Consider the following 57,671-nt stretch of genomic DNA (forward strand, 5'->3'; position numbering starts at 1 on the left):
TTTGTTAGCTTGATTAGCTCTTTAAAAAGTTTTATAGTTTCTTTTCAAAACTGTCCTTTTTGGAATTAACGTTGACTTAATTCGTTTAGTTTTCAATGTTCAAGTTCGTTGCGTTAGCAACTTTTATATCTTATCATTTTTATTTTTATTTGTCAATAGTTTTTTTAAACTTTTTTTTACTTATTTAAAAATGACTTCGTCTCTTTGAGACTGGTTTTATTCTATCATCTACTTTCCCCTTTGTCAAGGTGATTTCTTCTTTTTTCTTAACATTTGCCTTTTATGCTTTTAAACAACATTGTTTATTAATAATATCTTCTATAAAAATACAAAAGATTGAATTACCAAAATCATAAAATAGTAATTCAATCTTTTTATTATTTCATCTCTACTACTGTAGCTCCCATTCCACCTTCATTTTGGCCACCACTTCTAAAACTCTTGACATAACGATTATTCTTCAAGTACTCCGCAATATTTTTTCTAAGTATTCCTGAGCCTAGACCATGAATTATAGTGAAAGTATCATACCCTTGTAAGATAACCTTGTCCATATAATCCTCAATAACTCTTATCGCTTCTTCAGTATTTAATCCGATAACATTAATATCAATACCAACCTTTTTACTACTTACTTTACTAGTACTAATATATCGTTGAGCTGTTTCTGGTTCACTATCAATTTTTCTAACTTCTTTTTTCTTAATATTAAGTTTCATAGCCCCCATTTTAATTTGTAGATTATTACCTGATATTTCTAGGACAGTTGCTCTCTGATTATAACTAAGAACCAATACATCGTCACCAACTTTAATTTCAGTATCATTAAATTTAAGTTGATCCTCTAATTTTTTCGTTAAATTAATTTTGTTTTTTCTATTATCAATATTATGAAGGATTTCATTTACCTCATGTTGTTTTAGAGCTGAACTATCTTTAAAATCACGATACAAATCTAAAATTTCTTCTTTTTTAGCATCAATCTCTCTATTCAACTCTAAACTTAGCTCATTATATAAACTATCTTTATATTCATTATATTTTATAAGATTGTTTTCTAAAGTTGCTTTCACTTCATTTATTTCATCAACAACTCGATTTATATATTCCAATTTAAAATCGTATTCTCTTATACTTTCAGAAAGTTTATCGATAAATAAATTATTTTCTTTTTCATTTTCTTCTTGCAACGCACTTGCTTCAGCTATAATTGAACTATCTAATCCTAACTTTGCCGAAATATTTATCGCATTTGATTTTCCAGGCAAACCTATTATAAATCTGTATGTAGGTTTTAATTTTTCAAAATCAAATTCCATAGAAGAGTTTTTATAATATTCCGATTCAAAACAATAATTTTTAATCTCTGGATAGTGAGTTGTACATAACATTGTAGCATTTAGTTCTTTAAATTTATCAAGAAGAGCTATCGATAAGACCGCTCCTTCACTTGGATCAGTTCCTGAGCACAATTCATCTAAAAGAATTAAACTTTTCTCATTTGTTTCTTCTAATATATTAATGATATTTGTCATATGCGAAGAAAATGTAGATAAATTATTTTCTATAGACTGCTCATCTCCTAAATCGACAAAGACTTTTACAAAGAACCCAACTGTAGACTCCTCTAAAGCGGGAATATAAAATCCTAAGTGAGACAGATAGACGCATAATCCTACCGTTTTTAATATTACAGTTTTCCCACCGGTATTAGGTCCAGTAATAATAAGTGAGTTCCCAAAATTATCTAAAGTAATATCATTTTTCACAACAACGTCCTTATCTATCAATGGATTATATGCTTTTTTTAAATTAATTTCTTGTTTATGAACAATATTTTGCTTATTAAATCCCTTTTGACTACAGAAATTCATTTTTGAAAAAATAAATTCTACTTGAGAAAAATTCCATAATGAATTTAACAATTCATTTGCTTTTATTTTTATAACTTCCGAGGCATCTTTCAAAATTCTTAATATTTCTTCTTTTTCTTTTCTTCTTAAGATACCTATTTCATTATTTATTTCTACATTTTCTCTCGGTTCTACGTAAAATGTATTTCCAGAAGCAGATTCATCATGGATTATTCCTCCAAAATCATTCTTATGTTCTGGTTTAACTAAAATTACATCACGATCATTACGCTTAGTAACAATAGCCTCTGTTAATTTTTTCACATTTGCTCTTATTATATTTTTTAATACTTGGTCACTTTTAGTTTTTAATTTGGCAATATTTGCTTTTATATTTTTCAATTCTAATGATGCATCCGGTCTAATATAGCCGTCTTCATCAATTATTCTATCTAAGTATTTCTCTAAATCTTCAAAGTTATCTAGTTTTTCTATATACTTATCTAAACTTCTATAAGATTTATTTTCTTGAATTTTTATTCCTTCAAAACGCTTTGTAAATCTATCATAAACGATAACATTCCTTAAAATGTAAAATAAATCTTTTTCTGAAAGAACACTATCTATTTTAGATTTTTTAACGCTCGCTTCATAATTGTAAATTTTTAAACGAAATTCATTTGGGTATTTTCTTAGCAATTCATATGCTTCTTCATTTTCTCTATGGACTTCTAGTAACTTATCAAAATCACTTATATATTCAAGATTTTTTATTTTTTCATAAGATATTTCTGAATAACAATATTTTTCTACATCTTTTAATACTAAATCTAAATTCAATTTTTTTCGAATCATCTTATCCAATTAATTTTCACCCCTTCAAACATAATATTTTCTTATATTCAACAAAAACTATTATACACTAAATATATTCTTTTAACAATTTTATTAAACAGAAAAATAGAGTAATAATTTAAATAATTTAACTATTACTCTATTAATATTCTATCTATCGAAGAATAAGCTTATTAGCTGTTTTGACAATATTGGTGTGTTTTCTAAAATATACTCTGGAAGTGTTGAATTAGTGAAAATTGTTGTTTTCCATTCTGATGTTGGTAAAATTGTTCCAACATAAAGAATTAGAAAGATTATCAAATAAATTTCTACAAAACCTAAAATAGCACCTAAAAATCTATCCGTTGTCTTTATTAAAGGTAATTTTCTTATTAATCCAAAAATAGAAGCTAAAACTTGAATTATCAATCGAATCACAATAAATATCACAATAAACGAAATAACTCTATAATAAGCTGTAGGAATATTAAGATTTTGGTAAATCCCATTTAATCCTTCTGATACATTATCAGGTATTGGAATTAATCCTGTAAATAAATAAGCTAAACGGGAACTGAACAACATAGAAACAAGATAACCTATTATAATTGTTCCTAAATAAAAAAGTTGCATTATAAGTCCTCGTTTATAACCTAGATAGGCTCCTGCAAAAAGAAGTAATACAATTAATATATCTACCATAACATCCTCCTTTCATAATTATATTATACAATTGTAAGTAATTAACTTTAAAGTAGCATTAATCTAAATAAGATTAATGCTACTTTGTTAACAAAAAATAATTTTTTATTCTAATCCTATGATGTATGGATATACTGGTTGTCCTGATTCTACAAGCTCAACTTCTACATCAGGATATTTATCTTCGATTAATTTTTCTAAGAAATCCGTATATTCATCTGTACTTTCTTCACCTAGGTAAATAGTTACGATTTCTTTGTCTTCATCGATAGATTTCTCTAATAATTCTTCTAATACAGTGTTAAGTGATAAATTAGAAACTACAATTTTCCCATCACGAATCCCCATAAATTCATCTTTTTTAATCTCAACACCTTCAATATGCGTATCACGAACAGCATGAGTTACTTCTAAAGTACTAACTGTCCCTAATACTTCTTGCATGTTTGCAAAGTTTTCTTCTGGACTAACATTAGGATTAAATACCATTACTGCAGCCAATCCTTGAGGAGCTGTCTTGCTTTCCACAACATAAACATTTTCTTCTGCTAACTCTGCTGCTTGTTTAGCTGCAAGTTGAATATTCTTATTATTAGGGAAAATATAGATATTTTTAGCATTTACTTCTTTTATAGCTTTCATAATATCTTCTGTTGAAGGATTCATAGTTTGACCACCTTCAACTACATAATCAACGCCCATTGAAGTTAAAACTTTACTTAATCCACTTCCCATTGAAATAGAAATCATAGCTTGCTCTTTAACTTCTTTTGAAGTAGTTGCTTGTTTAGATTCTTGTTTTCTTAAAACTTCTCTATGTTGCTCACGCATATTATCTGATTTAATTTTTATAAGCTCTCCATATTGTTGTCCATAATTAAACACCTCTCCTGGAGTCTCAGTGTGAACGTGAATTTTTACATACTCACTATCTGAAATAACAAGTAACGAATCTCCAAACTCACTCATATCTTTACGGAACTGATCTTCATCAAATTCTTTTTTATCTTTATCAAGACGAACAGTAAATTCTGTACAGAAACCATAAACTATATCTTCTGGACTCATAAAGTCCATGTCATGATCATCTTCAAATTGCATATCAACTATATTTGTTTCAACTGCATCTAAACCGTCGATTTCTTCTCCTTTAAGAGCAGCAACAAAGCCTTGATATACACAAACAAGTCCTTGTCCTCCTGAGTCGACAACACCTACTTCTTTCAAAATAGGTAATAGGTCTGGTGTTCTCTTAAGTGATTCTTGTGCTTCCGCATAGATAGCTTCCATTACTTCAATAACAGATGTTGTACTTTCAGCTTTTTTAACTCCTGCTTCTGCTGCTTCACGAGCTACTGTTAAAATAGTACCTTCAACCGGTTTAATTATAGCTTTATAAGCTATGCTTACACCATTTTGAATTGCGGCAGCAAATTCTTTAGAATCAATTTCTTTCTTGTCAACAATGTATTGTGACATCCCTCTAAATAATTGAGAAAGAATAACTCCTGAATTACCACGAGCACCCATTAACAACCCTTTAGAGAATGATTTTCCTAGTTCTCCAATATTTTCAACAGTATTAGCTGCTGTTTCTTTAGCTCCTGAAGACATAGATAGGTTCATGTTTGTTCCTGTGTCTCCATCTGGAACAGGGAATACATTTAATGAATTTATTTTTTCTGCATTTTTAGCTAAATTTCTAGCACCTAAGTCTATCATTTTAGCTAAAACAAGGCCATTTATCTTTTCCACTATCTTTCCTCCTATTTATTCACCTTGATGCCTTGAATAAAGATATTAACCTCATCCACTTTAACACCTAATGTTTTTTCAATTTGGTATTTTACTGAAGATTGAACATTATTAGCAATTTCTGAAATTTTTGTTCCATACATAACAATAATGTATAAATCAATCACTAATTTACCATCATCTTTTTTTACAATTATTCCTTTAGAATAATTTTCTTTACCTAATATTTCTGTAATTCCATCTTTAACTTGATTTTTACTAGCCATTCCTATAATTCCGTAACAACTTACAGCTGTACTTCCAGCAACTGATGCAATCACATCATCACTGATAGAAACGTGTCCTAGATCATTATTAATTTCTAATGCCATATCTTTTTCCTCCTATTTAAAAATAGACAAATGAACATACGAATTATTATACCTTTTTTAGCATAAAAATACAAGTAAAACATTGATATTTCAGAAACAAGAGCCTTTGATTATCTCTTATTTAATCAAAGGCTCTTATTTATATTACTTATTATTTATTCCCGTTAACCGACTCTTTCGAATGTATCATCAAAGTGATTACGTCACATACCGGTGTAGGAATATTATGAATTTTTCCTAAACGAGAGACTTCTCCGTTTAAATAGTCTATTTCTGTTAATCTACCATTTTTCATATCTTGATATAATGATGGATAGTGTAATCCTGCTGTTTTCGGATCAAAACAGTTTTCTATATTTTTCTCAATTATTTCTTGTTTAACATCAATACCTTCTGCTCGTCCAACCGCTGTTACTTCATCTAAGACAGCACGAGTTAACTCTAAATTTTTTTCATAATTACCATATTGATTTATATTGCAATCTATCAATGTACAATATGTATTTAAAACACAATTTAGTCCTACTTTATGCCAAATTGATTGATAAGTATTATCTGAATAATTTAAGTTTAACCCCGCTTGGTTTAATCGATCTATAATTTGTAAAGTTTTATCCAAATTATCTTCTTTCACCTGTTTTATCTCAGTTTTTCCTGAACCATAAGCTTTTAAAACACCTGGGCCTCCCAATCCGCTTGTCCATACAGTAACACCTATTAATATATTTTTCTCATCTACAAAATCTCTCAAAGTATCTACATGTCCCAATCCATTTAAAACACAAATAACTTTTGTATCTTTGTGAATTAAATGTTTTACTTTTTCTAGCATACTTCTTAACTGCATTGATTTTGTAGCTACAAAAATTATGTCATATTCTCCCGAAATTTCATCAGGATAATATGTAGGTATATAGTAATTACCAAGCTCTTTATCATCAATAATAACTTTCAAACCATTTTTTGTGATATTTTCTACATGATCCTTCCATGTATCTACAAAAGTCACATCTTCCCCGTTTTTGAATAACATATACCCAAATCTTGATCCCAATGCTCCTGCACCCACAAATAAAATTCTCATAATAGCCTCCTTATTTAATTCTCTATTTTTTGATAAAATATTAATTTTTCATAATTTTAATTATAAATTTTCATTTTTTTGTTAGCGTTTACAAATTTTTGTAAAAGAAGAATCGACTAATGTCGAATCTTCTATAGATTTTCTGGTTTGTATGCATCTACTGTATATAATTTTAAAACATTACAATAGAATCTATCAGCTAAGAATGCCACTCCGAAAGGAATCACAAAAAACGCTAAAACTATTTGTAATAAACCTCCGTGAGTCATCTCATATGATTTTAGAGGGCCAATCAATCCGATAATACCAAAACCTGCACTTTCATGCGTTCCTACAATGTTTAGGAAATAGCCAGAAATCCCAGTTATTGCAGCAGTAGTTAAAATGGTTAAAAATAATTGAGGTTTTCTCGCACAGTTTGGCATCATTAGTTTAATGGCTCCTAAAATAATCGCTGCTGTAGCTCCTTTACTATTAGCTCTAAATGTCCCTATCGCTAATACAGCTGCCGCAGAAACTAGTCCCAATGTTGCTGCACCAGCACCTATATAATTTTCATTTGTAAATAAAATTATACCCATTGCTACTGTTGATACAGGTGTTACAATCAAACATGCAAAAGCCATAGTTATCAACATACACATTAAGATTGGTTGTAGCGTAGTAAACTCAAATATAATTGTTGCTAATAGTTTAGTTAAACCTTTCATATAAGGTAATGTTACTAAACCAAAAGCTGCTACTAATCCACCAATTATTGGAAGAAATATAATTGTTACTGCACCAAATTTATCTTTTACCAACGAAATAAGTAATGCCCCTATAATAGCTACTAGCATTACATTGAATAAGTCCCCCATCGGCACACCTGTCCAAGCTTTATTAGCAGCATTATAAGTCAATGAACCACTTCCCGCTAAAACTGTTGCTCCTAGCACAGACGACTCTAAAGGTTTGAATTTTAAAGACTGCCCTACAATAACTCCAACTAATACAGGAATCGAGAATTGTAATAAATACATTGCTTGCGATAATGTAGTAAATAAGCTAGGTGCAAATAATGTTCCTAGATATTTAAATAATGTACTCAATACTGCATTTGGAATTAAACCAGCTACCACTCCTAGTGCTGTACCATTCAAAATTATGTTAAGAAAATTCTTTACTTTTTTTGTCATATATATCCTCCTTTTATATTATTATACTATAATAATATAAAATCAAAAAAAAGTAAAGAATTTTTCGAAAATTTATTAAACTTTTCTTTTATTTCCTCTGAATTAACTTTTATAGTTAAAAAAGTAGTTCATTGAAATTTCAATGAACTACTTTTTTAATGGTTTTTTATTAGGTATTCCAGCTTTCCTTGGATATTTATTTGGTGTCTCTTTAGCTTTTCTTATCTCTAGTATATGACGTTCTTCACCTTCTACATCAAATTCTATATCTTGCTCTAATTTACCACCCAAAAGCTTTATTGCATTTATTGCCTCATCAGTTTCTTCTTCAGCCTTTTGTGCTTTTAAACTCAAGAAATAACCACCTTTTTTTACTAATGGTAGGCATAGTTCAACTAAAACATTTAAACGAGCAACCGCCCTAGCTGTTACTATTTCAAAACTTTCTCTAAAATTTTTATCTTGACCAACTTCTTCTGCACGTGCATGTATAAAGTTGCAATTTGTCAATCCCAATTCCTCTTGAAGTAGATTTAAAAATTTAATGCGCTTATTTAATGAATCAACTATTGTTACCTCCAAATTCGGATATAATATCTTAAGTGGAATAGAAGGAAATCCTGCACCACTTCCTACATCACAAATACTTTGTACTTTATTATAGTCTCTATAAAAGGAAAGTGAGATTGAATCATAAAAATGTTTAGTATAAAATTCTTCTTCTTCAGTTATTGCAGTTAAGTTAATTTTTTGATTCCACTCTACTACTAATTCAAAATATTTCTCATATTGCTTCTTTTGAATATCACTAAGAATTATATTCGTCTTTCCTTCAACTTTTTTATAGAATTGTTCTTTATTCATTATTCATTCCTCTTCTTTGTTCTAAGAAAACTAATAGGATAGAAATGTCAGCTGGATTTACTCCAGAAATACGAGAAGCTTGACCTATAGTTAATGGTAAAACCTTTTTAAGTTTTTCTCGCGCTTCTATTGCTAAACTTGGTACCTCATCATAGTCTAAATCATTTGGAATTTTCATCGCATTCATTTTTTTAAGTTTTTCTACTTGTTGTAAAGATTTTTTTATATATCCCTCATATTTAACTTCTATTTCTACTTGTTCAATAATATCTTTAGGCAATGTAGTAGAATCATCAGCTAAATACATAACACTTTTATAACTCAACTCAGGGCGTCTTAACATATCAATTGCTAGTATCCCATCTCTTATTTCTGCACTATTTAGTTCTGCTAATTTTTCTAATGTTTTTGCCGTTGGTGTTATTCTAAATGTTTTTAGCCTTTCGATTTCATCTGCTACTGCTTGACGTTTTTTACAGAATTTCTCATATCTTTCTTCTGTCACTAAACCATAATTATATGCTTTTTCTGTTAAACGCATATCTGCATTATCATGTCGCAATAACAATCTATGTTCTGCTCGCGATGTTAATAATCTATATGGCTCATTAGTTCCTTTAGTCACTAAATCATCAATCAACACTCCAATATATGCTTCATCGCGTCCTAAAATCATAGGTTCTTCACCTAAAACCTTACACGCTGCATTAATCCCAGCCATAATCCCTTGACCAGCTGCCTCTTCGTATCCACTTGTCCCATTAATTTGACCAGCAGTAAACAGTCCATCTATTAGTTTTGTTTCTAAAGTTGGCCATAATGTCATAGGATTTACCGCATCATATTCTATAGCATATCCATTTCTAATAATTACTGCATTTTCTAATCCAGCTATACTTCTAACCATGTCATGCTGAACATCATCAGGTAACGATGTTGATAATCCTTGAATATATATCTCTTTCGTATTACGCCCTTCAGGTTCTAAAAATAATTGATGTCTCTCTTTATCATTAAATCTCACATATTTGTCTTCAATACTTGGACAATATCTTGGTCCTGTTCCTTTTATTACACCTGAATACATCGCTGAACGACCAAGGTTTCTATCTATTATTTCATGGGTAGTCGTATTTGTGTAAGTTAACCAACATGGGATTTGATTTTCAACATATTCCGTTGTTTCATAACTAAATGCATATTTTTCATTATCCCCTGGTTGAATTGTAGTTTGCGAAAAATCTACACTATCTGCATTAACACGCGGAGGTGTCCCTGTTTTAAATCTTACTAAATCAAATCCTAATTCTTCTAATTGTTTTGCTAAATCGATTGATGGCATTTGGTGATTTGGGCCTGATGAATATTTTACATCTCCAATAACTATTTCTCCGCGTAAATAGGTCCCCGTCGTGATAATAATCGCCTTCGCTTTATAGGCTGTTCCTAACATAGTTTTTATACCAACTACTTTATTATCTTCAATAATTAACTCTCGAACCATCGCTTGTTCAATATCTAAGTTAGGTGTTTCTTCTAAAATACGTTTCATTTCAGTCTGGTAAGCTACTTTATCAGATTGCATTCTTAATGCACGAACAGCTGGACCTTTTGCTGTATTTAACATTTTACTTTGGATATTTGTCTTATCTGCAACACGTCCCATCAGTCCTCCAAGTGCATCAACTTCACGAACAACTATTCCTTTGGCAGGACCTCCCACACTTGGATTACACGGCATAAAACCAATTGTATCCAAATTAATTGTAACCATAAGAGTTTTTACACCTTTTCTACTCGCAGCGTACGCGGCCTCAATTCCAGCATGGCCTCCACCAATTACAATAATATCATATTCTTTTAAAAATTTAGTCATAGTGCCTCCATATATTTTAACGTAATTGCAAAATAATGCTTTGACCAAAATTTTGATACATTACTAATTTTTACCTTTATTATATTATCATAACCATATAAAAAATACGAATAATATACTTTGTAGACTATCTATAAATAAAAAATCGCAATACAAATTTGTACTGCGATTCCGAATCTCTATACTTTTTATTTTTCAAATCTATCAAATTCTTCTTTATTAAATAATTTAAGATGTTTATCAACCATAATAGAATTTGTCATTCCACCACTTACATTTAAGCAAGTACGTCCCATATCTAAAATTGGATCTACTGCTAAAATTGGATTAATTTGATTAAAGAATGCTCCAAATCCTACTCCATTAACTGAAACTGATGCAGCCGTAATTGCTGTACCTGGTACACCTGCTATCCCTACTGAACCAAGAGTCACAACTATAATTGACATAACAAATAATGTAGCATCAATAGCTATACCATTAGCATTTGCTAAAAATACTATTAACATCGCTGGATAAATACCAGCACACCCTTGCATTCCTGCTGTAGAAGAAAATGAAGCTACAAAGTTTGCAGTTGATTGATTAACACCTAACTCTTTTGTAAGAGTATTGATAGTTAGTGGTAATGTCCCTGCACTTGAACGTGATGTAAACGCTAAGATTAATGCTTTGCTTGCTTTTTTAAAATATGTAATTGGAGATAATCCATGAAATACCAAAAATAATCCTTGAATTATAAATTGAATAATTACTGCTAAATAAAGTAATACAATGAACAGCAATACATCTTTAATAGATTTCAATCCACGTTGAGCAATTGTATTCGCCAATAATGGAATTACAGCATATGGCAATAACTTTATAATCATAACTGTAACACGAGATACTATGGCGTGAAGGTTTGCTATATAACCTACAAACGAGTCAACTTTATCTTTATCCTTATTTTGGATATACCTTGCTGCTATACCTATGAACATAGCAAAAATAACGATACCGATAACATTAAAATCAACCATAGCCTTAATAGGATTCGATGGAATTAATCCGCGTAAAATAGTTACCACATCTTTTACTTCTTTTATTTTACTTTCACCACTACCTAATATTATAGAATTGCTTCCTAATTTAAATACTGTTCCTACTAAAAAACCAACTGCTGAACTTATTGCTACCATCCCTAGAGTGATTATTAATGTAAAACGTGTTAATTTTTTTATATCTGTATTAGCATTTATATTAACAATAACATTAATAATTGATACTAATACCAATGGAATAATTAACATTTTAATTAAATCAATAAATCCATTCCCGAATAGCGAATACCATTTTGTAATTTCTGCAACATATTTTATTTTTGTTGGATCGTCACTAAATCCCGAATATGCTTGAATTACAATCCCAAGTACTAATCCTATGGCTGTTGCCAATAACGTTCTTTTTGCCGAACTAACACGTATTTTAGCTAAATAATACATGAAATAAAATAGTGCAAAAAGCAATACTAAGAATAATAATGTCTCCTTAGTAGAAATCATAATAAACTTTTCAAAAAATGTAAACTTGTTTCCCATTCTATTGTACCTCATAATGAATCAGATTTCCTAATTCATCTTTCTATAATTTTGTTGTGTAAACTTATTAATTAATCTCACAACAACTACAGATAGAGCGGAAACGAATAAATTCATTTTCCATAGTATACCTCCATAAATAAAAGATGTATATTATTAAACCACTAATAAAATAACTTTTCAACTTATATGCTTGAAACTAAAAAACTTCCTTGTCTTATATTTACTATTTTCTTTATATAGGTTATAATACTAGTTAGTTGATAATAAATTTTAATTAGAATTGGAGTGATATTAGTGAACATAAAATTAGTATATGCTAGTTTAACTGGTAATACAGAAATGCTATCAGACTTAATAATAGAAAAATTTGAAGAAGAAAAAGGTTTAGAAATTGAAAAATTATTCATTGAAGATATGGTAGATTTTGATTTTTTAGATGATGCTGATGCATTCATTATTGCTACTTATACTTATGGCGAAGGAGATCTTCCTGAAGAAATGGAAGAATTCTTTGAAGCACTTGGTAAAAAAGATTTCAGTGGTAAAACTTATGGGGTTATCGGTACAGGAGATACTGTTTATGAGCAATTCTGCGTTTGCGTCGACCAATTCGATGATCAAATTGCTAAAACTGGTGCTACTAACCCTACACAAAATCTAAAAATTGAAATTGAAGCTGATAGCGATGAAGATTTCGAAAATATTGATAAATTTATAGAAGACTTCTCTTCTGCACTATAAATTAAAAAATAAAGGATAAAAAAATGAATGGTATTATACCATTCATTTTTTTATCCTTTAAAGAAGACATTCACTCTTTCAAATTCCTCTTCCCAATTATTCCAGTCTAATCGTATCCTAGAGTTTTCTTCTAAAATATCTTCTACTAAATTATCTATTGTAATTTCTTCCAATGATTTTTTAATCGATTGATTAATAGAATTAACCTTATTAAGATATTTTTTATATCTCTTATCAACAGCTAATGCGCCCTCAAATATTTTAGAAACATAGTCCGTTTTTAAAACAAAAATTTCCACTTCTCCATTTAGAGCGACATAAATATCATATAAAGAAACTTTTTTATTAGTTCTATATTTATATCCTCCTCCTATACCAGTATTAGCTTTTACTAAATCATGAAGAACCAATTTTCTCATAATTTTTTTTAAATACGTAGGAGATATATTAAGGCGTTGGCTAATTTCTTTTGAATTAAGAAAAACATGTCTATCTTGAAGATACAACATTACCATAATACAAATTGCTTGTTCAGTACTTTTTGTTAAATGCATAACCCCTCTACCTCTCTTTTCTTTGTGTTATTATGTAAAACTTTTATCCTCAATCTAATTCTAAAATATATTATTATAATTGTCAATTATTATCTTAATTTCTCTCCCCAATACTGATAATAAGTACATTCTATAGATCCATTAAATAATTTTCTTCTCTTAGTTGCTTTTTTCCCATATAAATGTTCAAACATTTTGTGAGAAGTTAATAAATACAATGACCAATATTTTTGATTTTTCAATTGACTTCCCAGATATTTATACATTGCCTCAACTTCTTTTTTCTCACCTAGACGTTCACCATAAGGTGGATTGGCAATGACACATCCAGTTTCTCTTTTTACAACAAAATCATAAACAGACATTTGCTTAAATTTTATCACACCTGCCAACCCAATCTCCTCTGCATTGTTTTCTGCAGTTTGAATCATTTTAGGATCGATATCGGAACCATATAACTCTAATTCTTTCTCATAGTCTATTGCTTCCTCAGCTTTATTTCTTTCTTCATCTACCAGAGATTTTGGCATCCATGGCCATTTCTCAAAATCAAAATTGCGATTTATGCCTGGCGCCATATTTTGTGCTAACATCGCCGCTTCTATTAGTAACGTACCAGATCCGCAAAACACGTCATATAAAGGAGTTTCCCCTTTCCAATTAGTTAATTTTACCATTGCAGCAGCTAGAGTTTCTTTTAGTGGAGCTGTCCCTTGCTTAGCTCTATAGCCACGCTTATGAAGTCCATCTCCAGATGTATCTAATAAGATTGTAGCAATATCATTCAGCATTATTATTTCTAAACGATATCTTTCTCCTGTTTCAGTTAGCCAGCCTGTAACTCCATAACTTTTTTTCATTTTTTCTACTATTGCCTTTTTTACAATTGATTGACAGTCGGATACACTAAATAGTGCCGATTTGTGGCTACGTCCATCTACTGGAAACTTAGCATCAACTGGCAGATACTTATCCCAGTCTATTTCTTTTGTTTTTTCAAATAACTCTTCAAATGTGTATGCTGGAAATTGTGCAACAACAATTTTCACCCTATCTGCACATCTTAACCAAAGGTTTGAACGTACTATTGCTCTTTTATCACCTGAATAATATACTCTACCATTTTCTACCTTGGTTTCATATCCTAAATCTTGTACTTCTTTTGCTACTATCGCTTCAATTCCCATCGGTGTGGTTGCTACTAAATTAAATTTCATTTCTTCCTCCTTAAAAAAAGGGGCTCCTAAGAGCCCCTAGAACTAGTTATTTTTCTTATCATAAGCCATATTCTGTGTCTATTCTTACTCAAACAAGACTAGTCTACTCTCGTAAAAATAGCTGTGATCATCTGTCTAAATACATACATATTTCCTATTTCTACATTCACTTCTGCGAAATAAGTGCTTCTACCAAAATTTGAATTGCTCACTCAAGGGGTTTACCGCGTTCCACTTCTTACATTTCTATAAGAACTTCGTCACTGTGGCACTTTCAAGATATATAACCATATACATGTACTTAGGTTATACTTTCTGCCGTCACCTAATGGTGCCTAAACTTATTTTTTCGTTTAGCATTGAACACTACAAGCATCTCAGCTTGTGTGAGTATGGACTTTCCTCAGCGAAATACACCGCGATCACTCAAAGAAAAATACTTATATTACTTTACACTAAAATAATATTTTTGTAAACTATTATTTTTCTAAAACTGAAATTTTACCTTCTGCAATTTCTTCTAGTGCTTTTCCCACTTCCTTATGAGAAACATATTCTTCTAGTTTTGCTGTTTCAGGATTAGCAAATAGTTCTCTTGCTCTTTTACTTGCTAATGATACTAACATATATTTTGAATTTACTTTTGATTTTAATACATCTAATTTTGGATATAACATTCTTTTCTCCTACATTTCTTCTAATTCTAACAGTGCACGACGATATTTCATCTCTATACGTTCACGTTTTAAATGCTCACTTAGAATAATAGCTTTTATTCTTTCGACAGCCTTATCAACTTCATCGTTTTCCACTACGTAATCATATAAATGCATCATATTTATTTCTTTTTTAGCTTTAGCTACACGTGATTCTATTACATCATCACTTTCTGTTCCACGGCCTTTTAACCTATCTTTTAAATCTGCTATACTTGGTGGTGCTAAAAAAATAAATAGCGCATCAGGTATCTTACTTTTTACCTGACCAGCTCCTTGTACTTCTATTTCTAAAAAGATATCTTTCCCTTTATCCATAGTTTCCCTTACATATCTTACAGGTGTCCCATAGTAATTATCCACATATTGTGCATATTCTAAGAGTTCACCTTGTTCAATTAATTTTTCAAATTCTTCTTTTGTTTTGAAAAAATAATCAACACCTTCTTTTTCTCCTGGCCTCATTCCTCTTGAAGTCATCGAAATAGAATATTCAAAGCCTACATCATTACTTTCAAAAATTCTTTTCCTTACAGTACCTTTACCTACACCTGATGGTCCTGATAGAACTATTAATAATCCTTTCTCCATTTCTCGTATCCTTCTACACATTTATTATCTATTTATCATACCACAAAACTTATAAAAATTAAACTATTATAGCATGTATTTACAAATTTCCATAGTAACTTCCTCTAAAATACAAAATCTTTTAGAGTTAAGTATTAAACAAATTTATTGTTTATTAATTCGTTAATAAACATCTTATCTATTTTTTGTTTAATTGTTTTTTGCCCAGTATAAGTAACCATCCCGGGTTTTGCTCCTGATATTTTTTTCACATTTTTTATAAGTGTCATATCTACAGCAACTCTATCTTCATTTTTAAATTTAGAAAAATATCCAGCCAACATCGCCGCTACTTCTTTTGTTTTTTCATCTGGGTTATTATTAAAAATTACAACATGACTTCCTGGAATATCTTTTGCGTGAAACCAAAGATAATCACGGCGTGCGAGTTTATTTGTAATTGCATCATTTTGAATATTATTTTTCCCAACATAAATATCTATTCCATTATAGTTAATTACAAAGTAATTATTCTTATTTTTTTTCTTCGAATTTGAAACTTTTTCCTTTAATAATCCTGAGTTTATCAACTCTTCTTTTATTTCTATTAAATCAGATTTATCAGCGTTTTCTACTTGAAATTGTAGAGTTTCGAAATAAACTATATCTTCTTCTGTAATTTTTATTTGCTCATATAGATTTTCAATTGTTCTTTTATTTTTTTTATAAAGATTAAAATATCTGTCTGAATTTTTTTCTATAGTTAAGTTAGGATCTAATTCTATCTTTATATCCTCGAATTCTTCACTATAAAAATTTGGCAATGTCACAACTTCTGGAACACTCTTTTTAAACATATAAATATTTGAGATAAGCAATTGCCCTTTCAATTTATAGTCTTCTTTACTTTCAGCCTCAATCAATTCCTTATTCAAAATTTCTAGTTTTTTACTTAAGCGATTCAACTTTGTTTTTATAAAATCAAATAGTCTTTTATCTGTACTTTTATTAATATTAGATTTAGCTATATCTAAATAATAAAAGTCAAGCAAATCACATAGTGAAGCAAATTTTATATTATTCTCACCGGTATCTACATCAAAAAAGTAAAAATCTTTTTTCCCATTTTTTTCTAGCAATATAGGACTATAATAAATTTCTAAATTACAACAAAAACTTTTGAACTCTTCCTCAAATTCTATTTGTTTAGCAATAAAATAATTATTTAATAACGCTGATACTCCATAAAAGTTTTTCATTAAAAATCTTTTATCACTATAGTTAAATTCTAAATTTTTATAACTATCAAAGTCAAATGGATTATATTTTGACTCTGTTGGAGGAAGTATATAATTCATATTAGCAATTGTTGAGCGTTTATAATCTATACTATAACTGTTTTTCAACGATTCAATTATTACTTTATTATCATCGGTTAAAATAATATTAGAATGTTTTCCCATAAGTTCAGTTATTAAATAATAATATTTTTCATACCCTAACTCATCAAAATTTTTAATTTTCAATATGATAATACGATCATTATTAATTTGCTCAATATTTTGAATAATTCCGCCTATTAAATATTTTCTAAGGACTGTGCAAAAATTAGATGGTGTATTAGGATTTTCATAAGTATTTTTTGTCAACTGAAAACGAGATGAACTAGAACTTGCTGATAATAACAATTTAAAGTTTTTTCTTTTCCTAATAGTTAGAATAAATTCATCAGTTGAAATATTATTAATTTTATTAATATGTGCTCCTAGTATGTTTTCCTCTATTTCTCCTACTAATTTTCTTATAAAAAAACCATCAAATGCCATATATTTCATCTCCTTAAATATTTCCTAGTTATCAATACAATTAAAAATTATATCATAGATATCCTTATATTTCCATATCAAAAAAGCCAGAGAATTCTCTGACCCTTGTATACTATTTTTTCTCAAATTTTTTAGAAATAAGAACTCCCCACACTAAAAGACCTAAAAGGACTATCCAAAAAATTACCGTCCATAATGTCGAATGTGGAAAATGTTCTGAAATAAGAGCCACTTTAGGATGGGCTGCAGCTATAACAAAAAGTTTTATACCAACCCAACCCACAATTAAAAATGCAGCTATTTCTAATCCAGGTTTCTTTTCTAATATTTTTATAAAAGCATTGGCAGCATATCTCATAATAACTACACCGATAAATCCTCCAATTACCATAACAGAAAACTGTCCAAGATTAATTCCCCCTATTTTTGTTTCAGAAATATGAGGTAGGGTAATTGCAATAGCTACAGCTGCTAAAATAGAATCAATTGCAAAAGCTATGTCTGTTAATTCTACTTTTAAAACTGTCATCCAAAAACCACTTTGTTTTTTAGGCGTTTTTGTTTCTTCCGTTTCATCTGATTGTTTTCTATTATCAAAGAATTCTTTAATGTGATTTCCTGCCATGTATAGTAGATATAAACCACCTAAAACCTGAATTTGCCAATATTGAGCAAGTAATGTGATTAGAAAAATAGCTGTAATTCTGAAAATAAGTGCTCCTATTAAGCCATACATTAAAGCGCTCTTCTGCTCTTTATACGGTAAGTGTCTTACCATGACAGCTAATACAATTGCATTATCTGCTGAAAGTAACCCTTCTAAAATTATTAAACTTAATAAAACTATAATATATTGTATTAATATTTGTGTATCCATATAACTCTTCTCTCTAAATAACTTTCTTCACCAATTTCACTATAAAGACAACTATAACTAAACCTATTATATTTAATATCAACGGTAAAAAATTAGCTAAATTAAATTCTATAAATTGATTTAAACTATTAAACGTTCTATCAAATATAGTAAGAATACTATTATCTATTCTTTCAGATAAAAATGAAATTCTATCTTCTAACGCCTGAGCAATAACTGCCCCACCTATAAAGTACAGTAATGATAGTGAAATTGCTAAATTTGTATTATTAAATAATGTTAAAGTAAATAAAAATACTAAATTTGCTAATAGTAGTAACAATAAAACTATTAATAAGTATGCTATTGTATTCTGTATATTTGAAAAAACAATATTCTTTATTTTTATAAAATTAGTTTTATTAATAAAGAATATTATTAGAACTATTCCTCCAAGTAATACTAAATAATAAATAACAAAATAAATTAAATTAGCAATAACTGCTAAAAAATCTCTTAAAGTTTTTTTTCTAGCTAATTCTAAAAGAGAACTTACTTTAGTTGTATAATCCTCTCTATAAGAATAAATATGGTTTATTCCCATTAGAAAAATTATTAATACTAATAATATTTTAAATATAAATTTAAATATAAAGTCTACTTCGTCTAAAGAATAATATCCTGCTAAACTACTTATTTTATATATAAGGAGAAAGCTAATAAGCAATATAATTATCCCAAATATATAATTAAACTTTCTTTTAAAAAGCTTCCCAAATTCCAATAAAAATATCATTATAATACTCTCTCCCCTTCATATAATTTTATTCTTTCACCAAGATTTCTTATTTGAGATATCTCTATATTATTTTTCAATAATAGATAGACAACATCTTCAAGTACTTCTTCTCTTACTACAATTTCTTTATCATTATAAATTGTATATTGATAATCTTGTAATATATTATCTAAATCCCCTTGATGTGATACACTTATCGCTACTAATTTTTTGATTATTAATAAATCATCCAATAGTCCATAATAAGATTTTTCACCATCAGAAATAACTAAAACATCATCAGCAATATTATTATACTGATTTAACATTGTATCCAGAACTACAACATTAGCATTATTAGATTGTTTTAGAATTAATTCTTTTAATAACTTTTTATCAAGTTCTGTTAAAATATCCTTTGAATAATCTAGTATTAAAACATTTTGATTAAGTAAAACAGAAAACAAAATATGAAATTTTATTTTTTCATTTTCTAATAATTGCTGATACTTTTTGTTAGTATCTAATTCTAATAGCTCTAATCCATCTAAAATACTATCTCTCTTTACTGTAACTTTTAAAATTTTTAACATCTTCAAAATATTGTTTTCTAAAGATAAATGATTATAAAAACCAAAATCTTCAGGGAATATTAATTTTTCTCTACTTATATCTAAGTCATTAAAAAAAATTCCTCCTTTAAATCTAGTTTTACCTTTAAAAGAATCTTTTAAGATATCCAATTCCAAGCTATTATTGCTTATAATAGTTAAAATTTCTCCAGTATTAACCTTAAAATCTAATTCTAGAAAAACATTTTTCTTAATTTTCTTTTTATATTCTCTAAATTCCAGCACCATTATGACTCCTATTTTATTAAACAAAATACTATATAATTTACTAAATTTTTATCCTATTCTTTGTTAAACATAACTATATTGTACCTTATTATGATACCATTGCTTTTAATTATTGTCAAAAAAGATTTACCTAAAATAAAAAGTAAACTATCACATATGATAGCTTACTTTCTGTTAATAGTTACATAATATTAATTTTCCTTTTTTACAAGTGATAAGATTAGGCCTAAAACAAATCCTAATACTGCGAAATTAATCCATGCAAAATCCCCTTGAATCGGAAGAACTTTTGCCAAAAAGTTATCTACAGCTGGAACTGCTAATTTAAATGTTGATGCGATAGTTGAATATAAGCTATATGCACCTGTTACTAATGCTGTTGAAGCATAAACAACCTTTTTCCCACCAAATACATTATTAATGAAACCTAACAGTATTAATACCATTGTTAGTGGATACAATAAAACTAATACTGGAACTGCTCCTTGAATGATAGCAGCCAACCCATAATTTCCTACAGCAAATGAGAATAATGTTAACCCTATTACATAAGTTTTATAACTTACTTTATCATATAGTCTTACAAAATAAGTTGCACATGCTGTTACTAATCCTACACTTGTTGTTAAACATGCTAAAAAGACAATTACGAATAATAAAATTTTACCTACATTTCCAAAATAATAAGTAGTTGCCCCAGTTAAAACTCCAGCACCTGTTTTTTGTAATCCTAGCACTGATACTGATGTTGTTCCGATATTAGAGATAAATACATAAACTAGTGCTAATAATAATGCTGCTATAACCGCTGCTTTAGCTGTATTTGAAAAGATTTGCTTTTCTGTCTTTGCACCGTATAATTTAACTGAGTTAATTACAATAATACCAAATACTAATGAAGCCAGCGCATCCATAGTATTATAGCCTTCCATTAATCCATTAGTAAATGCTGAAGAACTTGCAGAATATGCCTCTGTTGGTGCTTGAGCACTTCCCATTGGATTTACTAATGAGGCAATAATTAAAACTACCATAGATATTAGTAATACTGGTGTTATAACTGTTCCTATTCTATCAACAAGTTTATTAGGTGTTAGCGATAGCCATAATGTTATTCCCATAAATACTGCTAAGAAAACCGCTTGTGCTATAACCGTATTCCCAGGTGATACAAAGCTAGACAACCCTAGTTCATATGTAGTTGTCCCCGTTCTTGGAATTGCAAAAAATGGTCCAATTGTTAAATAAAGTAATGTTGTAAAAGTTAGACCAAATACTTTACCCGCTCTACTAGATAAATCTAATAAATCTTGAGCTCCTGAATACCCCATCACCAATACTCCTAATAGCGGAAGTCCAACTCCCATAATAATAAATCCTATCATTGATACCGATAGATTGCTTCCAGCATTTTGTCCTAAAAACGCTGGAAAAATTAGATTACCAGCACCAAAAAATAGTGCAAATAGCATAAGTCCGATTGAAATATATGAATGCTTCTTTAAAAATTTGAACATTACATCTCCTCCTAAAATTTTAATTTCATTTCAATTTATGATATGTTATATAGATTAATACATTTATAAAAATTTGTCAATAGATTTTTAAAATTAATTCAATTTTTTTCTTATAATTTATCTTAATTTTCTGACAATTCTATTCTTATAATTATTTATCTGAGAAAAATAGAAGTCAATAATAAATATTGACTTCTATCTCTATTATTTTTTTATTTCCTCTTTATAATCACAATTCCCACAATAAACACCTTTTTTCCCTTCAAAGAGAATATTGTTACATTTAGGGCATTGACGATTTACAGGCTTATCCCATGCTACAAAATCACATTTTGGGAATCCCTCACAACCGTAAAATACTTTTCCTTTTTTAGATTTTTTCTCTAGTACATCATGTTTATGACATTTAGGACAAGCTACACCAACTTTTTTCTGAATTGTATTTGTATATCTACAATCTGGAAAATTAGAACAAGCTATAAATTTACCAAATTTTCCTAATTTAAATACTAATGGAGAGTTACATTCTGGACAGTTTTCTCCAGTAAGCTCTTGTTTGATCTCTACCTTCTCCATTTCTAATTCAGCTTTCTTTATATCTTTTTTAAAATTAGAATAAAAATCAAAAATAGCTTTTTCCCATTCAACTTTTCCATCAGCAATCTCATCTAATTGATTTTCTAAATTAGCCGTAAATTTAGTATTTATAATATCTGGAAAATATTCTTCAGTTATTTTACTTACCAAAGTACCTAATTCTGTTGGAGTAAACACTTTATTTTGCAGCTTAGCATAATAACGTTTTTGTAGTGTTTCTATTATAGTGGCATATGTTGAAGGTCTACCAACACCTAATACTTCTAGTTCTGCTATAAGTTTGGCTTCAGAATAACGTGCTGGTGGTTGAGTAAAATGTTGTTCTTCTTTTATTTCTTTAATTTTTGCATCTTCCCCTACTTCAAATTCTGGAAATAATTTTACTTTTTCTTTTTCTTTTAATACAGCTAAAAAACCATTAAATAATAATTTTGACTCCGAACCGCGATAGACTACTTTATTATTTTCAAATGTAGTTGCAGTTGTTTCATATACAGCAGCACTCATACGGCTTGCTACAAATCGCTCCCATATTAACTTATATAATTTATACTGATCATTTGATAAATATTCTTTTATACTATCTGGTGTAAAATTAACATTTGTTGGTCGTATACCTTCATGCGCATCTTGAACATTTTTATTAGATCTTCTAACTTTTGTAGAAGTAGCAAGATATTCTTCACCATAATTTTTTCCAATAAATTCACTCGCCATATTTATCGCTTCATCTGATACTCTTATTGAGTCTGTTCTCATATAAGTAATAAGCCCTGTTACTCCTCCTAATTTTTTTAAGTTTATTCCCTCATACAATTCTTGAGCAACACTCATTGTTTTTCTTGTTTTAAAATTGATTTTTCGTGAGGCATCTTGTTGCATTGTTGAAGTAATATATACATTAGGCGCATTACGATTTTTCTTAGCTTTGGAAATATCCGTTACCTTAAAAGTCTTGCCTTTTATAGCTTTACGAACTTTACTTATATCTTTTTCATTCTCAAGCTTTATCTTTTCTCCATTATACGAATAGAAGTTTGCTGTTAAAACCTTTCTATTCTTTATAAAATCTATTGGCATAGTCCAATATTCTTGAGGTATAAAATTTTGGATTTCTTCTTCTCTATCTACTATCAATTTTAACGCTGCATTTTGTACACGTCCTGCCGATAACTTTGGCTTAACTTTCTTCCAAAGTACTGGTGAAATATTATATCCAACTAAACGGTCTAGAACACGTCTTGCTTGTTGTGACTGTACTAAATCCGTATTTATTTTTCTTGGATGTTTTATTGCATCCTTTACTGCATCTTTTGTTATCTCGTTGAAAACTATTCTATTATTTTCTTTATTATCTAAATCTAATATATGTGCAATATGCCATGCTATTGCCTCTCCTTCTCTATCAGGGTCGGATGCTAAAAAGACTTTTTTCCCTTTCGCTTCTTTTTTTAAACTTTTTATTACATCACCCTTCCCACGAATTGAAATGTAATCTACATCAACATTTCCATTATCTAGTACTTCTACTCCCATTCTACTTTTAGGAAGGTCCCTTACGTGACCTTTTGAAGATATTACTCTATATTTTTTCCCTAGATATTTTTCTATAGTTTTCGCTTTGGAAGGAGACTCGACTATTACTAAATTCTCTGCCATTTACTTCTCTCCATATTTTTTAATAAGTAGTATCTTAAAACATTTTCTTTATCTTGTCAACTTTTTTCAATATTGGATTAATCAATTTTTGTTAAGATAAGTGGTTCGTCATTTTCTCTTACTACAATAGTATGTTCATATTGAGCTATATAAGAACCATCTTTTGCTACTAATTCCCACTCATCTTTATCTGTATTTGTTACTGTTTTTGCCTTTGTTGATACAAATGGCTCCACAGCTAAACACATTCCTTCTTTTAAAATCAAATTATCCCATGGATCAAAGTAGTTAAATACATGTTGTGGGGCTTGATGGAGAGACGTACCAATCCCATGCCCTGTTAAATTCTCTATTACTTCTAATTTATGTTCTTTAATCTTTTTATGGATATGTTTTCCTATTTGATTTATTTTACTACCTGCTCTTGCATGTTTGATTCCTTCAAAAAATGCTTCTTCAGCAACTTCACATACTTTTTCTTTCATTTTATCATCAACTTTCCCAACAACAAAGGAAACCCCTGTATCAGCGTAATATCCATCTTTACAACCTGAAACATCTATATTTAACAAATCTCCATCTTTTAAAATTTTTGTGCTAGAAGGTATACCATGTGCTGCTTGGTAATTTAATGAAATACATGTATATCCTGGAAAATCATATTCTGTTATTGGTGCTGATTTTGCACCATATTTTTCAAATAGTTCTTTCGCGATATTATCCAATTCTTTAGTAGATACCCCCGGAACAGCTTTTTTCTTCATTTCATCGCGAATAGTTGCACAAATAAAACCTATTTCCTTCATTTTTTCTAATTGTTCTTCTGTTTTTATAATCATTGTAATCTCCTCAGTTTAATCTTCTATTAATTTTGATAAATCTTCTATTGAATATGTTGGTTGTATTTTTTTTAGTTTCAAGTTTTCTAAAGTAGTTACTCCTGTTTGAACATGGATAGTATCGATTCCGCTATTTATACCCGACATTATATCAGTATCATAGTTATCACCGACCATAACTATCTCCTCTTTTTTATAATCAAAAAGTTCCATTGCACATTCCATAATTATCTTACTTGGTTTTCCTATTACTGTCGCTTGAACACTCGTAGCATGTTCTAAATATTTTATTTGTCCTCCATTACTAGGTATAAAACCATCTGCAGTTGGAAGTAACGTATCTGGATTAGTTCCTATTAACTCTGCCCCAGCTAAAACAGCTCTTGTTGCAACTGTAAGTTTTTCATAAGTTAATTCTCTATCAAGTCCAACAATAACAGCATCCACATCTTCAGTATTTTCTTGTTCAAAATTTACTAAAGTATCTTTTAATCCTCTTTCGCCGATTATATAGATATTATTATATCCTTTCTTCAAAAGATACATTTTTGTAGCATCACTTGACGTATAAACATGTTCTTCTGTTGTATTTACACCTAAATTTTTTAATTTATCAACTACATCTTTTGGCTCTTTTGTTGAATTATTTGTTAAAAAAAGGTAATCTGTTTTAGTTTTATTTAGGTAATCAACAAATTGATCAGCAAATTTTATTTTTTTTTCACCATTATAAATAGTTCCATCGAGATCAATAAGATATAATTTATATTTTTTTATATTCATTTTATTTCTCCGTAAATTAGCCAACTTCCATTTAATTTAACTAAATACTATTTTACAACGTTTATAAAAAAAATAAAAGCATTAATTAGGTTTTTCCTTCTTAATGCTTATATAAATTCGTTAAAAATGCTATTTAAAAATATTAACCATGCATTCATCTCTGTTAGCTGTTTCTTTTCGTGGTACCAAACTATCATAATAACAGACTGTAGTGTTATATACCATTTTAATCTGCTTCTATACTTTATCGTTGGTTCTTGCCCATAAATTTCCAACCATTCTCCCCACTTTTCTTGTGGTATATAGCGATATAATATAAAAGAAATGTCTATTGCTGGATCACACAATATTGAATGTTCCCAATCAACCAAAAATAGTTTTCCTTTGTCAGACAATAACCAATTATCCTTATGAAGATCTGTATGACATGGAGTATATTCTATATCTTCATCTGGCAAGAAATTCTCCAAATAGTTTAATGCATCGACTACATTTTTATTTTTTCTCAATTCATCTGCAATAATGGTTTTTAGATTATTAAGTGAATTAGAAGCTGTCTCTTCTTTATATCCTTGCGCCTTCATAATCTTTTTTAACTTTGGAGACGTATGAACTTTTTTTAGAATTTCAGGAATACGTTTATCTATCATATCTTCCTTCTCAAGCGTTCTTCCATGTTCAAAATCTTGAGCAATTAAAACATCACCATTACTTATCCTTTTAGTCCAACGCAAGCGAGGTACTATACCCTCCGCAGAAAGAGTAGCAATCATAGGAGTAGTATTCTTTTTTATAAAATAACGACGATTATCTCGTGAACAAAAATAATCTTCTTCATAATTTTCATCTAAAGTCCAGCCCATCTGATAATATTCTTTAGACATAATTTACTTCTACTCCTTTCTTTAAATTCTCATATATAAACTATAATGCACTATTTATTTTACAATCTTTGAATGTGTTTTTCAAGTTACTATTTTGTTACATAATTAAAATTCTCAAAGATATTTTAATTATAACTTTTTAGCATTTAACTAAATATCTTTGAGAATGTTTTTTCAACTTGTCTAGTAAAGAAAATTTCTTAGAACAAATAAATATTTTTATAAAAAATTTTATTCACAACAAAGTTTATATATACCTTCCGCATAAATTGCAGTTGCTAATAATAAATCCTCAATCTCTAGAAATTCATTAGCTTGGTGCATTGTATCTTGTTTACCTGGGAATAATAAACCAAATGCTACACCTTTTTTAAGGCAACGGGCGTATGTTCCTCCACCAAGTACAAAAGCATCATTTTTAGTATCTCCTGTATGCTTTCTGTATACATCAACTAATGTTGTAACAAGTTCATCATCTTTTGGAATATAGTGAGCTTCCTTAGTACTTGTTACTTCTATAACTATATTTTTCTCTTTTAATGTTGCAAGTTTAGACACTAAATCAAAGTTTTTAGGATGACGACAGTCTGTTGAAATAACACCTATTTTTTCTACTGAATCATATTTTAAAATTCCATGATTATATGTTGAAGCTCCCATTTCATCGTCAGAGTATTCAATTCCTAGTACTTTACCAAATGGGTCGTTAGCTAAACGTGTGGCAACATATTCTACATAATTTTTACCGTTAATATCTAAACTTAATGTATTTAAAAATTCTGCTAGTTTTGTAGCTGCATTAATACCGAATTGCGGTGTTGATCCATGAGCCGCTTTTCCTTTTAATACTAAAGTAATAACATCAGAAACTTTTACTTCCCCTTCTAATTTTTCACTAGCTAAGAATTTTTTAAATTTTTCTTCAATATCTTGTGCTTTCCCACTAAGAACTGCTTTTGCACTAGCTACTACCATATTTAGCACTTGTCCACCATTTAATTTCACAAGCTTATAATCAAAGTTTCCTTCCTCAGGTTTGAAATCTAATTTATGGTCAAATGTTACACGAGCTTTTTCTGCATATACAAGAGGAAACATTGCATCTGGTGTAAACCCTAATGCTGGTTGCTCTTCATGTTCGAAATATGATTTAACACATCTGAATCCTGTTTCTTCATCACTACCTATGATTAGACGAACACGTTTATTCCATTTAACACCTAATTTATCAAGAAGCTTAACAGCATAATAAGCAGCCATTGTTGGACCTTTATCATCTAGTGAACCACGTGCATAAATTTTTCCATCACGTACTTCTGGTTTAAAAGGATGGCTAATCCAGTCTGCTTCCACCACTGGAACCACATCAACGTGACCTAAGATACCAAATAACTCTTCTCCTTCTCCCACTTCAATATGTCCTGCTTTATTTTCTACTAACTTAGTTTTATAACCATCACGTTCACCAAATGACAATATTTTATCAAGAGCTTCTCTTGGTCCACTACCAAATGGTGTTTCTTCAGTTATATCTGTTCCTAAAATAGAACGAATACTTAATAACTCAAATAAATCTTTTAGTAGATCCTCCTTATGATTTTGAACTTCTTGTTTAAAATTGATATTCATAATATATCCCTCCATTAATTTTTTAATTTTTTTAGTTCCTGATTTGTTAAATATCTATATTCCCCTAATTTTAAATTTTCATCTAAAACAAGTTCCCCTATAGATAATCTTTTTAAATATGTTACCTCACAACCTATTGATTTCATCATTCTTTTCACCTGATGAAACTTTCCTTCAGTTATATAAATATAAGCCTTACTGCTAGTTTCATTTGAGGTTAAAATGTCTAATATAGCACTTTTACATTTATACCCATCATCAAGTATTGCTCCCTCTTTAAAATATGTAATATGCACATCTTTTACTGTTCCAAATACTTCAACATAGTATTTTTTTACAATATCTTTTCTGGGAGATGTAAGTTTATGTGCTAAATCCCCATCATTAGTTAGTAACATTAACCCTTCGGTATCCTTATCCAATCTCCCTACCGGAAATGGTTTAAAAATACGTTCTTGCTCATCTAAAATATCAACAACAGTCTTTATTTTATTATCCTCTGTGGCAGATATTATATCCTTAGGCTTATTCATCATAATATAAATATACTTTTGATAAATAAGCTTTTCTTCATCTACTATAACTTCATCCTTAAGTTCATCTATTTTAAAATCTGGGGTTTTAACAATTCTACCATTGACTAAAACTCCTTTTTTTATACTTTTCTTTGCTTCTGCTCTGCTTAGTGAAGTAGTATGTCCTATGAATTTATCTAATCTCACTATATCTTTCTCCTTAGACTCTTAAGGGTTTTCAACGTTATTTTTCTTCCAAATAAATATTCCACAAATCCCATATTAACAATACTGTAAAAATAAATTATCGCCCCTAATATAGCACAAATAATGATTAATATCATACTTGATAATTTTGCTTCTAATACAAAGTTTGATATTATAGCTTCATAAACTGCTGCTACTGCTATAAACATTATAAAACAACTACATGCTAGAATAATAAATTTCTTAACAAATTCGACAATTTTTAATCTTACTTCCGCATTTATAACAATTAAATTAATAATAATCATAACTACGTAGGTTACGATAGAAGACAATATAACCCCATTAGTCTCAAATATAATAACCAATGGTTTTATAGTTAAATATTTAATTATTAGTCCGAAGATTATTGTAATTAAGTTTATCATCTGTTTATTTATTGCCTGCATTATCACACTTGTTAAACTGTAAATAGAATATAATATTGCAAGTGGCAAATAAAATCTTAACAGTTCCGAGTTCATTAGGTTCCTACTATAGAATGCTGAATATAATGGATCCGCTAAAATGTACATCCCTACCAATGCTGGCAATACTACCATCATTAAAGATAACACTACTTTATTTATTTGGTTACTAACGCCAGCCTTCTCTCCCACAGCATATAATCTAGTTATAGATGGTAAAAACGTACTAGAAAATGCTGGAGCTATAGCTACAGCTATCATAACTATTTTATTAACAAGTTGCAAGGATGAAAAACGACCATCTACTATATCTGCTCTTCCTATTTCTGTCATACCATGAATAAAATTATGTTGATCAATAATATTTAGTATTGGAAACAAACCAACTATAAAAATAAAAGGAATAGATACCGAGAAAAATTCTTTTATTAACTCTACTGAGGAAATATCTAATTTTACTTCATCCTCTATAATATTATAATCTAAACTTACTTTATATTTTTTATAAAAATAAAATAAAGTAAGAACGGAAAATACTGCACCTACTGCTGCTGCAAATGTTGCAGTTACATTCCCCTCAACAATACCATAACCTAAAACTTTAACAACAACATATGTTGCACCTAGCATAAAGACTATACGGACAACTTGTTCAATGAATTGGCTAATAGCAGACGGTAGCATTACTTCATGCCCTTGGAACAACCCTCTAAATCCAGCTGAAACTAAAACTATCGGTATCCCGAAACTTAAACTTTTTAAAACTAAAGCTCCATCTTCTGGTGTAAATTTTTGTTGACTACTTATCAAAATTTGTTCAGAAATATAATCAGAGCCAAAAAATAAGAAACAAAAACCTACTAGCCCCATTATTATTAGTAACAATGATCCCATTTTATAAATTCTTCTACTAATACTATAAGCTCCAATAGCATTATATTTTGCAACTAATTTGGCTATTGCAAGAGGTGTCCCCGCAGCAGAAATTTCTAAAATTGTTGCATAATAACTATATCCATAATTGTAGAGCGCCATTTGTTCTTCTCCACCAATTATTTGATAAAATGGTATAAGATAAATTGCCCCTAAGATTTTCGTTAATATTAAACTAATACTAAGCATTGCAGTTCCTTTAAACAAGGAATCTTTTTTCAAATTTTTCACTTCCAAACATAATTATAAATATAAATATTGATAACAGTACACTAAAGCTGTGACTAAACTGTAGGCTGCTATCAATTTTAAGACCTTATCCATACGTCTCTTTTTTATTTTATTATTAGCAACTAATAAAATATATGCTCCTAATAATAATACAAAAGAGACAAGGAACACAATAACAGATAAAAATATTACCATACTGTTTACCCTTTCTTATTTGTTATATAGTCTATTCTATCATGATTTTTAAAATTTTTAAATACATTTCTGTAATTATTAGAAAATTCTTCATTAAAAATATAACACAATTAAAAATCATATTATTTTTTATAAAATTTTCTTCATTATTTCCAAAGATTATTTAACTTTTATGTTATAATTATAAATAATCTATATATATATATATGTTATATTTTCTAACATATACTTTATAGTATTATATTTTTTTGCTATGATACATATGTAAGAAATATTTATTCCACAAAGTTAAAGCGAGGTGATTAGATGGGGTTTAAAGAGTTTCAAAAAAATCTTCCTGTTTTTTCAATAAGTGTCGTTACAAAAATTACACAGTTATCTGCACGACAAATTCGTTACTATGAAGAAAAGAAACTTTTCACTCCTAATCGTACCGAAGGAAATACTAGATTATTTTCATTAAATGACATTGATAAATTGCTAACAATTAAAGACTTACTAACAAAGGGCTTTAATTTGAAGGCTATCGATGAAATAATCAATGAAAAAGAAGTTTCAAAAGAGACTACACAATTACGTCAAATTATTCATAACGACATATTTGCTGGACCTAGTGGATTACCTAGGGAGCGCTCTATAGGACGTGGAGACCTTTCTAGATTTTATAATAATAAAAAGAAAAGATTTTAATGTTAGATTTTTTCACAAATAAAAAAGGAGTTAACATGACTAAGAAAATTACTAGAGAAGACATTTCAAAAAAAATTAAAGAAGAAAACGTAAAATATATTAGATTACAATTTACAGATATTACTGGGACGATTAAAAATGTTGAAGTACCAGTAAGTCAAATTGAAAAAGTTTTGGATAACAAAATGATGTTTGATGGCTCATCTATAGAAGGATTTGTTCGTATTGAAGAAAGTGATATGTACCTATACCCAGATTTAAATACATTTTTAGTATTCTCATGGGATAGTGAGTATGGTAAAGTAGCACGTTTTATATGTGATGTATACACTGTTGATGGTAAACCTTTTGCAGGAGATCCTAGGGGTAATTTAAAACGAATTTTGACAAAAATGAACGAATTAGGATTCGACACATTGAACTTAGGCCCTGAACCAGAATTTTTCTTATTTAGACTTAAAGAAAACGGAGAACCTAGCTTGGAATTAAATGATAATGGCGGATATTTCGATTTGGCTCCTGTGGATCTCGGGGAAAACGTACGTCGTGATATTGTTTTAGAGTTAGAAAATCTTGGTTTTGATATAGAAGCTAGTCACCATGAGGTGGCACCAGGTCAACATGAAATAGATTTTAAATATGATGATGTAATTTCTGCTTGTGATAACATCCAAACTTTCAAACTTATAGTAAAAACAATAGCTAGAAAGCATGGTTTACATGCTACATTTATGCCTAAACCTATGTTTGGTATTAATGGTTCTGGTATGCACTGTAATGTCTCTTTATTTAACAATGGAGAAAATAGTTTTTACGATAACAATAGCGAAAACGGTCTTTCAGAAACTGCTTCGCACTTTATCGCCGGAATTCTAAAACATGCACGTAGCTTCACAGCTGTTTGTAATCCTACAGTTAACTCTTATAAGCGTCTAGTGCCCGGATATGAAGCTCCTTGTTACGTTGCTTGGTCAACCTCTAACCGATCTCCGTTGGTCCGTGTCCCCGCGTCACGTGGACAATCAACACGTGTAGAGGTTCGATCTGTTGACCCAGCTGCTAATCCATATTTGGCAATGTCTACTATTCTTGCTGCAGGTTTAGATGGTATAGAAAACAAGCTTATCCCTGCAAATGAGGTAAGAAGCAATATTTATGTTATGACCCGTGAAGAAAGAATTACTAATGGAATAGACGAGCTACCTTCTACTCTATATACAGCTTTAAAAGAACTAAGTTCTTCGGCAATTATGAAAAAAGCTCTTGGAGATCACATTTTCTTCAATTTTATCGAAGCAAAATCTATAGAATGGGATTCATTTAGAACACAAGTTACAGACTGGGAAATTGATCATTATTTTAAAAATTATTAATATAGATTAGATACTAATACAATTAGTATATTCCCTTTTATTTTTTATACAAATACTATTATCCTAAAAAAATCCCTAATTCAAAATTAGGGATTTTTACTATTAATTAATATTTAGATAATAATTGTACTAATGCTTCTTTTGGTTGGTAACCTGTTTTTTCTTCTAAGACTTCTCCATTTTTCATTATAAGTAATGTAGGAATTGACATTACTCCGTATTCTCCAGCAGCTTCTTGATTTTCATCTACATTAATTTTATAGAACTCAATGTTAGTAAGCTCATTTGAAACTTCCTCTAACACTGGGGCTAACATTTTACAAGGGCCACACCATGGTGCCCAAAAGTCAAAAACCTTAACACTGTCTGTTTTTGATAATTCAAAAAATTCTTTATCTGTAATCTCTCTCATTATTCTATCTCCTTTTTCTTTATATAATTCTATCTTATTATAATATTACCACTTATTCAACTATTTTGCATTTTCAAGAATACTACATCATTGGCATTTGAGGTTGCATAGGTACTTCTTCTGTAATATCAGCTACAACTGCTTCTGTTGATAGAAATAAACTAGATACGCTCGCAGCATTTTGTAGCGCTGAACGGGTTACTTTGGTTGGATCTACTATTCCTGCTTTTATCATATCAACCCATTCTTCTGTAGCGGCATTAAAACCAACTCCTATTTCTTCAGATTTTAGTTTTTCAACAATAACACTACTTTCTAATCCTGCGTTTTCTGCAATCTGACGAACCGGTGCTTCTAGAGCTTTCTTAATAATATTTATACCTGTTTGTTCATCACCTGTAGCTACTAATTTTTCCACTTCAGAAATCACTTGAACAAGAGCTGTTCCTCCTCCTGCAACAATTCCTTCTTCGACCGCAGCACGAGTTGAATTAAGTGCATCTTCTATGCGTAGTTTTTTCTCTTTTAGTTCTGTTTCTGTCGCTGCACCAACTTTTATTACAGCTACGCCACCTGATAATTTTGCTAGGCGTTCCTGTAGCTTCTCACGATCAAACTCTGAAGTTGATTCTGCATATAATGATTTTATTTGGCTTTTACGACTTTCTATATCTTCTTTATTTCCTTTACCATCAACAATAATCGTACGTTCTTTTGTAACATTTACTTTTGATGAATTACCTAACATTGTAATATTCGCATCCTTAAGATCTAATCCTAAGTCTTCTGTTATTAATGTTGCTCCTGTTAATATAGCAACATCTTCTAAAATTGCTTTTCTTCTTTCACCAAAACCAGGTGCTTTAACAGCTACTACATTGAATGTCCCGCGCAATTTGTTGACTACCAACGTCGCTATAGCTTCTTGTTCGACATCATCCGCTATAATAAGAAGTGGTTTGGCAGCAGCAACTACTTCTTCTAAAACTGGCAAAATTTCTTGAACTGCATTAATCTTTTTATCAGTAACAAGAATATATGGATTGTCTAAATCCGCTAGCATTTTCTCTGTATCGCTTACCATATATGGCGAAAGATATCCACGGTCAAACTGCATACCTTCTACAACTTCTAGCATAGTTTCTAATCCTTGAGATTCTTCGATAGTAATAACACCGTCATTTCCTACTTTATCCATTGCTTCAGAAATAAACTTACCTACTTCTTCATCCGCAGCAGAAATAGCACCTACTTGAGCTATTTTACCTTTAGAATCTACAGTTACGCTAATTTCACGAAGACGTTTAACTGCAACTTTGACTGCACGCTCCATTCCGCGACGCAGCCCGACAGGATTTGCCCCGCTAGTTACATTTTTAAGACCTTCCGTTATCATTGATTGTGCCAAAATTGTTGCTGTAGTAGTGCCATCTCCTGCAATCTCATTAGTTTTATTTGCAACTTCAGCTACTAATTTGGCCCCCATATTTTCATAAGGATCTTCTAATTCTATTTCTTTAGCTATCGATACTCCATCATTTGTGATTAGTGGTGATCCAAACTTTCTATCTAACACAACATTACGCCCCTTAGGTCCTAATGTTACTTTAACAGCATTAGCAAGCTTATCAACACCACGCTTCATTGATTGACGTGCATCTTCTGAAAATTTTAACTCTTTAACCATATATCCTCCTAATCTTCTATTATTGCAAGAACTTCCTCTTCATTAACTAAATAATATTCTTGTCCTTCAAAATCTACTTTTTTATACTTATCAGAAAAAACTACTTTACTTCCTGTACTTAGTTCTCCTTCATTATCAGTAGATAGTAAACAACTCTCACCCAACGCTACTACTATTCCAGTGTTAGATGTATCCTCTTTAGAAGCCAAGACAATTCCACTAGTTGTCGCTTTCTCTACCTCAATTTTTTTTAGTAAAACATTGTCAAATAACGGTTTAATCATTTCTATTACCTCTTTTTTAAAATTATGTCATTAATAATTATATATCATATTAACTTTAAAGCAAAATAAATAATTTATTAATAAAATCTTCTTTATATATATTCTTTATATATAATAAAAAAGATTTTTCTACTGTCCATAATAAAACAAAAGTCAAATAAAGTCAAATTATTGATTTTTATTTTTTTAAGTGCATTTATATTTAACTTTTATCGTTATATTTTAAATTATAAAAAACTTCTACTAATTAGCTATATAATTATTTTATTTTTTTAAACAAATTATTTTTATATAAAAGCGTTTCATGTTAAAATTTAAAATGTATATTAATACACCTAATTATAATTTATAGGTACAGGAGGAAAAACAATGAAATATATAGTTGTTGGAACATCGCACTTCGGATATGAAGCAGTTCAAACTATTTTAAAAAATGACAAAAATGCTGATATTCATTTATATGAGAGAGGCTCTAGCGCTTCTTTTATGGGATGAGGTAGTCAATCTTATTTAGATGGGACATCTAAAGCATTATCAGAATTACACTTTGCAACAGAAAAATCTTATGCTGAACAAGGTATCAATATTCACTGCAATAGCGACGTTATAGGATTAAATACAAAAGAAAAATATATTATTGTTAAAACACCAACTGGTGAAGAAAAACAAAGTTATGATAAATTATTATTAAGCCCAGGTGGCGCAGCAATTAAACCACCATTTGAAGGAATAGAATTAGAGAATATTCATACATTCCGCGGACCAGAAGATACTCAAGCAGTATACGATTGTATGCAAAAAAGTAAAAAAACAGTAGTTGTAGGTGGTGGCTATATCGGTCTTGAAGTTGCAGAATCTTATGCAAAACATGGCATCGATGTTACAATCGTTGACTTCGCACCAAGAATCTTAAACACATACCTAGATCAAGAACTAACTGATATCCTTACTGAAGAAGGTTCTAGGCACAACCTTAAAGTTCGTGGCGGCGAGAAAGTTCTTTCATTCAAAGGTGAAAATGGGAAAGTTACTTCTGTAATAACTGACAAAGGTGAATATGAAGCAGACACAGTAATTATGTCAGTTGGGGTTCGCCCTGATGCTTCATGGTTAAATGGAGAATTAGAATTAACTGAGCGCGGTTTTGTTGTAACTAACGAATACTTAGAAACATCTTCTAAAGATGTTTATGCTGGTGGAGACTCTACACTTCTTCCGTACGCTCCTACTCACGGTCAATTACCAATTGCACTTGCTACTTTAGCACGACGTCAAGGGGTAATTGCAGCATTAAATGCTATGGGAATCAAAACTAAAATGCCTGCTGTTAATGGTACATCAGCATTATCATTCTTTGATTATAAATTCGTGAGTACTGGATTATCACAAAATGGTGTTAGCCTATATGATGGTAAGGTCTCTTCTAAATATGTAGAGGAGAAGATTTACCCAGACTTTATGAGAAAAGAAAATAATCTTATTCACATGAAAATCTACTTCGATGAAGATACACACAGAGTTCTAGGGGCTCAATTAATGTCTAAACATGACGTTTCTAGTGCTATCGCAGCTTTATCAATAGCTATCGCATCAGACTGGACTTTAGAACAATTAGCTCTTGCTGACATATTCTTCCAACCAGAATTTGATCGCCCATGGCACTTCATTAATGTACTTGCAATGGCAGCCCTTGATTATAAATTAGGTGGAGCAGATAAATTACTATTCTAATAAAACACTAAAAAAGTTCGTTGGAAAATTCCAACGAACTTTTTAATTACCAGAAATTACTTGGTCTAAATTCGATACTATTCTTGCTCTACCTTGAACTTTGAAATTAACAATATTATCAAACACATTTAGGATAATGACCTCTCCCTTATTTAATATTTCTAAAGCTTCTTCATTATTTGTTTTCTTAGTGATTACCTTCACATTATCAACTTCTGCTCTTATAATAATATAACTAGTTTCTTTCATAATATACTCCTTATTTTTTACAATTCTTCAAATTATAACTTAATTTTATATTGAATGTCTTTTACCAATTCTGTGTCTTCTAAGAAAATACCGGTTTTCTTACTTGTGACTGTTTTTGAGCCAATTTTCTTAATACCACGCATTGCCATACACATATGCTCCGCTTCTATAATTACATATACACCTTTCGGTTGTAATTGCTCTTCTATCGCATTTACTAGCATAAGTGTCATATCTTCTTGAATTTGAAGTCTACGGCTTGCACTTTCTACAAGACGTGCTAATTTGCTAAGACCAGTAATTTTTTTATTATTAGGAACATAAGCAATATGACAAACCCCATAAAAAGGTAACATGTGGTGTTCACATAATGAATAAAATTGAATATCTTTAACTAATATTGGTTCATCATTCTCTGATTCGAAAAACGTATTAATTTCTTCTTTTGGATCTACATTAGTTTTAGACAGTAATTCTTCATACATATTCACACACCTTTTTGGTGTATCTATTAAACCTGCCCTTGAAGTATCTTCACCTATATTTTCTAATAATGTTTTTATTAGTTGTTGTGACTGTTCCTTATTTTTCAAAATTAACCTCCGAATTTTATAAAAAAAGAAGTTACCCGTAAGTAACTCCTCTTAAAATTAAATTTTTATTATTTAACTGCGTCTTTAAGAGCTTTACCAGCTTTGAATGCAGGTACTTTGCTTGCAGCGATTTCGATAACTTCGTTAGTTTGAGGGTTACGACCTTTACGAGCAGCTCTCTCTCTAACTTCAAAGTTACCAAATCCGATAATTTGGATTTTTTCACCTTTAGCTAAAGTTTCTTCAACTGTTTCTACGAATGCTTCGATAGCTGCAGTTGCTTGTTTTTTTTGTAGTCCTGATTTTTCAGCTACTTTTGAAATTAATTCTGATTTATTCATTAATTCTTTACCTCCATTATTGAGTAACGGTTACCCGTTGCACTTATTAAATATTACCATATAAATTAGTAATAATCAAGGATTTACTAAAGAAAAATAGCGAAAATACCTATTTTTTCTATATTTTTACAAATTCCCCTTAAAAATCTAGCTTTTTCTCATAATATTTTCAATTTAACAACCTATTTATTCAAATTTATTTAGTTCTTCAGCGGCCATTTTTTTCATTAAATTCTTAACACAATCTTTAATACTTAACCCCTCATACAGAACTTTATAAATATTTTCGGTAATTGGCATATAAACATTATATTTTTTAGACAGAAAATAACAAACTTTTGTAGTTCTTACGCCTTCTGCAACCATATCTAATTTTTTAATTGCTTCTTCTAAAGTATAACCTTTTCCTATTAAATATCCACAGTTATAATTCCTTGAATGCGTTGATGTACAGGTAACAACTAAATCCCCAATTCCACCTAAACCTAAAAATGTCATTTCATCTGCGCCTAGTTTTTTACCAAGTCGCGTTATTTCTATTAACCCCCGCGTAAGTAAGGCTGCTTTAGCATTATCACCATATTGCATTCCATCTATCATACCGCAACCAAGCGCTATTATATTTTTTAGTGCACCACCTACTTCTACACCAATAATATCCTTATTAACATATATTCTAAAATATTTATTATGGAAAATTTCTTGTGCCAGTTTATTCAATTCGTCATTATCAGAAGCAATTGCAACTACTGTAGGATTTCGAAGGATTAATTCTTCAGCATGGGATGGACCACTTAAAACACCTACCCCTTTTAGCTTATCAGATGCTATTTCATCTTTTATAACTTCCGACATTCTTTTATTAGTTTCCATCTCCAATCCTTTAGAAACATGAATAACGTATTTCGGCTTTTTCAAATATTCATTTATTTTTCTAGCTGTTTCTCTCATAACTTTCGTAGGTACTGCAATCACTATTACATCAGCAAAAATAACTGCCTCACTTAAATCAGATGTGGCTACAATTCCATTGGGTAACACGACATCTTTCAAATATCTTTTATTTGTATGCTCAATATTAATTTCATCTCTAGCTTTCTCTGTCCTAGCGTACAGTAGCAATTCATGCCCATTGTCAACTATTGCCTGCGACAAGGCTGTCCCCCAACTTCCTGAACCAATTACAGATACTTTCATTTCTCGTCCTCACTATTTTTTACTATTTATTTAATTATATCAAATTTTTATAAAATATACATTAATTTTTCTTTATAAATAAATCTTTTACTTCTCTTAACTTTGTCTACTACATTTTTGGATAAAGCTATGATATAATAAAATCATAATTTTAAAAGGAGATTGTTTTTTATGAATTGGTTTGAAATAACACTAATTGACGGCACTCGCGGGCTTTTAAATCTTGATAATATTGTTGATATTTGGAAAGGTTTAAATGATGATTATGCAACTATTAGCCAAGTCAATAATGAAGAACTAGAAGTTCCTGCATCAGAATACGATAGACTAAAACGTGCATTAGACTTGAAAGGATATACTCTAGGAGGATTCTAATATGGTTAGATTTTTTAAAATTTTTACTACACTATTAATTATTTCTCTGCTAGCAATCAGCATATATTATTACTTTAACAATAACACTAATTCAGATAACATTGAGGATAAAACGAATATAGAAAACACTGTGAAAAATGAAACAAATTCTAATGAAAATATTGAAGGTACCGTTATTGCTAAGCGTAGTACTGAAAATAATAATTAATAAGAGGTTATATTTTATGAAGAATAAACAATTAAAAAAACTAGGAAAAATTTTATTTTCTCTTACACTTATATTTTCTTCAATTGGTATAACAAATATTCATGTTGCAGATGCTAAAGGAAGCTCTACTCCGCGTCCTTCAACAAAACCAAGTAGCAAACCTACCAGCAGCAAACCGAATGCAAAACCAAGTTCTCAAACACCTAGCAATAAACCTACTTCTAACTCAAGCCCTAAAAATTCTAAAGGGACTTTTAACAAAAATTATAATAGTTATAATAATAAAGGTTACAAAAAACAATATACAGACTATTTAAATAATAATTACAGCAGTGGTTTCTTCTCAGGAAGTAGTATAACAAATACACTTTTATGGTATACACTATTTAATTCAACAGCTTCTCGTAATCATATTCATGCTAGTGATAAACAAAAAGAATTGGTAGATAATGTTAAAGATAGTAAGGTACCTGTTTATATGCTTGAAATAAAAACTAAAGATGGGGAAACAAAATACGTTACCGTCACTAAAGAACAGTATGATGAAGTAAAAGAAGGCGATAATATCTCTCTTAAAGATGGGAATTTAGAAATTAAAAATTAAAGGAGCTAATTAATTAGCTCCTTTAATTTTTGTAGTATCTTTCTCTCAATATTTGTGCTGCTGCAACCATATTTTTCAATTTTTTTTGGATAATCGGATACGGATTTAACGGTCGCTTAGCGAATGTTGCAAAACCACAATCGGGATTTAACCAAATTTTTTCAGGTGGAAGAAACTGTAAAACTTCCTCTACCCTTTCAACTATTTCTTCAACAGATTCAATTCGTTCACTTCGCGGGTTAATACAACCAAACCCTAGAATTATCTTGGTATCTAAGAAGTTATTAAAGAATAGTTTTTCTATTTCTCCTGCTCGCGGTGTTGAAAATTCTAGTGCTAACATATCTACATCTAGCGAATCAAAAAACTTACCTAATTTATCATATGCACCATGTAGTAAAACACTCTCATCTGTAGTCCAATTCCCTCGACATACATGCATTGCACTGGTGACACCTTCATACTTTCTAATTTCTGCAAGTACAGGCGTCAGCAATGATTTTGCAAATTTTAACTCTTTGTCAACCTTGACTTTTTCTGATAAGGCACCTCAGTAAAAAGAGTTATCTGCTTTTTCATTAGTAAATACTACCTCTGATAAAATAGGTTCATCAATTTGAATTATTTTGGCTCCACTTTCTACCAATTCACGTATTTCATTACATAAAAGTTCTACAACATCTTCTCCCAATTCACGACGCCCATCATAAACTTTTCCTGTTACTTCTTTTAACCACATTGAACGTGTTAATAAATATGGGCTTGGCAAGGTGCATTTCATATCGCCATCTACTAATTCTTTTAAGATACCAAATTCAAAATCATTAAGTCTCTTTTTTGTATCAAGTTTTGAAAAACATATAGGGCTATTCATCGTATCGTCTGCAGCATCCATTTCTTCTAGACTCTTGCTAAAATTATCAGTATTATTAGTTAACGACATTACTTCTTCCATATTAAGTAATTTTATACCATCAACGACTTCAGCCACATAACTCATATAATTATCTCTATTTAACTCACCGCTTACTATTACATCAATTCCACATTCTTTTTGTAATTCAACTACTCTGCGAGTTTCTTCAAATAATTTTTCTTTATACGCTTTTTCATATTTCGAACTATTATTACTACTTTCTTTTAATAATAGTAGTTCTTTAGTTCTCGGAAGACTACCTATTAAAGTTGTTGTAAAAGGTTTAAATTTCGTCATATATACCTCCTAATTAAAAATAAAAGGCTAGCAATATATTGTTATCACCTTTCCGTTAATCTCTCGTGATTCATTCATTATATCAACTAGCCTTATAACATTATTATGGTTCAACTACTAGATCACTATTAGTCATTATATCTATAACTTCTGACATTGTTGTAGTTCCACCTACTTTAAGGTAATCATCTAAATCATAATAATCTAGACATATTCCACATGAAAGAATTCTAACACCTCGTTTTTCTAATTCTAGTAAATCTTCTAGTGATTCAGATCCTTTAGTAGTTAATTTTACTCCCTCACCATAAAAAACAATATGTTGTGGTAAATGTTCTTTTTGAGAAAGAACATGAATGAACCCTTTCATTAAATTATCTATTAATTCTTGTTCTCCACTTCCCATTCCTGTTGTTTTTATTACAACGTCGTATTTTAAAGCCATAATAACGCCTCCTTTTATAAATTGTTTAATTATATTTTTAGATTAATATCTATGAATATTATAACATAAGGATTATAACCTTATCAAGAATTTTATAAATCAATATATTTTATTATATTTTAGAATATAATAAATATAATAAAATACTATACTTACATTTCTTTATTTATAGGTAAATAGATATATAATATAAAATTATATTTTTTCAATAAAAAAAGAAACTCTATATTATAAAGTTTCTTTTTTTATTGAATTTATTCTTCTGCATATTTAGCTTTACGTGCTGCTTTTTCACGCGTTGCTTTATCTAATTCTTTTTTACGTAATCTTATTGATTCAGGAGTTACTTCTAGATACTCATCATCACTCAGGTACTCTAAACTTTCTTCTAATGTCATAATACGTGCTTTTTTAAGAGTTACCGTTTGATCTTTTGTAGAAGAACGAACATTCGTTTGAGCTTTTGCTTTTGTAATATTTACCGTTAAATCATTTTCGCGACTATTTTCTCCTACAATCATACCTCCGTAAACTTCTGTGCCTGGCTCGATAAACACCGTACCACGATCTTCTAAACTAGAAATTGAATAAGCTGTCGCTTGACCATTTTCTAATGCTACAAGTACTCCATTTCTACGGCCACCAACTTTACCTTTTTGCATTGGTTGATAAGAGTCAAATGTATGATTAATAATTCCATATCCTTTTGTCATAGACATAAATTCTGTACTATATCCGATAAGACCACGTGCTGGCACATTAAAGATAAGACGTGTTTGTCCATTTCCATCAGCTTGCATATCAACCATATCACCTTTACGTTGTCCTAGAGATTCAATCACAGCTCCTACACTTTCATCTGGCACATCTACTTGAACACGTTCAACTGGTTCACAATCTACTCCGTCAATATTACGGATAATTACTTCTGGTTTAGATACTTGAAGTTCATAGCCTTCACGGCGTAAGTTCTCAATCAAGATAGATAAATGTAGCTCACCACGTCCACTTACAATCCAAGAATCACTACTATTTGGTTCAACTCGAAGAGATACATCAGTTTCTAGTTGTTGCATTAATCTGTCTTCTAATTTTCTTGCTGTAACAAATTTCCCTTCTTTTCCTGCAAATGGTGAATTATTTACTAAAAATGTCATTTGTAAAGTAGGCTCATCTATATGAAGTATAGGTAACGCTTCTTGATGCTCAGTAGGGCAAACTGTTTCCCCTACGTTAATATCATCCATACCACTTACCGCCACTATATCACCAGCATGCGCTTCTTGAATTTCATCACGTTTAAGTCCAAAGTAACCAAAAATCTTTGTTACACGGAAATTTTTAACAGTTCCATCTAATTTCATTAGAGAAACAGACTCTCCAACTTTCATACTTCCTCTAAACACACGACCAATACCAATACGCCCAACATAGTCATTGTAATCTAATAACGCTACTTGGAATTGAAGTGGTTCATCACTATTATCAACTGGTGCTGGTACATAATCAATGATAGTATCATATAAGCATTGCATGTTTTCATCTTGTAGACTTGGATCACTTTCTAAAGATGCTGTTCCATTAATTGCTGAAGCATAAACAACAGGGAATTCAAGTTGATCATCATTGGCACCTAATTCGATAAATAAATCAATAACTTCATCAACTACTTCTTCAGGTCTCGCAGAATCTTTATCAATTTTGTTAACAACAACAATAGGTTTTAAATTCTGTTCAAGAGCTTTTTTAAGTACAAAACGAGTTTGTGGCATCGTTCCTTCATAAGCATCCACTACCAAAAGAACCCCATCAACCATTTTCATAATACGCTCAACTTCTCCTCCAAAATCAGCATGCCCTGGCGTATCTAGAATATTAATTCTTTTCCCTTTATAATCAATCGCAGTATTTTTTGCTAAAATGGTAATACCACGTTCTCTTTCTAAATCGTTAGAATCCATTGCTCTTTCTTCTACATGTTCATTAGAACGAAAAATACCTGATTGTTTTAGCAACTCATCAACCAGTGTTGTTTTACCATGGTCAACGTGAGCAATAATAGCTATATTTCTAACATCATCTCTTAATTTTACTGACATTTCTTTCTCCTTGTGTATTTCACTTATAAAACAATTTATATAATGTATTTTTACTAAGATAATTATACATCAAAATAATTAATCTAACTTATCAATAATACCACTATTTTTTTCTCTTGTAAATAAATATACTAGTAAATTCTAATATTTTTTTATAAAGTTTTTATTCAAAAAAAATGATAGATAAAGAAAAAGAAGATTGAGAAAATCTCAACCTTCTTTATATTCAATTTATTATCTTATATTATGGGTGATGAGGTATCATCCATCCAAGTATTCCACTAGCTTGTAGGTAAACAATTATACACACTACAATTAGTAAGAAGAAACTGTGTTTAACTGTAAATTTAAGTAAGTCAGATTCTTTACCTACTAACCCAACCGCTGCTGCTGCAACTGCAATAGATTGTGGAGAAATCATTTTACCAACAACCCCTCCAGACGCGTTGGCTGCTACTGCAACTAATGGATCCATACCAACTTGGCTAGCTGTAACTTGTTGAAGTTTACCAAATAGTAAGTTAGCTGATGTATCTGATCCTGTGATGAATACTCCAATCCAACCAAGAGCTGGTGATAATACTAAGAATGCTTTTCCTGTCGCTGCTAAAGCATATCCTAAAGTGTTTGACATACCTGAAGCATTCATGATGTATGCAAATCCAACTACAAAGCAGATTGTTAATAATGCTAGTTTAACTTCTGAAAATGTTTCAACAAAAGTTTTGAATGTATCTTTCCAGCTAAGTTTGATAATAAACTTAGAAATTAATGCTGCTACAAGGATACCTGTTCCGATAGAACCGATAAGGTCTAATTTAAATACAGCTGCAATTTCTTTATGAGAAATAGAGTTGATTATATTGTTGTGAATAAGTGGAACTTTAGGGTTAAGCGCAATTGTTTTAAAGAATGCTTTAACTGGTTTTAATGTCCATACAAAGATAATTACTGTTAATACTACAAATGGAGACCATGCCACAAGAATATCTTTTAGTGAATGCGTTGGTGCATCTTGTTTGTTTCCATGATCTTCTTCTCCTTCAAATCTCCAAGTTGTTTTAGGTTTCCAGAATTGAAGTAAAACAACGATTGAAATTAATGAAATTAATGAAGAAAGAATGTCAGGCAATTGTTCTCCCATATAGTTAGAACTTATAAATTGTGCAATTGCGAATGATCCACCAGATACTAGTAATGCTGGCCAAACTTCCATAGTTTTCTTGAATCCAGCCATAATTAATACTAAATAGAATGGAATGAAGATAGAAACTAATGGTAATTGACGTCCAATCATTGCTGCAATTTCAGTTGCAGGGATTGGTGATCCGTTAGCATATGTAGTTAATCCATCTAAAGCTGTTACCGGTGCTCCAACTGCTCCGAAAGCAACTGGTGCAGTATTAGCTACCATACAGATACCTGCTGCGTATAAAGGCTTAAATCCTAAACCTACTAAAAGTGCCGCTGTGATAGCAACTGGCGCTCCAAATCCTGCAGCTCCTTCTAAGAATGCTCCAAATGAAAAAGCAATAATTAAAGCTTGGATACGTCTGTCATCAGTTAATGATGTAATACTATCACGGATAATTGCAAAGTGACCACTTTTAACTGTCATTTTGTATAAGAATACAGATGTTAAGATAATCCAAGAAATTGGTAGTAATCCGTAAACCATACCGTGAACTGTTGACATTGCTGCAAATTGGAATGGCATTTTGAAGAATAAGCACGCCACTACAATTGCAACTATTAATGTAAGCATCCCTGTCAACCAACCTTTTAGTTTAAATCCTGCAAGTGCTACAAGATAGAAAACTATAGGTATTAATGCAACTAGTGCAGAAATATAAAGATTATCAGCCACCGGCTGTAATAATTGAGTGAATTTTTCCATGAATACACTACTCCTTTTATAAATATATTTTGTTTATATAAAAACATTATTTTTTACCAAAAAATACTATTTTAAAAAATCATCTGAAAAATATTATTATACTTTATTTTATTTAAATTTAAACATAAATACTATTCAAATATAAAGTATAGTTATACAACAATATTGTGACTGTAGTATATAGATTATTATATTTCTCAGTTATTATGATGCATAATTATATATTTTCATGGCATTTATTTAATGCTTTATTTATTTACATTTAATATTGTAGCACGCTTTCATAAAAATGTAAAGCGTTTTTTTATTGTTTCATAAAGATTTTCTGTAAATACATTATTATCATAGAAAATGATATTTACTTTTTGAAATACATTAATCATTTTTAGTATAACAGATTTTCACAACCATCTTTCTACAAAAATTGCTATTTATAGCATATATCTTTTTAAAATAATTATAGTCCTTATAATAAAAAAACACATCTATTTAGTCATTTAACGATGTGTTTTTAGAAAGTTATAAAATAATAAATTGTTTTTTAATATCTCTGTTTATCTTTTAGTGCTCTATTTATCTCTTTAGTAGCTTCTTTTTGTTTCAAGACATGACGTTTATCATAATTCTTTTTACCTTTTGCTACACCTATTAGTAATTTAGCATAACCATTTTTTATATACAATCTTAGTGGGATAATACTAATTCCAGCTTCATTTTGTGCATTAGTTAAAACTGCTATTTGTTTTTTCTTTAATAGTAACTTTCTAGCACGTAGTGGTTCATGGTTAAATCTATTTCCTTCTTCAAAATGAGATATATGCATATTATAAACAAACATTTCTCCTCGCCTTGATTGACAATATGAATCTTTCAGATTTATTCTACCACGACGAATAGATTTTATTTCAGTACCAGTTAATACTATACCGGCTTCATATGTATCTTCTATAAAATAATCATGATTAGCTTTTTTATTTTGAGCTATTACTTTTACTTCTTTATTCATAGATTTTATCCTCTATTTAATCTTTATCAATGATTTGTGTTTCAGTATTTTAAAATCAATCTCTTGATTTTCTAAATCAACATTGGCAACCTTTACGATTACCTCATCTCCTAATCGATAAATTTTTTTATTACGACGTCCTATTAATATCATATTTTTTTGATCATAAGTGTAATAATCATCATTCATCGCCTTAATATGAACTAAACCTTCTATACCTTTGTTCTCAAGTGTTATAAAAACTCCAAAGTTTGTTACACTTGATATCATACCTCTAAAACTTTGTTCCTGGTATTTCAACATATACTCACACTTTTTCATTTTATCAACTTCACGTTCACAGTCAACAGCACGTTTTTCATATTCAGATGAACTTTCTGCTAACTCTGGAAGTCTACAAGCATAGTGTTCTAGTGTTTTTTCGCTTACATCACCTTCGAACAAGTATTTTCTAATCATTCTATGTACCAGTAAATCTGGGTATCTTCTTATTGGTGATGTAAAATGAGTATAGTATTTAGTAGATAAAGCAAAGTGCCCTATATTGGATGTTGAATAACGTGCTTGATTCATCGTTCTAAGAAGAATTGTTGATAACATAGGTTCAACTACCTCTCCCTTAAACTTTTTAAGCATATTAGCTAAAATATAGGGAGATATTTCATCTACCTTTCCTTTTGTTCTATAGCCAAAACTAGCTGATATATCAAAAAACTGGCGTAGTTTTTCTATTTTTGGCTCCTCATGAATACGATAGATAAACGGTACTTGCATCCAATAAAAGTGTTCACCTATTACTTCATTAGCACTTAGCATAAAGTCTTCTATTAGTCTTTCCGATAGTCCTCTTTCTCTTAAAACTATATCTAAAACATCTCCATTTGGATCAACAATAATTTTTGACTCTTCCTTATCAAAATCAATCGCCCCTCTTTTTTCACGATTTACTCGAATTTTTTTTGACAACTCTAATGCTGTTTTTAACATAGACAAATATGGTTTATATTCTTCTACTGTCTCAGCAACATTTTCATAAACTTCATTAACTTTCTTATACGTTAAACGTCCTTTTGATTTTATTATAGCTGGATATATATCATAGCTTTCTGGGAATCCTTTTTCTGAAAAATCAATATCACAACAAATAGTATATCTTAATACATCTGGATTTAATGAACATATATTATTAGATAGTTTCCTTGGTAACATAGGCACAACTCTATCAGCCAAGTATACACTACATCCCCTATTTGCAGCTTCCTTATCTAATGGACTATCTTCTGTTACATAGCGACTAACATCTGCTATAAAAACTTTTAATCTATAGCCTTTCTTTGTTTTCACAACAGAAACAGCATCATCTAAATCTTTTGCATCATCTCCATCTATTGTAACTATCATTTCTTTTGTACAATCACGATAGCTATCATCCATTGTTATTTCATCGCTTATAGCTTTTGTTTGTTCTTCTACTTCTTTCGGAAATTCATTAGGAACACCATGCTTATATATTACTGATAGTATATCCATTCCAGGGTCATCCTTATGCCCTAATGTTTTTATTATTATTCCTTTATGATCTTCAAAACTCACTTTAGAATAATCTGTTATCTCAACTAATACTTTAGTTCCATCAACTAAATTAAAATTTTTAGAATTAATTATTTTAATATACTTCTCTATATTTTTATCATCACTTTTAACAAAAGAGAAGAATTTAGCATTAGTTAACGTTCCAACAGTGTACTTAGTATTTCTTTCTAATACCTTTTGGACTAAACCTTCTAAATTACGCTCATCCTTATATACACTATCAATTTTTAGAAATACTTTATCACCAGTCATAGCACTTTGAGTAAAGCCTTTAGGAATATAAACTTCTATTCCTAAACTTTCTACATAAACAAATGCAAAACCTTTTTGATGCAATCTAATTATTCCCTCTACCTCTAATTGTTCTTTCACATAAAGAAATTTTTCATTAGGTAGCTGTACTATAGTTGATTTCTGTTCTAACTTTTCTACATGCTTAATTAATTCAACAAAATCTTTTGCCGATTCTATATTTAACTTTTCTTTTAAATCTTCAATACTTAATACTTTATGTTCTTTAAATAAGTTTAAAATATCTTCTAACATATAACCCTCCTTTAACATAAATTTTCTAATTATAAAAATAAACCTAAAATGAGTTTACATTTTAGGTTTATTACTTTAGTCTATAATTTTAACCAAGTAAGACACACTAGAGAAATAAAAAATATTAGTCCTAGTACTATCGTAATTCGCTGTAAAACTAATTCAGCTCCTCTTACTTTTTGCTTTCCAAACAACTCTTCTGCTCCACCAGTTAATCCAGATAGACCACCAGATTTACTTTCTTGTAGTAAAACTACTATAATTATCAGTATACTACTTATCATTGCTGTCGCCATTAAAAAAGTGTGCATACTCTCCTCCTAAAATTTAATTCATTAATAATATATCGCAACTAATCATAACATATTTTATGCCAAAAAGCAAATTTATTAAACAATTTTGGTAAATATAATTCTTCCTGATGAGGTTTGAAGCACACTTTGAACTTCTACCTCTATATTTTTTCCAACATAACGTTTACCATTCTCAACCACTATCATAGTTCCGTCTTCAGTATAAGCAACACCTTGATTATTTTCCTTACCTTCTCTTAAAACTTGAACTTTTAGATGTTCACCAGTCGTTAAAATTGGTTTTACCGCATTACTTAAGTCATTAACATTAAGAACTTTAATCGATTGCAGTGTCGCAAGTTTATTTAAATTATAATCTGTTGTTATTATAGCGCATTTATATTTTAATGCATAATCTATTAATAAATTATCTACACCTTTATGTTCACTATACTTATATTGATTATCTATCTCTAAATCAATTTCTTTCATCTTTTGAAGATCTTCTACACAGTCAAGTCCTAATCTCCCCTTAGCTCGTTTTAGCGGATCTTCTGAATCAGAAATAAGTTGTAATTCTTTTAACACAAAATCAGGTACTATTATTTTCCCTTCCAAAAATCCTGTTTTAGCAACATCATGAATACGAGAATCTATAAGTGCACTAGTATCAATAACCTTAGCCACTACTTCTTGAAGTTTTTTAGATTTTTGCCTAATCTCTTTATCCCTGCTTCTATTTCCAAATCGAAATGCATCAAAAATATTTATAAATTCTCCACCACGACGATATCCTAGAATTAAGCCTAGATACCCAAAAACAATATATACTACTGAAGAAATTATTCGTCCCATTATTCCTGCACCTGTTATAATATCTACTGCTGAAGATAACAGTGCCGCTACTAATAGTCCTAATATCAAACCTATTGTAGTAAAGACAATTTTCTGAATAGGAATTCTAGATAAACGATCTTCTATTCTTTTCATAGTTGCTACAAATTTATCTGAAAATAATAAAGACATTAAAACGAAAACTATTGTAGTTCCTGTAGTAACAACCAGTCTTAAAGTCGTTTCATTCATTGATGGGAAAACATTATAATTCAATAAAATTCCAGTGGATAATGTTCCTATTGTTATTCCTAGAAATAATGAAACTATTATTAATACTTTCTTTAACATAAAATCACTCCTTTTTTTATTTTTATAACAAATCTTTTCAAATTAAGTGTCTAAATAATGTAATTAGTAAAAAATATAGGATACTAAATAATTAACCACTTAATAAAAAAACCTGTTACATTTATATTCTACTACATTCGCTTAAAAATTAATATAACTTTTATAAAAAAATTAAAAATATTTTTTAAGTAAAATATCTTTAATCATCCTTTGAAAATTAATATAAGAAATTTATAGAAGAATAAGTTGAAATTCTACAACAAAATTTCAACTTATCTCTTTCTAAAATACACTTCCAAATGCTGCATCTAAGCATTCTCTAATATCTTTTACTGGTATAATTTCTATTCCTGGTGGGAATTCCGTATTTTTCATATTCCCAGCTGGGACAATCGCACGTTTAAAGCCGTGTTTTTTTGCTTCGCTTATCCTTTGCTCAATACGACTAACACGTCGAACCTCTCCAGTTAAGCCTACTTCTCCAATAAAACAATCATTCATATCGACTGCTATATCTTTAAAACTTGAAGCAACAGCAACAATTACACCAAGGTCAACCGCGGGATCATCTATTCTAACACCACCAGATACCTTTACATAAACATCTTGTTGTTGCAACAAATATCCTACTTTTTTCTCAAGAACAGCCATAAGTAAAATCAACTTATTGTATTCTAGACCTGATGATACACGACGAGGATTATTGAAAGCTGTTGGAGTTGTTAAAGATTGGATTTCTACCAATAATGCTCTACTACCTTCCATTGTACTTATTATAGTAGCACCAGCTAAATTTTTACTTCTTTCCTCTAGAAACATCTGTGATGGATTATCTAAATCTTCTAATCCACTAGATTTCATTTCAAAAATTCCTATTTCATTCGTAGATCCAAAACGATTTTTCACTGCTCGAAGCATCCGATAACTATGTTGACCTTCTCCTTCAAAGTATAGAACTGTATCAACCATATGTTCAAGCATACGAGGCCCCGCTATTGTTCCTTCTTTAGTTACATGTCCCACAATGAATATGGCAATATTTAAACTCTTTGCAATCTTCATAAGTTGTTGAGTGCATTCACGAACTTGAGTAATACTTCCTGGTGAATTGTCTAAATTTGGATTATATATAGTTTGTATTGAGTCAATTACCAAGAATTTAGGCTTAACTTTTTTTACTACTTCATATATTAAATTCAAATCTGTTTGAGCATAAACATAAAGTTCATCTGTATTATTTTTCAACCTATCTGCTCGGATTTTGACTTGTCTTACCGATTCTTCCCCAGTAACATAAAGAACATCATGTTCTTTCGCTAAATATGCTGATATTTGTAATAATAGCGTTGATTTACCAATCCCTGGATCTCCTCCTAAAAGAACTAGTGAACCTCCAACGACCCCGCCACCAAGAACTCTATTTAGTTCTTGACTATCTGTTAGAGTTCTCGGAACATCTTGAGTAGACACTGATTTTAGTTTTCCAGCCTCTAAACGTTTTGTATCACTACTTGTTGGAATAAATGCGGTATGTTTTGTCTTTTTTTGTGGAGTTTCTACCACTTCTTCCATTGATGCCCATTTTTTACAACTTGGGCATCTCCCCATATATTTTAAACTTTGATAACCGCAGGCATTGCATTCATATTTCACATTTACTTTTGCCATAATTACCTCTTAGTCTTTTTTACCACAAATTTATCATTCTTATAGTCAATATTGATAATCCCACTTAGTTCAGGATTTCTTAATAGCTCTTCACTCAATAAATCTTCGATATTTTTTTGAATACTACGTTTCAATGGACGAGCTCCATATTCTTTAATACTTCCATCTTCAACGATTTTCGCCATCGCTTTTTTAGTAAGTTTTATAGTTATATTTCTATCTTCTAAGCGTTTTGATAAACCTTTAATTAACAATTCAGATATTTTTTCTAATTCTTCTTTTTCTAGAGTTTTGAAGACTATAATATCATCAATACGGTTTAAAAATTCCGGACGATATTGTTTTTTCAATGCTTCCATCATTGTATTTTGAACATTTTTATAATCATTTTTGATTGATTCACTTCCTCCAAAACCAACAAATTTCTGATCTTTAAGTTCACTAACTCCAACATTTGAAGTCATAATGATAATTGTGTTTTTAAAATCGATTGTTCGACCAGAAGCATCTGTTAAACGACCATCATCTAATACTTGCAATAAAATATTAAATATTGATGGATGTGCTTTTTCTATTTCATCAAATAATACTACAGAATAAGGTTTCTGACGGACTTGTTCTGATAATTGGCCTGCTTCTTCATAACCAACATATCCTGGAGGAGCTCCAACTAATCTACTAATTGAATGAGGTTCCATATATTCACTCATATCAATTCTTATCATATTATCTTCAGAACTAAACAATGCTTCTGATAAACTTTTAGCAAGTTCTGTTTTCCCTACACCAGTTGGCCCTAAGAAAATGAAACTTCCTATTGGACGGTTTTCCGCCTTGAAGCCACTTCTTGCACGTCTTACTGCTTTAGCAAGACTGGTTACCGCCTCATCTTGACCAATTACACGCTCATGAAGAATTTCTTCAAGTTTTAATAATCTTTCACTTTCTGTCTCAGTAAGCTTAGTAACCGGAACTCCTGTCCATGCTGCTAATACCTCCGCTACATGATCTGATGTGATTTTTATTTTTTCTTTACTCAAGCTATCTTGCCAAGAAATTTTAAATTGCTCTATTTTATTTATAATTTGATTAACTTCATCACGTTTTTGTGCTGCGATCTCAAACTCTTGATTCATTACCGCTCGATCTTTTTCTTTATTTAAACGACTAAGTTCTTCTTCATATTCTTTAAGTTTTTCTGGTGATTTATAAAATCTTAATTTAACTTTTGAACATGCCTCATCAATCAAATCAATAGCTTTATCTGGTAAACATCTATCAGTTATATATGTTGTACTTAGTTTCACAGCAGCATCTATCGCCTCATCTGAAATCTCTACATTATGATGCTCTTCATATTTATGACGTAATCCTTTTAATATTTCTATAGAATTTTCCGTACTAGGTTCTTCTACTTTAATCGGTTGGAAACGGCGCTCTAAAGCGGCATCTTTTTCAAAGTATTTTCTATACTCTTCTGTTGTAGTTGCACCTATACATTGAATCAGTCCACGAGATAGAGCTGGTTTTAATATGTTTGATGCATCAGCACTACCTTCTGTTCCACCTGCTCCTATGATTGTATGTATTTCATCAATAAATAGAATAATATCACCAGCATCTTCTATTTCTAAAATAATATTTTTTAATCTTTCTTCAAACTCTCCGCGGTATTTAGTTCCAGCTAACAAAGTCCCCATATCAAGAACCATAACTCTTTTCCCTAATAAATTACTAGGAACATTTTGCGAAATTATTCTCTCTGCTAAACCTTCTACAATAGCTGTTTTCCCTACACCTGGTTCTCCAATAAGAACAGGATTATTTTTAGTTCTTCTATTTAATATTTCAATCATACGTGTAATCTCTTTATCACGTGCTAATACTGGGTCTAACTTATTATTAAATGCATCTTTAGTTAAATCTTTTGCTAGAGAATTTAACGTTTTAGTTTTTGCCGAACTATCTTCGGGCATATCTAATTTTTTGAAACCATCAAACAACTTAGCGAATAACCCTTGACTTTGTTTTAACAGTTCAAATAGTTCTGTTATCATAGTCTCTACATGTACATTTAGTTTTTCTTTTAGTAATCTTACCGCTGTACTAGTTTGTTCATTTAATAACGATAGTAATAAGTGCTCACTCGTTACTACAAAGCTAGATGTATCATCAGCAAACTGTTGACTTTTTTCTATTGTTCTCACAGCGCCATTTGTATAATCAATTTTCATAAGAACATTGTGATAAAAATCTGTTCCTTCTAACTCACTCTCATAAAATTCTACAACATTCTTTCTGAAATCGTCATAGTAGATGCCATATTTATTTAATGTTCTACAAGAAAGAGTATTATTCATGCTAAGCATTGCAAGCAATAAATGTTCAGTTCCTACAGCCTTAACACCAAAATCGTTAGCTTCCTCTTTGGCAGTAGTTAAAACCATAAGAGCCGTTTCGTTAAATCTTATATACATAACTCTATCCTCTCTTATTGTATTTTATATTGGTTAAAAATTTTACTGTTAACTCTTTTAAGTTTGTTTTCGTTTTATGTTGCAACTTTTCGGCTACTTTATTATCTACATAATTTAAGCATTCGTTATGAACCGCAATAATAGTTTCTAGACTATCCAGAAAATGATTATAATCAAATTTCTCTATATATTCTTTATCAAGCAAGATTTTAGCTATTCTTACAGCCTCATCTAACTCTATTATTTCATCGTCCATAGTATCAATTAGATAATCTATGTAATCTTTATTTGTATGAAGTGTAATTTTGGTAATTCTAATAAAACCTCCTCCACCTCGTTTACTTTCTATTATAAATCCATGCTCTGGTGTAAAGCGGGTTTTTATAACATAGTTTAATTGAGATGGCACACAATCAAATTTTTGTGCAACATTACTTCTTTTAATTATTATATGATCTTCTGGAGCTTCATTAAAAAGTTTTTTTATATATTCTTCAAGAATATCCGTCATATTACTACTATTGTTACTCATAAGGTCACCTCCTTTATTGACTAAAATTGACCTTTAACTAAATTATACTACACAAACATATTTTTGTACACAAAAAGATAGTTATAGCAAAAGAAATAAAATATACACTTGTTTAAAAATAACAAATATAGCTTAATATTTTAAACAAAATAGGAGTCATAAGCGTTACCTTATAACTCCTAAAAAATTATTTTTGCCTTTTTGATTTTCTATTAAATATTAAATTCATAACAATTGCTACTATCGTTCCAAGAACAATTCCACTATCTGTAAACATGCGAATAAAACTTGGAAGTTGAGCAAATGCTGTTGGTACTGTAGTTACTCCTAATCCAAGCCCAACAGAACATGCGATAATCATTAAATTCTCTTGTTTTGCAAAATCTGTACTACCTAACATTTTAACTCCGTAAGCAAGGACCATTCCAAACATACTTATCATCGCTCCTCCCAAAACAGGTTGTGGCACAATAGTAGCAAGGGCTCCAATTTTCGGAATAGATCCAAACACTAAAAGGAGAAGAACCATTACATACATCACTCTCTTACTCTTAACCCCAGAAATTTGAACAAGACCTACATTTTGTGAATATGTAGTGTAAGGAAAAGCATTAACCGTAGAACCAATCATAACAGCAAGCCCTTCTGCAAAATACCCACTACGCAAATCTTTTTCCCCTATTTTTGTATCACAAATATTTCCAAGAGCATAGTATACACCTGTTGATTCTATCATACTAACAATACCTACAATAACAAAAGTTAAAATAGCACTGGCTCGAAATTCAAACCCAGAAAATTTAAATGGTGTTGGATATTGAAACCAAGAAGCATTTGATACTTCAGTAAGGCTAACCATCCCCATAAAACTAGCAATAATAGTCCCTATAACAAGCCCTAGTAAAATAGCAATAGATTGAATAAAACCAGTTGTAAACTTATAAATTACCAAAATTATTGCAAGGGTAATACAAGCAAGAACAATATTTTTTGGGTTACCAAAATCTGGTGAACCTTGTCCTCCTGCAATATAATTCATCGCAACTGGTACTAATGTGATACCTATAATAGTAACTACACTTCCTGTAACCACTGGTGGAAATAATTTTGCAACCTTAGCAAAAAATGGAGCGATTAAAACTACCACTAATCCAGAAATAAAAATAGAACCATACATGGTTGCTAAACCTGCACTATTACCTATCGCAATCATTGGAGCAACCGCAGTAAAAGTACAACCTAAAACAACTGGTAGACCAATACCTACGAATTTCCCTTTGTAAACTTGTAGAAATGTTGCCACACCACACATAAAAATATCGACTGATACCAAGTACGTCGTTTGTTCAGCACTAAGTCCTAGACCTGCAGCTACTATAATCGGAACAATTACAGCCCCAGCATACATCGCAAGAACGTGCTGCAAACTTAAAATAAAAGTTTTCAAAATAAATTCTCCTTTATATTTTGCACATAAGACTGTAAAAGTAAGTTTTCGAATTCTTATATAAAAATAAAAACTCGCCTATATTATAAAAATAATATAGGCGTAATCCTTCAATGTACTAATAAAATTAGAATAAAACACTAAGAAAGCCCATAGTCGTTAAATTTACGGTTAAACGGTAGAAACTCGCAAGCCATATTCTTGCAGTTATATGTGCATATTTATTCTATTAATATATCAATTTTTATTTATAAATTCAAGTGTTAAATTAAAATTTTTTATTATTTTTCTTAATTACTTAAATGTGTATAATTAAATAATCATATATAACTTTTTATATTATCAAGTTGCTATGTACTCATAATTTTATAACCTCATTATACTCCTTACAAAAACAACTTGAATTAATCCTGGTAGTTAATATGTAAATTGTTCTACCAATTTTGCTCTGTCAATTAAATTTTTATAAATTTTTGAATGTTCTAACAAGTAGTTATGAGAACCTTGACATTCGACTATTCCATCATTCAAAACTATTATTTTATCTGCATTTTCTATTGATTTTAATCTATGAGAAATTACAATAACTGTTTTATTTTTTATCAGATTATTTAGGCTATCCTGAATTTTTTTCTCATTTTCAACGTCTAATGCTGCAGTTATTTCATCCAAAATTATTATTGGCGCATTTTTCAAGAAAGCTCTAGCAATAGATAACCTTTGTCTTTCCCCGCCTGACAATGTAGCACCATTTTCTCCAATAACTGTATTATATCCGTTTTCTAAATTATCAATAAAGTCACAGCATGCCATCTTAGCTGCTTCTATAACTTCTTCATCAGTAGCATC

The 57,671-nt window shown here is 30.1% G+C and carries 52 protein-coding genes, 1 other RNA gene and 1 riboswitch (1 of these 54 running past the window's edge); of the genes, 7 read left to right on the forward strand and 46 right to left on the reverse strand.

The features are described from left to right. Window positions 1-377: 377 nt before the first annotated feature. The 9 genes from O3802_RS02455 to O3802_RS02495 form a co-directional block, all read right to left on the reverse strand. Window positions 378-2,717 carry an endonuclease MutS2 gene (locus O3802_RS02455; RefSeq protein ID WP_483299424.1) on the reverse strand — a complete coding sequence of 780 codons (2,340 nt, stop codon included), beginning with the start codon at window positions 2,715-2,717 and terminating at the stop codon, window positions 378-380. Between the two features lie 141 nt (window positions 2,718-2,858). Then, on the reverse strand, window positions 2,859-3,392 hold the full coding sequence (locus O3802_RS02460) for a CvpA family protein (RefSeq protein WP_276767515.1): 534 nt from the start codon (window positions 3,390-3,392) through the stop codon (window positions 2,859-2,861). 105 nt (window positions 3,393-3,497) lie between these two features. Beyond that, entirely contained in the window at window positions 3,498-5,150 is a 1,653-nt protein-coding gene (locus tag O3802_RS02465) for a DAK2 domain-containing protein (protein ID WP_276685884.1), read from the reverse strand. A gap of 8 nt (window positions 5,151-5,158) precedes the next feature. Next, window positions 5,159-5,518 carry an Asp23/Gls24 family envelope stress response protein gene (locus tag O3802_RS02470; protein WP_371458149.1) on the reverse strand — a complete coding sequence of 120 codons (360 nt, stop codon included), beginning with the start codon at window positions 5,516-5,518 and terminating at the stop codon, window positions 5,159-5,161. 151 nt (window positions 5,519-5,669) lie between these two features. Then, the gene (locus O3802_RS02475; protein WP_371458150.1) at window positions 5,670-6,602 is read right to left on the reverse strand and encodes a ketopantoate reductase family protein; all 933 of its coding nucleotides are present in this window, start codon (window positions 6,600-6,602) and stop codon (window positions 5,670-5,672) included. 131 nt (window positions 6,603-6,733) lie between these two features. After that, window positions 6,734-7,780 (reverse strand): PTS sugar transporter subunit IIC, encoded by a 1,047-nt coding sequence (locus O3802_RS02480; RefSeq protein WP_276685877.1) that lies wholly within the window; start codon window positions 7,778-7,780, stop codon window positions 6,734-6,736. A 147-nt stretch (window positions 7,781-7,927) separates the two neighbouring features. Next, on the reverse strand, window positions 7,928-8,644 hold the full coding sequence (rsmG, locus tag O3802_RS02485) for a 16S rRNA (guanine(527)-N(7))-methyltransferase RsmG (protein ID WP_371458151.1): 717 nt from the start codon (window positions 8,642-8,644) through the stop codon (window positions 7,928-7,930). After that, the gene (gene mnmG, locus O3802_RS02490) at window positions 8,637-10,520 is read right to left on the reverse strand and encodes a tRNA uridine-5-carboxymethylaminomethyl(34) synthesis enzyme MnmG (protein WP_371458152.1); all 1,884 of its coding nucleotides are present in this window, start codon (window positions 10,518-10,520) and stop codon (window positions 8,637-8,639) included. The genes rsmG and mnmG overlap by 8 nt, the downstream gene beginning before the upstream one ends. A gap of 188 nt (window positions 10,521-10,708) precedes the next feature. Next, window positions 10,709-12,100, reverse strand: coding sequence for a cation:dicarboxylate symporter family transporter (locus tag O3802_RS02495; RefSeq protein ID WP_371458153.1), 1,392 nt, complete (start codon window positions 12,098-12,100; stop codon window positions 10,709-10,711). Between the two features lie 297 nt (window positions 12,101-12,397). Between O3802_RS02495 and O3802_RS02500 the strand changes: the two genes are divergently transcribed. Then, a complete protein-coding gene (locus O3802_RS02500; RefSeq protein ID WP_371458154.1) occupies window positions 12,398-12,844 on the forward strand; it encodes a flavodoxin domain-containing protein in 447 nt (148 codons plus the stop codon). Window positions 12,845-12,894: 50 nt separating this feature from the next. Here the strand turns inward: O3802_RS02500 and O3802_RS02505 are convergent, their stop codons facing one another. The 17 genes from O3802_RS02505 to O3802_RS02585 all read right to left on the reverse strand — a co-directional run bounded on the left by O3802_RS02505 (window position 12,895) and on the right by O3802_RS02585 (window position 30,482). Then, window positions 12,895-13,398: an RrF2 family transcriptional regulator gene (locus O3802_RS02505; protein ID WP_371458155.1), complete on the reverse strand. Its 504-nt coding sequence runs from the start codon at window positions 13,396-13,398 to the stop codon at window positions 12,895-12,897. 89 nt (window positions 13,399-13,487) lie between these two features. Beyond that, window positions 13,488-14,615 (reverse strand): THUMP domain-containing class I SAM-dependent RNA methyltransferase, encoded by a 1,128-nt coding sequence (locus O3802_RS02510; protein ID WP_371458156.1) that lies wholly within the window; start codon window positions 14,613-14,615, stop codon window positions 13,488-13,490. 56 nt (window positions 14,616-14,671) lie between these two features. Next, window positions 14,672-15,049, reverse strand: an RNA gene (rnpB, locus tag O3802_RS02515) — RNase P RNA component class B. A gap of 45 nt (window positions 15,050-15,094) precedes the next feature. Further along, on the reverse strand, window positions 15,095-15,292 hold the full coding sequence (gene rpoZ, locus O3802_RS02520) for a DNA-directed RNA polymerase subunit omega (RefSeq protein ID WP_281665786.1): 198 nt from the start codon (window positions 15,290-15,292) through the stop codon (window positions 15,095-15,097). Between the two features lie 9 nt (window positions 15,293-15,301). Further along, entirely contained in the window at window positions 15,302-15,922 is a 621-nt protein-coding gene (gmk, locus tag O3802_RS02525) for a guanylate kinase (RefSeq protein ID WP_371458157.1), read from the reverse strand. A 134-nt stretch (window positions 15,923-16,056) separates the two neighbouring features. Then, window positions 16,057-17,727 (reverse strand): Rqc2 family fibronectin-binding protein, encoded by a 1,671-nt coding sequence (locus O3802_RS02530; protein ID WP_371458158.1) that lies wholly within the window; start codon window positions 17,725-17,727, stop codon window positions 16,057-16,059. Window positions 17,728-17,839: 112 nt separating this feature from the next. Then, window positions 17,840-18,604 (reverse strand): TerC family protein, encoded by a 765-nt coding sequence (locus tag O3802_RS02535; protein WP_371458159.1) that lies wholly within the window; start codon window positions 18,602-18,604, stop codon window positions 17,840-17,842. A 13-nt stretch (window positions 18,605-18,617) separates the two neighbouring features. Beyond that, entirely contained in the window at window positions 18,618-19,379 is a 762-nt protein-coding gene (locus O3802_RS02540) for an iron ABC transporter permease (protein WP_371458160.1), read from the reverse strand. Beyond that, on the reverse strand, window positions 19,379-20,221 hold the full coding sequence (locus O3802_RS02545; protein ID WP_371458161.1) for an ABC transporter ATP-binding protein: 843 nt from the start codon (window positions 20,219-20,221) through the stop codon (window positions 19,379-19,381). The genes O3802_RS02540 and O3802_RS02545 overlap by 1 nt, the downstream gene beginning before the upstream one ends. A 191-nt stretch (window positions 20,222-20,412) precedes the next feature. After that, window positions 20,413-21,738, reverse strand: coding sequence for a branched-chain amino acid transport system II carrier protein (brnQ, locus tag O3802_RS02550; protein WP_371458162.1), 1,326 nt, complete (start codon window positions 21,736-21,738; stop codon window positions 20,413-20,415). Window positions 21,739-21,942: 204 nt separating this feature from the next. After that, window positions 21,943-23,994, reverse strand: coding sequence for a type I DNA topoisomerase (gene topA, locus O3802_RS02555; protein ID WP_371458163.1), 2,052 nt, complete (start codon window positions 23,992-23,994; stop codon window positions 21,943-21,945). A gap of 77 nt (window positions 23,995-24,071) precedes the next feature. Next, window positions 24,072-24,833 carry a type I methionyl aminopeptidase gene (gene map, locus O3802_RS02560; protein WP_276685907.1) on the reverse strand — a complete coding sequence of 254 codons (762 nt, stop codon included), beginning with the start codon at window positions 24,831-24,833 and terminating at the stop codon, window positions 24,072-24,074. Window positions 24,834-24,848: 15 nt separating this feature from the next. Continuing rightward, window positions 24,849-25,616 (reverse strand): TIGR01457 family HAD-type hydrolase, encoded by a 768-nt coding sequence (locus O3802_RS02565; protein ID WP_371458164.1) that lies wholly within the window; start codon window positions 25,614-25,616, stop codon window positions 24,849-24,851. A gap of 107 nt (window positions 25,617-25,723) precedes the next feature. Further along, the gene (locus tag O3802_RS02570) at window positions 25,724-26,500 is read right to left on the reverse strand and encodes a phosphotransferase family protein (RefSeq protein WP_281665832.1); all 777 of its coding nucleotides are present in this window, start codon (window positions 26,498-26,500) and stop codon (window positions 25,724-25,726) included. 231 nt (window positions 26,501-26,731) lie between these two features. Continuing rightward, window positions 26,732-28,129, reverse strand: coding sequence for a dipeptidase PepV (pepV, locus tag O3802_RS02575; protein WP_371458165.1), 1,398 nt, complete (start codon window positions 28,127-28,129; stop codon window positions 26,732-26,734). Between the two features lie 14 nt (window positions 28,130-28,143). Beyond that, window positions 28,144-28,851, reverse strand: coding sequence for a pseudouridine synthase (locus tag O3802_RS02580; RefSeq protein ID WP_371458166.1), 708 nt, complete (start codon window positions 28,849-28,851; stop codon window positions 28,144-28,146). Continuing rightward, window positions 28,851-30,482: a putative polysaccharide biosynthesis protein gene (locus O3802_RS02585; protein WP_371458167.1), complete on the reverse strand. Its 1,632-nt coding sequence runs from the start codon at window positions 30,480-30,482 to the stop codon at window positions 28,851-28,853. Before O3802_RS02585 ends, O3802_RS02580 begins: the two co-directional genes overlap by 1 nt. Before the next feature lie 501 nt (window positions 30,483-30,983). Between O3802_RS02585 and O3802_RS02590 the strand changes: the two genes are divergently transcribed. Then, window positions 30,984-31,367, forward strand: coding sequence for a MerR family transcriptional regulator (locus O3802_RS02590; RefSeq protein WP_371458168.1), 384 nt, complete (start codon window positions 30,984-30,986; stop codon window positions 31,365-31,367). A gap of 35 nt (window positions 31,368-31,402) precedes the next feature. Then, the gene (glnA, locus tag O3802_RS02595; RefSeq protein ID WP_371458169.1) at window positions 31,403-32,740 is read left to right on the forward strand and encodes a type I glutamate--ammonia ligase; all 1,338 of its coding nucleotides are present in this window, start codon (window positions 31,403-31,405) and stop codon (window positions 32,738-32,740) included. Between the two features lie 106 nt (window positions 32,741-32,846). On the opposite strand, the gene trxA is transcribed toward glnA, so the two are convergent. The 3 genes from trxA to O3802_RS02610 form a co-directional block, all read right to left on the reverse strand. Next, window positions 32,847-33,152: a thioredoxin gene (gene trxA / locus O3802_RS02600; protein ID WP_371458170.1), complete on the reverse strand. Its 306-nt coding sequence runs from the start codon at window positions 33,150-33,152 to the stop codon at window positions 32,847-32,849. A gap of 82 nt (window positions 33,153-33,234) precedes the next feature. Continuing rightward, window positions 33,235-34,839, reverse strand: a complete 1,605-nt coding sequence (gene groL, locus O3802_RS02605) for a chaperonin GroEL (protein WP_371458171.1) — start codon at window positions 34,837-34,839, stop codon at window positions 33,235-33,237. A gap of 8 nt (window positions 34,840-34,847) precedes the next feature. After that, window positions 34,848-35,123 carry a GroES family chaperonin gene (locus O3802_RS02610; RefSeq protein WP_371458172.1) on the reverse strand — a complete coding sequence of 92 codons (276 nt, stop codon included), beginning with the start codon at window positions 35,121-35,123 and terminating at the stop codon, window positions 34,848-34,850. A 369-nt stretch (window positions 35,124-35,492) separates the two neighbouring features. Between O3802_RS02610 and O3802_RS02615 the strand changes: the two genes are divergently transcribed. Continuing rightward, window positions 35,493-36,854, forward strand: a complete 1,362-nt coding sequence (locus O3802_RS02615; protein WP_371458173.1) for an NAD(P)/FAD-dependent oxidoreductase — start codon at window positions 35,493-35,495, stop codon at window positions 36,852-36,854. 42 nt (window positions 36,855-36,896) lie between these two features. Here O3802_RS02615 and mtrB read toward each other — a convergent pair whose 3' ends face one another. The 4 genes from mtrB to O3802_RS02635 form a co-directional block, all read right to left on the reverse strand. Beyond that, complete coding sequence (mtrB, locus tag O3802_RS02620) at window positions 36,897-37,103, reverse strand: trp RNA-binding attenuation protein MtrB (protein ID WP_004634222.1); 207 nt, start codon at window positions 37,101-37,103, stop codon at window positions 36,897-36,899. A 32-nt stretch (window positions 37,104-37,135) separates the two neighbouring features. Then, window positions 37,136-37,696 carry a GTP cyclohydrolase I FolE gene (folE, locus tag O3802_RS02625; protein WP_371458174.1) on the reverse strand — a complete coding sequence of 187 codons (561 nt, stop codon included), beginning with the start codon at window positions 37,694-37,696 and terminating at the stop codon, window positions 37,136-37,138. Window positions 37,697-37,764: 68 nt separating this feature from the next. Next, a complete protein-coding gene (locus O3802_RS02630; RefSeq protein WP_003144688.1) occupies window positions 37,765-38,037 on the reverse strand; it encodes an HU family DNA-binding protein in 273 nt (90 codons plus the stop codon). A 186-nt stretch (window positions 38,038-38,223) separates the two neighbouring features. After that, window positions 38,224-39,234 (reverse strand): NAD(P)H-dependent glycerol-3-phosphate dehydrogenase, encoded by a 1,011-nt coding sequence (locus tag O3802_RS02635; RefSeq protein WP_371458175.1) that lies wholly within the window; start codon window positions 39,232-39,234, stop codon window positions 38,224-38,226. A 171-nt stretch (window positions 39,235-39,405) separates the two neighbouring features. On the opposite strand from O3802_RS02635, the gene O3802_RS02640 reads away from it, so the two are divergent. Genes O3802_RS02640 through O3802_RS02650 form a run of 3 tightly spaced genes read left to right on the forward strand, consistent with a single transcriptional unit; the run spans window position 39,406 to window position 40,421 of the window. Next, complete coding sequence (locus tag O3802_RS02640) at window positions 39,406-39,609, forward strand: hypothetical protein (protein WP_371458176.1); 204 nt, start codon at window positions 39,406-39,408, stop codon at window positions 39,607-39,609. A gap of 1 nt (window position 39,610) precedes the next feature. Beyond that, entirely contained in the window at window positions 39,611-39,817 is a 207-nt protein-coding gene (locus O3802_RS02645) for a hypothetical protein (RefSeq protein WP_371458177.1), read from the forward strand. Between the two features lie 16 nt (window positions 39,818-39,833). Next, window positions 39,834-40,421: a hypothetical protein gene (locus tag O3802_RS02650; RefSeq protein ID WP_371458178.1), complete on the forward strand. Its 588-nt coding sequence runs from the start codon at window positions 39,834-39,836 to the stop codon at window positions 40,419-40,421. A gap of 22 nt (window positions 40,422-40,443) precedes the next feature. Here the strand turns inward: O3802_RS02650 and O3802_RS02655 are convergent, their stop codons facing one another. The 13 genes from O3802_RS02655 to O3802_RS02715 all read right to left on the reverse strand — a co-directional run. After that, entirely contained in the window at window positions 40,444-41,634 is a 1,191-nt protein-coding gene (locus O3802_RS02655; protein ID WP_371458179.1) for a cobalamin-independent methionine synthase II family protein, read from the reverse strand. A gap of 103 nt (window positions 41,635-41,737) precedes the next feature. Next, window positions 41,738-42,079, reverse strand: coding sequence for a sulfurtransferase-like selenium metabolism protein YedF (yedF, locus tag O3802_RS02660; RefSeq protein ID WP_371458180.1), 342 nt, complete (start codon window positions 42,077-42,079; stop codon window positions 41,738-41,740). Window positions 42,080-42,333: 254 nt separating this feature from the next. Continuing rightward, window positions 42,334-44,178 carry a translational GTPase TypA gene (typA, locus tag O3802_RS02665; RefSeq protein ID WP_371458181.1) on the reverse strand — a complete coding sequence of 615 codons (1,845 nt, stop codon included), beginning with the start codon at window positions 44,176-44,178 and terminating at the stop codon, window positions 42,334-42,336. A gap of 244 nt (window positions 44,179-44,422) precedes the next feature. Further along, window positions 44,423-46,075: an L-lactate permease gene (locus tag O3802_RS02670; protein WP_371458182.1), complete on the reverse strand. Its 1,653-nt coding sequence runs from the start codon at window positions 46,073-46,075 to the stop codon at window positions 44,423-44,425. 541 nt (window positions 46,076-46,616) lie between these two features. Continuing rightward, window positions 46,617-47,081, reverse strand: a complete 465-nt coding sequence (gene smpB, locus O3802_RS02675) for an SsrA-binding protein SmpB (protein WP_371458183.1) — start codon at window positions 47,079-47,081, stop codon at window positions 46,617-46,619. A gap of 12 nt (window positions 47,082-47,093) precedes the next feature. Beyond that, a complete protein-coding gene (rnr, locus tag O3802_RS02680; RefSeq protein WP_371458184.1) occupies window positions 47,094-49,220 on the reverse strand; it encodes a ribonuclease R in 2,127 nt (708 codons plus the stop codon). A gap of 80 nt (window positions 49,221-49,300) precedes the next feature. After that, complete coding sequence (gene secG, locus O3802_RS02685; RefSeq protein WP_371458185.1) at window positions 49,301-49,531, reverse strand: preprotein translocase subunit SecG; 231 nt, start codon at window positions 49,529-49,531, stop codon at window positions 49,301-49,303. 78 nt (window positions 49,532-49,609) lie between these two features. Continuing rightward, window positions 49,610-50,698: a PIN/TRAM domain-containing protein gene (locus O3802_RS02690; RefSeq protein ID WP_371458186.1), complete on the reverse strand. Its 1,089-nt coding sequence runs from the start codon at window positions 50,696-50,698 to the stop codon at window positions 49,610-49,612. A gap of 282 nt (window positions 50,699-50,980) precedes the next feature. Continuing rightward, window positions 50,981-52,366 carry a DNA repair protein RadA gene (gene radA, locus O3802_RS02695; protein ID WP_371458187.1) on the reverse strand — a complete coding sequence of 462 codons (1,386 nt, stop codon included), beginning with the start codon at window positions 52,364-52,366 and terminating at the stop codon, window positions 50,981-50,983. 2 nt (window positions 52,367-52,368) lie between these two features. Beyond that, window positions 52,369-54,843: an ATP-dependent Clp protease ATP-binding subunit gene (locus tag O3802_RS02700; protein ID WP_371458188.1), complete on the reverse strand. Its 2,475-nt coding sequence runs from the start codon at window positions 54,841-54,843 to the stop codon at window positions 52,369-52,371. A 4-nt stretch (window positions 54,844-54,847) separates the two neighbouring features. Then, on the reverse strand, window positions 54,848-55,375 hold the full coding sequence (locus O3802_RS02705; RefSeq protein WP_371458189.1) for a CtsR family transcriptional regulator: 528 nt from the start codon (window positions 55,373-55,375) through the stop codon (window positions 54,848-54,850). A gap of 187 nt (window positions 55,376-55,562) precedes the next feature. Then, a complete protein-coding gene (locus O3802_RS02710) occupies window positions 55,563-56,822 on the reverse strand; it encodes a nucleobase:cation symporter-2 family protein (protein ID WP_371458190.1) in 1,260 nt (419 codons plus the stop codon). Window positions 56,823-56,955: 133 nt separating this feature from the next. Beyond that, window positions 56,956-57,057: riboswitch (purine riboswitch) on the reverse strand. Window positions 57,058-57,239: 182 nt separating this feature from the next. Continuing rightward, window positions 57,240-57,671, reverse strand: partial view of an ABC transporter ATP-binding protein gene (locus tag O3802_RS02715; protein WP_371458191.1) — the 3' portion only. It continues 1,287 nt past the right edge of the window; only the last 432 of its 1,719 coding nucleotides appear in the window; its start codon lies off the right edge, out of view — the gene reads right to left on this strand; its stop codon occupies window positions 57,240-57,242.

Source organism: Gemella sp. 27098_8_92 (assembly GCF_041433685.1).
Taxonomy (GTDB): Bacteria; Bacillota; Bacilli; order Staphylococcales; family Gemellaceae; genus Gemella.

What these genes read in the sequence shown, in the direction of transcription:
- O3802_RS02460 (WP_276767515.1), bottom strand. Translation starts at nt 3,392, where the DNA reads ATGGTAGATATATTAATTGTATTACTTCTTTTTGCAGGAGCCTATCTA.
- O3802_RS02470 (WP_371458149.1), bottom strand. Translation starts at nt 5,518, where the DNA reads ATGGCATTAGAAATTAATAATGATCTAGGACACGTTTCTATCAGTGAT.
- O3802_RS02475 (WP_371458150.1), bottom strand. Translation starts at nt 6,602, where the DNA reads ATGAGAATTTTATTTGTGGGTGCAGGAGCATTGGGATCAAGATTTGGG.
- O3802_RS02480 (WP_276685877.1), bottom strand. Translation starts at nt 7,780, where the DNA reads ATGACAAAAAAAGTAAAGAATTTTCTTAACATAATTTTGAATGGTACA.
- rsmG (WP_371458151.1), bottom strand. Translation starts at nt 8,644, where the DNA reads ATGAATAAAGAACAATTCTATAAAAAAGTTGAAGGAAAGACGAATATA.
- mnmG (WP_371458152.1), bottom strand. Translation starts at nt 10,520, where the DNA reads ATGACTAAATTTTTAAAAGAATATGATATTATTGTAATTGGTGGAGGC.
- O3802_RS02495 (WP_371458153.1), bottom strand. Translation starts at nt 12,100, where the DNA reads ATGGGAAACAAGTTTACATTTTTTGAAAAGTTTATTATGATTTCTACT.
- O3802_RS02505 (WP_371458155.1), bottom strand. Translation starts at nt 13,398, where the DNA reads ATGCATTTAACAAAAAGTACTGAACAAGCAATTTGTATTATGGTAATG.
- O3802_RS02510 (WP_371458156.1), bottom strand. Translation starts at nt 14,615, where the DNA reads ATGAAATTTAATTTAGTAGCAACCACACCGATGGGAATTGAAGCGATA.
- rpoZ (WP_281665786.1), bottom strand. Translation starts at nt 15,292, where the DNA reads ATGTTATATCCAAAATTAGATGTATTAAAATCAAAAGTAAATTCAAAA.
- gmk (WP_371458157.1), bottom strand. Translation starts at nt 15,922, where the DNA reads ATGGAGAAAGGATTATTAATAGTTCTATCAGGACCATCAGGTGTAGGT.
- O3802_RS02530 (WP_371458158.1), bottom strand. Translation starts at nt 17,727, where the DNA reads ATGGCATTTGATGGTTTTTTTATAAGAAAATTAGTAGGAGAAATAGAG.
- O3802_RS02535 (WP_371458159.1), bottom strand. Translation starts at nt 18,604, where the DNA reads ATGGATACACAAATATTAATACAATATATTATAGTTTTATTAAGTTTA.
- O3802_RS02540 (WP_371458160.1), bottom strand. Translation starts at nt 19,379, where the DNA reads ATGATATTTTTATTGGAATTTGGGAAGCTTTTTAAAAGAAAGTTTAAT.
- O3802_RS02545 (WP_371458161.1), bottom strand. Translation starts at nt 20,221, where the DNA reads ATGGTGCTGGAATTTAGAGAATATAAAAAGAAAATTAAGAAAAATGTT.
- brnQ (WP_371458162.1), bottom strand. Translation starts at nt 21,738, where the DNA reads ATGTTCAAATTTTTAAAGAAGCATTCATATATTTCAATCGGACTTATG.
- topA (WP_371458163.1), bottom strand. Translation starts at nt 23,994, where the DNA reads ATGGCAGAGAATTTAGTAATAGTCGAGTCTCCTTCCAAAGCGAAAACT.
- map (WP_276685907.1), bottom strand. Translation starts at nt 24,833, where the DNA reads ATGATTATAAAAACAGAAGAACAATTAGAAAAAATGAAGGAAATAGGT.
- O3802_RS02565 (WP_371458164.1), bottom strand. Translation starts at nt 25,616, where the DNA reads ATGAATATAAAAAAATATAAATTATATCTTATTGATCTCGATGGAACT.
- O3802_RS02570 (WP_281665832.1), bottom strand. Translation starts at nt 26,500, where the DNA reads ATGTCTAAAGAATATTATCAGATGGGCTGGACTTTAGATGAAAATTAT.
- pepV (WP_371458165.1), bottom strand. Translation starts at nt 28,129, where the DNA reads ATGAATATCAATTTTAAACAAGAAGTTCAAAATCATAAGGAGGATCTA.
- O3802_RS02590 (WP_371458168.1), top strand. Translation starts at nt 30,984, where the DNA reads ATGGGGTTTAAAGAGTTTCAAAAAAATCTTCCTGTTTTTTCAATAAGT.
- glnA (WP_371458169.1), top strand. Translation starts at nt 31,403, where the DNA reads ATGACTAAGAAAATTACTAGAGAAGACATTTCAAAAAAAATTAAAGAA.
- trxA (WP_371458170.1), bottom strand. Translation starts at nt 33,152, where the DNA reads ATGAGAGAGATTACAGATAAAGAATTTTTTGAATTATCAAAAACAGAC.
- groL (WP_371458171.1), bottom strand. Translation starts at nt 34,839, where the DNA reads ATGGTTAAAGAGTTAAAATTTTCAGAAGATGCACGTCAATCAATGAAG.
- O3802_RS02610 (WP_371458172.1), bottom strand. Translation starts at nt 35,123, where the DNA reads ATGATTAAACCGTTATTTGACAATGTTTTACTAAAAAAAATTGAGGTA.
- mtrB (WP_004634222.1), bottom strand. Translation starts at nt 37,103, where the DNA reads ATGAAAGAAACTAGTTATATTATTATAAGAGCAGAAGTTGATAATGTG.
- O3802_RS02630 (WP_003144688.1), bottom strand. Translation starts at nt 38,037, where the DNA reads ATGAATAAATCAGAATTAATTTCAAAAGTAGCTGAAAAATCAGGACTA.
- O3802_RS02635 (WP_371458175.1), bottom strand. Translation starts at nt 39,234, where the DNA reads ATGAAAGTATCTGTAATTGGTTCAGGAAGTTGGGGGACAGCCTTGTCG.
- O3802_RS02640 (WP_371458176.1), top strand. Translation starts at nt 39,406, where the DNA reads ATGAATTGGTTTGAAATAACACTAATTGACGGCACTCGCGGGCTTTTA.
- O3802_RS02645 (WP_371458177.1), top strand. Translation starts at nt 39,611, where the DNA reads ATGGTTAGATTTTTTAAAATTTTTACTACACTATTAATTATTTCTCTG.
- O3802_RS02650 (WP_371458178.1), top strand. Translation starts at nt 39,834, where the DNA reads ATGAAGAATAAACAATTAAAAAAACTAGGAAAAATTTTATTTTCTCTT.
- yedF (WP_371458180.1), bottom strand. Translation starts at nt 42,079, where the DNA reads ATGGCTTTAAAATACGACGTTGTAATAAAAACAACAGGAATGGGAAGT.
- typA (WP_371458181.1), bottom strand. Translation starts at nt 44,178, where the DNA reads ATGTCAGTAAAATTAAGAGATGATGTTAGAAATATAGCTATTATTGCT.
- O3802_RS02670 (WP_371458182.1), bottom strand. Translation starts at nt 46,075, where the DNA reads ATGGAAAAATTCACTCAATTATTACAGCCGGTGGCTGATAATCTTTAT.
- smpB (WP_371458183.1), bottom strand. Translation starts at nt 47,081, where the DNA reads ATGAATAAAGAAGTAAAAGTAATAGCTCAAAATAAAAAAGCTAATCAT.
- rnr (WP_371458184.1), bottom strand. Translation starts at nt 49,220, where the DNA reads ATGTTAGAAGATATTTTAAACTTATTTAAAGAACATAAAGTATTAAGT.
- secG (WP_371458185.1), bottom strand. Translation starts at nt 49,531, where the DNA reads ATGCACACTTTTTTAATGGCGACAGCAATGATAAGTAGTATACTGATA.
- O3802_RS02690 (WP_371458186.1), bottom strand. Translation starts at nt 50,698, where the DNA reads ATGTTAAAGAAAGTATTAATAATAGTTTCATTATTTCTAGGAATAACA.
- radA (WP_371458187.1), bottom strand. Translation starts at nt 52,366, where the DNA reads ATGGCAAAAGTAAATGTGAAATATGAATGCAATGCCTGCGGTTATCAA.
- O3802_RS02700 (WP_371458188.1), bottom strand. Translation starts at nt 54,843, where the DNA reads ATGTATATAAGATTTAACGAAACGGCTCTTATGGTTTTAACTACTGCC.
- O3802_RS02705 (WP_371458189.1), bottom strand. Translation starts at nt 55,375, where the DNA reads ATGAGTAACAATAGTAGTAATATGACGGATATTCTTGAAGAATATATA.